Source organism: Pseudomonas sp. JV414, from assembly GCF_032424305.1.
Classification (GTDB): Bacteria; Pseudomonadota; Gammaproteobacteria; order Pseudomonadales; family Pseudomonadaceae; genus Aquipseudomonas; species Aquipseudomonas lini.
This window is the reverse complement of sequence record NZ_VYKC01000021.1, coordinates 338,172-395,842: the sequence shown is the minus strand read 5'-3', so window position 1 is coordinate 395,842 and position 57,671 is coordinate 338,172. Positions and strand designations below refer to the sequence as shown.

48 protein-coding genes, 4 tRNA genes, 1 pseudogene and 1 riboswitch (1 of these 54 only partly in view) are annotated in these 57,671 nt (G+C 56.4%); of the genes and pseudogenes, 17 read left to right on the top strand and 36 right to left on the bottom strand.

Annotation, left to right across the window (positions count from 1 at the left end):
* Positions 1-71 precede the first annotated feature (71 nt).
* Positions 72-148, bottom strand: a tRNA-Arg gene (locus F6R97_RS23895).
* A 290-nt stretch (positions 149-438) separates the two neighbouring features.
* Here F6R97_RS23895 and F6R97_RS23890 point away from each other — a divergent pair.
* A complete protein-coding gene (locus F6R97_RS23890) occupies positions 439-672 on the top strand; it encodes a hypothetical protein (RefSeq protein WP_038979434.1) in 234 nt (77 codons plus the stop codon).
* A 22-nt stretch (positions 673-694) separates the two neighbouring features.
* Positions 695-874 carry a PA3371 family protein gene (locus F6R97_RS23885; RefSeq protein WP_038979433.1) on the top strand — a complete coding sequence of 60 codons (180 nt, stop codon included), beginning with the start codon at positions 695-697 and terminating at the stop codon, positions 872-874.
* Here F6R97_RS23885 and phnN read toward each other — a convergent pair.
* Positions 849-1,421, bottom strand: coding sequence for a phosphonate metabolism protein/1,5-bisphosphokinase (PRPP-forming) PhnN (gene phnN / locus F6R97_RS23880; RefSeq protein ID WP_038979432.1), 573 nt, complete (start codon positions 1,419-1,421; stop codon positions 849-851). The genes F6R97_RS23885 and phnN overlap by 26 nt on opposite strands.
* Before the next feature lie 387 nt (positions 1,422-1,808).
* On the opposite strand from phnN, the gene F6R97_RS23875 reads away from it, so the two are divergent.
* Positions 1,809-2,135 carry an Arc family DNA-binding protein gene (locus tag F6R97_RS23875; protein ID WP_003178899.1) on the top strand — a complete coding sequence of 109 codons (327 nt, stop codon included), beginning with the start codon at positions 1,809-1,811 and terminating at the stop codon, positions 2,133-2,135.
* Positions 2,136-2,238: 103 nt separating this feature from the next.
* Here F6R97_RS23875 and mgtE read toward each other — a convergent pair whose 3' ends face one another.
* Positions 2,239-3,681, bottom strand: coding sequence for a magnesium transporter (gene mgtE / locus F6R97_RS23870; RefSeq protein WP_038979431.1), 1,443 nt, complete (start codon positions 3,679-3,681; stop codon positions 2,239-2,241).
* A 321-nt stretch (positions 3,682-4,002) separates the two neighbouring features.
* Between mgtE and F6R97_RS23865 the strand changes: the two genes are divergently transcribed.
* Entirely contained in the window at positions 4,003-4,518 is a 516-nt protein-coding gene (locus F6R97_RS23865; protein ID WP_315867189.1) for a cell envelope protein SmpA, read from the top strand.
* A 19-nt stretch (positions 4,519-4,537) separates the two neighbouring features.
* Here the strand turns inward: F6R97_RS23865 and F6R97_RS23860 are convergent.
* The 7 genes from F6R97_RS23860 to ltaE form a co-directional block, all read right to left on the bottom strand.
* A tRNA-Arg gene (locus tag F6R97_RS23860) sits at positions 4,538-4,614 on the bottom strand.
* Positions 4,615-4,685: 71 nt separating this feature from the next.
* Positions 4,686-4,762 (bottom strand) — tRNA-Arg (locus F6R97_RS23855).
* 108 nt (positions 4,763-4,870) lie between these two features.
* Positions 4,871-4,961: transfer RNA gene (locus F6R97_RS23850), tRNA-Ser, on the bottom strand.
* A gap of 62 nt (positions 4,962-5,023) precedes the next feature.
* Positions 5,024-5,212: a carbon storage regulator CsrA gene (gene csrA, locus F6R97_RS23845; protein ID WP_002554426.1), complete on the bottom strand. Its 189-nt coding sequence runs from the start codon at positions 5,210-5,212 to the stop codon at positions 5,024-5,026.
* 186 nt (positions 5,213-5,398) lie between these two features.
* Positions 5,399-6,640: an aspartate kinase gene (locus F6R97_RS23840; protein ID WP_038979429.1), complete on the bottom strand. Its 1,242-nt coding sequence runs from the start codon at positions 6,638-6,640 to the stop codon at positions 5,399-5,401.
* A gap of 90 nt (positions 6,641-6,730) precedes the next feature.
* Positions 6,731-9,355, bottom strand: a complete 2,625-nt coding sequence (alaS, locus tag F6R97_RS23835) for an alanine--tRNA ligase (protein ID WP_038979428.1) — start codon at positions 9,353-9,355, stop codon at positions 6,731-6,733.
* Positions 9,356-9,501: 146 nt separating this feature from the next.
* Positions 9,502-10,506: a low-specificity L-threonine aldolase gene (gene ltaE, locus F6R97_RS23830; protein WP_315867188.1), complete on the bottom strand. Its 1,005-nt coding sequence runs from the start codon at positions 10,504-10,506 to the stop codon at positions 9,502-9,504.
* 298 nt (positions 10,507-10,804) lie between these two features.
* Positions 10,805-10,975: riboswitch (FMN riboswitch) on the top strand.
* 103 nt (positions 10,976-11,078) lie between these two features.
* Between ltaE and F6R97_RS23825 the strand changes: the two genes are divergently transcribed.
* Positions 11,079-11,588, top strand: coding sequence for a 6,7-dimethyl-8-ribityllumazine synthase (locus tag F6R97_RS23825; RefSeq protein ID WP_008071834.1), 510 nt, complete (start codon positions 11,079-11,081; stop codon positions 11,586-11,588).
* Positions 11,589-11,744: 156 nt separating this feature from the next.
* On the opposite strand, the gene astE is transcribed toward F6R97_RS23825, so the two are convergent.
* The 7 genes from astE to F6R97_RS23790 all read right to left on the bottom strand — a co-directional run bounded on the left by astE (position 11,745) and on the right by F6R97_RS23790 (position 19,669).
* Complete coding sequence (gene astE / locus F6R97_RS23820) at positions 11,745-12,755, bottom strand: succinylglutamate desuccinylase (protein ID WP_038979426.1); 1,011 nt, start codon at positions 12,753-12,755, stop codon at positions 11,745-11,747.
* Positions 12,756-12,767: 12 nt separating this feature from the next.
* Positions 12,768-13,058 carry a hypothetical protein gene (locus F6R97_RS23815; protein ID WP_007904718.1) on the bottom strand — a complete coding sequence of 97 codons (291 nt, stop codon included), beginning with the start codon at positions 13,056-13,058 and terminating at the stop codon, positions 12,768-12,770.
* Positions 13,059-13,112: 54 nt separating this feature from the next.
* Entirely contained in the window at positions 13,113-14,459 is a 1,347-nt protein-coding gene (gene astB, locus F6R97_RS23810; RefSeq protein WP_315867187.1) for an N-succinylarginine dihydrolase, read from the bottom strand.
* 167 nt (positions 14,460-14,626) lie between these two features.
* Positions 14,627-16,096, bottom strand: a complete 1,470-nt coding sequence (gene astD / locus F6R97_RS23805) for a succinylglutamate-semialdehyde dehydrogenase (RefSeq protein WP_315867199.1) — start codon at positions 16,094-16,096, stop codon at positions 14,627-14,629.
* Entirely contained in the window at positions 16,093-17,118 is a 1,026-nt protein-coding gene (gene astA / locus F6R97_RS23800; protein WP_038979423.1) for an arginine N-succinyltransferase, read from the bottom strand. Before astA ends, astD begins: the two co-directional genes overlap by 4 nt.
* A gap of 87 nt (positions 17,119-17,205) precedes the next feature.
* A complete protein-coding gene (gene aruF, locus F6R97_RS23795) occupies positions 17,206-18,225 on the bottom strand; it encodes an arginine/ornithine succinyltransferase subunit alpha (protein WP_315867186.1) in 1,020 nt (339 codons plus the stop codon).
* Between the two features lie 223 nt (positions 18,226-18,448).
* On the bottom strand, positions 18,449-19,669 hold the full coding sequence (locus tag F6R97_RS23790) for an aspartate aminotransferase family protein (protein WP_038979422.1): 1,221 nt from the start codon (positions 19,667-19,669) through the stop codon (positions 18,449-18,451).
* Between the two features lie 304 nt (positions 19,670-19,973).
* Between F6R97_RS23790 and F6R97_RS23785 the strand changes: the two genes are divergently transcribed.
* Positions 19,974-25,016, top strand: a complete 5,043-nt coding sequence (locus F6R97_RS23785) for a dermonecrotic toxin domain-containing protein (protein WP_315867185.1) — start codon at positions 19,974-19,976, stop codon at positions 25,014-25,016.
* 24 nt (positions 25,017-25,040) lie between these two features.
* Here F6R97_RS23785 and argR read toward each other — a convergent pair whose 3' ends face one another.
* The 7 genes from argR to acs form a co-directional block, all read right to left on the bottom strand.
* Entirely contained in the window at positions 25,041-26,021 is a 981-nt protein-coding gene (gene argR, locus F6R97_RS23780; RefSeq protein WP_038979420.1) for a transcriptional regulator ArgR, read from the bottom strand.
* Between the two features lie 271 nt (positions 26,022-26,292).
* Positions 26,293-27,057: an ABC transporter ATP-binding protein gene (locus F6R97_RS23775; RefSeq protein WP_046042317.1), complete on the bottom strand. Its 765-nt coding sequence runs from the start codon at positions 27,055-27,057 to the stop codon at positions 26,293-26,295.
* Between the two features lie 27 nt (positions 27,058-27,084).
* A complete protein-coding gene (locus tag F6R97_RS23770; protein WP_048394169.1) occupies positions 27,085-28,197 on the bottom strand; it encodes a M14 family metallopeptidase in 1,113 nt (370 codons plus the stop codon).
* A gap of 1 nt (position 28,198) precedes the next feature.
* Positions 28,199-28,897, bottom strand: a complete 699-nt coding sequence (locus F6R97_RS23765; RefSeq protein WP_038979418.1) for an ABC transporter permease — start codon at positions 28,895-28,897, stop codon at positions 28,199-28,201.
* Positions 28,894-29,583: an ABC transporter permease gene (locus F6R97_RS23760; RefSeq protein ID WP_007904805.1), complete on the bottom strand. Its 690-nt coding sequence runs from the start codon at positions 29,581-29,583 to the stop codon at positions 28,894-28,896. Before F6R97_RS23760 ends, F6R97_RS23765 begins: the two co-directional genes overlap by 4 nt.
* Positions 29,584-29,673: 90 nt before the next feature.
* Positions 29,674-30,447, bottom strand: coding sequence for an ABC transporter substrate-binding protein (locus F6R97_RS23755; RefSeq protein ID WP_038979417.1), 774 nt, complete (start codon positions 30,445-30,447; stop codon positions 29,674-29,676).
* A 632-nt stretch (positions 30,448-31,079) separates the two neighbouring features.
* Positions 31,080-33,035, bottom strand: coding sequence for an acetate--CoA ligase (gene acs / locus F6R97_RS23750; protein ID WP_038979416.1), 1,956 nt, complete (start codon positions 33,033-33,035; stop codon positions 31,080-31,082).
* 471 nt (positions 33,036-33,506) lie between these two features.
* Between acs and F6R97_RS23745 the strand changes: the two genes are divergently transcribed.
* Positions 33,507-33,770: a DUF2790 domain-containing protein gene (locus F6R97_RS23745; protein WP_038979415.1), complete on the top strand. Its 264-nt coding sequence runs from the start codon at positions 33,507-33,509 to the stop codon at positions 33,768-33,770.
* Positions 33,771-34,007: 237 nt separating this feature from the next.
* Positions 34,008-34,199 (top strand): annotated as a pseudogene (locus tag F6R97_RS23740) (hypothetical protein); the annotation flags it as partial.
* 60 nt (positions 34,200-34,259) lie between these two features.
* Here the strand turns inward: F6R97_RS23740 and F6R97_RS23735 are convergent.
* The gene (locus F6R97_RS23735; protein ID WP_315867183.1) at positions 34,260-34,694 is read right to left on the bottom strand and encodes a hypothetical protein; all 435 of its coding nucleotides are present in this window, start codon (positions 34,692-34,694) and stop codon (positions 34,260-34,262) included.
* Positions 34,695-34,859: 165 nt separating this feature from the next.
* Between F6R97_RS23735 and F6R97_RS23730 the strand changes: the two genes are divergently transcribed.
* A complete protein-coding gene (locus F6R97_RS23730) occupies positions 34,860-36,110 on the top strand; it encodes a ribonucleotide-diphosphate reductase subunit beta (RefSeq protein ID WP_007905373.1) in 1,251 nt (416 codons plus the stop codon).
* Positions 36,111-36,175: 65 nt separating this feature from the next.
* Here the strand turns inward: F6R97_RS23730 and F6R97_RS23725 are convergent, their stop codons facing one another.
* Entirely contained in the window at positions 36,176-38,368 is a 2,193-nt protein-coding gene (locus tag F6R97_RS23725) for a helicase-related protein (protein WP_315867182.1), read from the bottom strand.
* Positions 38,365-39,228, bottom strand: coding sequence for a DUF1837 domain-containing protein (locus F6R97_RS23720; protein WP_315867181.1), 864 nt, complete (start codon positions 39,226-39,228; stop codon positions 38,365-38,367). Before F6R97_RS23720 ends, F6R97_RS23725 begins: the two co-directional genes overlap by 4 nt.
* Before the next feature lie 627 nt (positions 39,229-39,855).
* On the opposite strand from F6R97_RS23720, the gene F6R97_RS23715 reads away from it, so the two are divergent.
* Positions 39,856-40,389 carry a Bro-N domain-containing protein gene (locus F6R97_RS23715; RefSeq protein ID WP_315867180.1) on the top strand — a complete coding sequence of 178 codons (534 nt, stop codon included), beginning with the start codon at positions 39,856-39,858 and terminating at the stop codon, positions 40,387-40,389.
* A gap of 138 nt (positions 40,390-40,527) precedes the next feature.
* Here the strand turns inward: F6R97_RS23715 and F6R97_RS23710 are convergent, their stop codons facing one another.
* Entirely contained in the window at positions 40,528-41,619 is a 1,092-nt protein-coding gene (locus F6R97_RS23710) for an HNH endonuclease signature motif containing protein (RefSeq protein WP_315867179.1), read from the bottom strand.
* Between the two features lie 184 nt (positions 41,620-41,803).
* Here F6R97_RS23710 and F6R97_RS23705 point away from each other — a divergent pair, with 184 nt between their 5' ends.
* Positions 41,804-42,793 carry a hypothetical protein gene (locus tag F6R97_RS23705; protein ID WP_315867178.1) on the top strand — a complete coding sequence of 330 codons (990 nt, stop codon included), beginning with the start codon at positions 41,804-41,806 and terminating at the stop codon, positions 42,791-42,793.
* A gap of 7 nt (positions 42,794-42,800) precedes the next feature.
* Here the strand turns inward: F6R97_RS23705 and F6R97_RS23700 are convergent, their stop codons facing one another.
* The 4 genes from F6R97_RS23700 to F6R97_RS23685 form a co-directional block, all read right to left on the bottom strand.
* Positions 42,801-43,973 (bottom strand): hypothetical protein, encoded by a 1,173-nt coding sequence (locus tag F6R97_RS23700; RefSeq protein WP_315867177.1) that lies wholly within the window; start codon positions 43,971-43,973, stop codon positions 42,801-42,803.
* A 100-nt stretch (positions 43,974-44,073) separates the two neighbouring features.
* Positions 44,074-45,258 (bottom strand): hypothetical protein, encoded by a 1,185-nt coding sequence (locus F6R97_RS23695; protein WP_315867176.1) that lies wholly within the window; start codon positions 45,256-45,258, stop codon positions 44,074-44,076.
* 177 nt (positions 45,259-45,435) lie between these two features.
* Positions 45,436-46,596 (bottom strand): ATP-binding protein, encoded by a 1,161-nt coding sequence (locus F6R97_RS23690; protein WP_315867175.1) that lies wholly within the window; start codon positions 46,594-46,596, stop codon positions 45,436-45,438.
* 132 nt (positions 46,597-46,728) lie between these two features.
* A complete protein-coding gene (locus F6R97_RS23685) occupies positions 46,729-47,547 on the bottom strand; it encodes a sulfite exporter TauE/SafE family protein (RefSeq protein ID WP_315867174.1) in 819 nt (272 codons plus the stop codon).
* 112 nt (positions 47,548-47,659) lie between these two features.
* Here F6R97_RS23685 and F6R97_RS23680 point away from each other — a divergent pair, with 112 nt between their 5' ends.
* The gene (locus F6R97_RS23680) at positions 47,660-48,427 is read left to right on the top strand and encodes a helix-turn-helix transcriptional regulator (protein WP_315867173.1); all 768 of its coding nucleotides are present in this window, start codon (positions 47,660-47,662) and stop codon (positions 48,425-48,427) included.
* Positions 48,428-48,581: 154 nt separating this feature from the next.
* On the opposite strand, the gene bglX is transcribed toward F6R97_RS23680, so the two are convergent.
* Positions 48,582-50,810: a beta-glucosidase BglX gene (gene bglX, locus F6R97_RS23675; RefSeq protein WP_409999808.1), complete on the bottom strand. Its 2,229-nt coding sequence runs from the start codon at positions 50,808-50,810 to the stop codon at positions 48,582-48,584.
* A 338-nt stretch (positions 50,811-51,148) separates the two neighbouring features.
* Here bglX and F6R97_RS23670 point away from each other — a divergent pair, with 338 nt between their 5' ends.
* A complete protein-coding gene (locus tag F6R97_RS23670) occupies positions 51,149-51,466 on the top strand; it encodes a helix-turn-helix domain-containing protein (RefSeq protein WP_038979406.1) in 318 nt (105 codons plus the stop codon).
* A 109-nt stretch (positions 51,467-51,575) separates the two neighbouring features.
* Here the strand turns inward: F6R97_RS23670 and F6R97_RS23665 are convergent, their stop codons facing one another.
* Positions 51,576-53,108, bottom strand: coding sequence for an amidase family protein (locus tag F6R97_RS23665; protein ID WP_315867171.1), 1,533 nt, complete (start codon positions 53,106-53,108; stop codon positions 51,576-51,578).
* 113 nt (positions 53,109-53,221) lie between these two features.
* Entirely contained in the window at positions 53,222-54,298 is a 1,077-nt protein-coding gene (locus F6R97_RS23660; protein WP_038979404.1) for an MBL fold metallo-hydrolase, read from the bottom strand.
* Between the two features lie 215 nt (positions 54,299-54,513).
* Here F6R97_RS23660 and F6R97_RS23655 point away from each other — a divergent pair, with 215 nt between their 5' ends.
* Both F6R97_RS23655 and F6R97_RS23650 read left to right on the top strand, forming a co-directional pair.
* A complete protein-coding gene (locus tag F6R97_RS23655; protein WP_038979403.1) occupies positions 54,514-55,122 on the top strand; it encodes a TetR/AcrR family transcriptional regulator in 609 nt (202 codons plus the stop codon).
* A gap of 142 nt (positions 55,123-55,264) precedes the next feature.
* The gene (locus tag F6R97_RS23650) at positions 55,265-55,804 is read left to right on the top strand and encodes a DUF1003 domain-containing protein (RefSeq protein WP_315867170.1); all 540 of its coding nucleotides are present in this window, start codon (positions 55,265-55,267) and stop codon (positions 55,802-55,804) included.
* A 6-nt stretch (positions 55,805-55,810) separates the two neighbouring features.
* Here F6R97_RS23650 and F6R97_RS23645 read toward each other — a convergent pair whose 3' ends face one another.
* Positions 55,811-56,752, bottom strand: coding sequence for a LysR family transcriptional regulator (locus F6R97_RS23645; RefSeq protein ID WP_315867169.1), 942 nt, complete (start codon positions 56,750-56,752; stop codon positions 55,811-55,813).
* 15 nt (positions 56,753-56,767) lie between these two features.
* Here F6R97_RS23645 and F6R97_RS23640 point away from each other — a divergent pair, with 15 nt between their 5' ends.
* Together F6R97_RS23640 and F6R97_RS23635 are read left to right on the top strand one after the other, a co-directional pair.
* Positions 56,768-57,475, top strand: a complete 708-nt coding sequence (locus tag F6R97_RS23640) for a CTP synthase (protein ID WP_315867168.1) — start codon at positions 56,768-56,770, stop codon at positions 57,473-57,475.
* Positions 57,472-57,671 carry the 5' portion of an antibiotic biosynthesis monooxygenase family protein gene (locus tag F6R97_RS23635; protein WP_038979399.1) on the top strand. Its footprint extends 124 nt past the window's final position, so only the first 200 of its 324 coding nucleotides appear in the window; its start codon is at positions 57,472-57,474; its stop codon lies off the right edge, out of view. The genes F6R97_RS23640 and F6R97_RS23635 overlap by 4 nt, the downstream gene beginning before the upstream one ends.

Sequence of the window (57,671 nt, the reverse complement as noted above, 5' to 3'; positions counted from 1 at the left end):
CGCTTGCTGTCACCCTGCTGTCACGAACATTTCGTGCTATCAGGGATTTTTCAGAAAACGCCTTATTTAATTGGTGTCCCAGGGCAGGTTCGAACTGCCAACCTTCCCCTTAGGAGGGGGATGCTCTATCCAATTGAGCTACTGAGACACAAGTCGCCCGCAAGAATGCGGAGCGATGGACGGCGTGCATGTTAACGGGCAGGCCCGCTTTTGTCATGTCGTCCGTAGGGCTTTTTAAGTGTAGGCAGACGCCTCGCGGTAGCGTGGCTTTGTTTACCGTGCAAATTGCATCACTGCAAAATGCCATCATTGCAAAATGCAATGCGGGGATTTTGCAAAAATATCTTAATTCGTTGTTTTTAAAGGATTTAATAGCCGTTAAACTTTTGGCATGCGGGCTGCTTCGACTGTTCTCACAGAACACAGGAGGTCAGCCCCATGAACAGCGCTCTGTTAGTCGCGAACGCGGTCGCTTTGGCGGTTCTGTTGGGTTTTCATTTTTTCCCCGAAAACGACGCTGCGATGATTGCTCAACGCATCCCCCATTACCTGCAACTGCAAAAAACATCGCAGTTGGCAGTCATGAGCGATCAACGCGGTTTTGTCAGCCAAGAGGTGAGCCAGGAGACTGTTCAGCTGCGTACACAGTCTTTTGAACGCTTGGTATTTTGAATCCCCCCATCAGGAGCACAGCATGTCCAAATCAGCCGCAGGATTTTTCATCCTCGCTTTACTGAGTGGCATCCTTCATCTGTCACTGGTCCAGGACATGGTCGTCACCCTGCCCCTGATTGCTTGCGGCGTATTCGGTGCACTGTTCGTTCTGGCGTTGATCGCCGGGCGCAAGATCAAGTTTGATCCGGTTTTGCGCTGAGGTTCAGTAGCTTCAGAAGATTGGCGACGGTGCCAGCAAGGTCGCCGGAGTTATCGAGTCGGCGGATCTGCGTATCACCGATTGAATCATCAGCCGTAAACAGCGCATTACGGTGCAGCCTTGCTTCAATTTCTGCCGGGCTCTCACGCCCCCGCCGTAGCAGGCGCTCGCGCAGGGCTTCATCCTTGACCGTCAACAGCACCGGCAATAGCGTGGGATAGCGCTGTTGCGCTTCTGCCAGGTGCGCGCGCGAACCGTTGATCAACACATCGCGACCGTCCGCGAGCCATTGGTCTATGCGCGCAGGAATACCGTAACTCAGCCCATTGGCTTGCCACGACAATGCAAAATCCCCTTTGGCTCTGCGTCGATCGAACTCTTCGCGGGAAACCTCGATGGCGTCTTCACCCACGGACTCCGCCGAGCGCGTGATAACGCGGCGCACGACTTCACAATTGCCTGCGCGCAACGGCTCGCGAGCGGCTTCGATGAGGCTGTCCTTGCCGGATCCCGAAGGCCCCATTAAATAAATCAGCCTGCCATCCATCCTGAAATTATCCCGCGCCACGTGCCCACACTAGTAAATCGGCCATTTGCCACTATCCTGTATAAGGTAAGGAACAAGGATCGAATCCGCATAGCATGCACCTTCAGGCGTCTTCGGGCATCACCTGTCGGGCAAGAGGACGCGGTTCAGCGATACGGACTCATGGATTATTTTCAAACCAGTCCGCATTTCTGATAATAGGTGCTGGCATTAAGCCTTTACCCAGATCAATTTTTGTCACAGAATTGACGCCAATGATCTGGCTAATTTGAGGCATGATGCGCGCCTCTATCAATTCAGGTTGAACATTTGGCCGGAGTGCTTGTCCTATCTGACATCCTGCGGCCTATCCCGAGAACCGCTCCCCTGAACTAACCGGTTAAATATATGCGCCCATTGAAACAGGCAATTTATTCCAGCCGTACGGCTGACAAGTTCGTCGTACGTCTGCCAGACGGAATGCGTGAACGCATTGCCGAGGTGGCTCGCAATCATCATCGCAGCATGAACTCCGAAATCATCGCGCGCCTTGAGCAGAGTCTTATTCAGGAAGGCGCGTTGGGTGAAGAATTGAGCATGCGCCTGGACAGCCCCGAGCTGTCATTGCATGAACGCGAACTGCTTCAACGCTTCCGCCAACTCTCTCACCGTCAGCAAAACGCTCTGGTTTCGCTGATCGCCCATGACGCCGAAATGGCCGCAGACGCTTCCTGATTCATCCCGAAAGCTCAAGCCAGCGTAATAGCTGGCTTTTTTTTGCCTGAAATTTGGCTAAAAAAACCCGCCGATCAGGCGGGTTGTTTTTTGAAGCAGGACGTTAAAGCAGGAAAATCGTCGCCAGCCCGAGGAAGATGAAAAAGCCACCGCTGTCAGTCATGGCAGTGATCATCACACTGGCGCCCATTGCCGGGTCGCGCCCAAGCCTCGCCAGGGTCATTGGAATCAAAACCCCCATCAATGCCGCAAGCAACAGGTTAAGCGTCATGGCGGCGGTCATCACCACGCCCAAGGACCAACTGCCATAAAGCAGATAGGCAACCACACCAATCACGCCGCCCCAGACCAAACCATTGATCAAACCAACCGCCAACTCTTTGCGCATCAGCCGCGACGTATTGCCGGTACTGACCTGGTCCAGCGCCATGGCCCGAACGATCATGGTGATCGTCTGGTTACCCGAGTTGCCACCGATACCGGCAACGATCGGCATCAATGCCGCGAGTGCTACCAGTTTCTCGATAGAGCCCTCAAACAAGCCGATCACCCGGGATGCAATGAACGCGGTGATCAGGTTCACCGCCAGCCAGGCCCAGCGGTTGCGCAGGGATTTCCAGACTGACGCGAAAATATCTTCTTCTTCACGCAGACCCGCCATGTTGAGAACTTCGTTTTCGCTCTCTTCACGAATCAGGTCGACCATTTCATCGATGGTCAAACGACCGATCAGCTTGCCGTTCTTGTCGACCACGGGGGCCGAGATCAAGTCGTAACGTTCGAATGCTTGAGCGGCCTCGTAAGCGTCTTCGTCCGGATGAAAACTCACCGGGTCGCTGGCCATGACTTCCGATACTTGCTTTTCCGGGTCGTTGACCAGCAGACGCTTGATCGGCAACACGCCCTTGAGCACGCCGTCGTAATCGACCACGAACAGTTTGTCGGTGTGGCCCGGCAGCTCCTTGAGACGGCGCAGGTAACGCAAAACCACTTCGAGACTGACATCCTCACGGATGGTCACCATCTCGAAGTCCATCAGCGCACCGACCTGCTCCTCGTCATAGGACAACGCGGAGCGGACGCGCTCGCGCTGTTGGCCATCGAGGGTTTCCATCAGCTCGTGGACGACGTCTCGCGGCAGCTCGGAGGCCAGGTCAGCGAGTTCGTCGGCATCCATGTCCTTGGCCGCTGCCAGGAGCTCGTGATCGTCCATGTCGGCGATCAGGGTTTCACGAACCGAATCGGATACTTCGAGCAGAATGTCGCCGTCGCGATCGGCCTTGACCAATTGCCAGACGGCCAGACGATCATCCAGTGGCAAAGCTTCAAGGATGTAGGCAACGTCGGCGGAGTGCAGATCATCGAGCTTGCGTTGCAACTCGACGAGGTTTTGCCGGTGAACCAGGTTCTCGACCCGGTCGTGATGCGGACCTTCCTGGCGATGAGTCAGGTCTTCGACCACCCGCTGGCGCTGCAGCAGCTCAACGACTTGAGCGAGGCGGTCCTGCAAGCTTTCCTGCGTTTTCTTTACTTCAACTTCAGACATAGGCGAACTCCACTCCCAGCAGCGGGGCACGCCGGAAGGATCAATCAGTCAATTCATGATTGTAGAAACGGGGTACTGAGTAACTACTGGGTAAGTCCATGGAGGTATTCCACAAGCCCCGGCGGGGCTGACGGGCGCAATGATAACACCGCCTGACGGTTTTAAACGTTAAAAAATCGCGGCTGAAACAAGTGCTTGCGAGACAAACTTGAGCGCTGTCCTGATCCATGAAACTGCGACGACTTATCCTGAAAAGAAAACACACCGCCGCCTGAAAATGTAGTGACTACCCTTGATGGAAACCGTCACGGAGGACGTCGAATGCCATCAATTGCTCGTTACTTGCTTGCCGCCCTGCTCTGCCTGCCGCCCCAGACGCTCGCCACGACCGTTCACCGGTGCGAAGCCGCCAATGGGCATATCACCTTCACGACTATGAGTTGTACGGCCGGAGAAAGCCTCTCACTTCAGGACGTACGCACGTTCCTGCCAGGCAGCATGACGCCTCTGATGCCAGAAGCCGAGTTTCGCGAAACACCTGGTACGAAATTCCAAAGGAGAGAGCCGACGATCGTCGGTCAGTCCGAAGGTAAATGTGGAGATCTGCTCAGCGCGAAGGAACGCCGCATAGCGATCATCAATCAGCGGGTCGTTGCCGGTATGAGTCAGCAGGAGGTCGAAAGTGCTCTCGGCAAGCCCGACAAGATCAGCACCCGCAATTCAGCCACAAGCTATCGCTACGACAACAAGCGAGGGCGCAGTGCTCATATCGAGTTCGACGAGAAAGGTTGTACCAAAGGAAAAGCCAAATCGCAGACGGCAAAAAGCCCGCGTTAAACGCGGGCTTTTTGGTGTTTGGTGCACTCGACAGGATTCGAACCTGTGACCGCTCGGTTCGTAGCCGAGTACTCTATCCAGCTGAGCTACGAGTGCATTTGTGTTTTTATACCAGATCACAACTGGTTGAAGCCAAGTTATTCACATTACTGCAAACAACTCTTAAATGGTGCACTCGACAGGATTCGAACCTGTGACCGCTCGGTTCGTAGCCGAGTACTCTATCCAGCTGAGCTACGAGTGCATTTGTTGCCGCGCATTATAGGCCGTTGAATCTTTTTGTAAAGCGCTTTTTTCTAGTAATTTCAACAACTTACCGAAGAAGCCAGATTACAACGTACTACGCAAATAATGGCGGAGAACGGGGGATTCGAACCCCCGACACCCTTTTGAGGTGTACTCCCTTAGCAGGGGAGCGCCTTCGGCCACTCGGCCAGCTCTCCGCAACACGGGGCGTATCTTAACCAACCTTTTCCCCGTTTGCAAACATAAAAAACGATAAAAATTAATGGCTTGGTTCTTCGTCCTTCTCTTTCTTTATACGCAGGTAAATTTCTTCACGGTGCACAGCAACCTCTTTCGGGGCGTTAACACCGATACGCACTTGATTTCCTTTAACGCCGAGCACGGTCACAGTGATTTCGCCATCACCAATAATCAGGCTTTCTGCGCACCGACGAGTCAGAATCAGCATACCTTTCTCCTCACGCATTTCATTTCAGGGACAACAGTCTGCAAAAAAAAGGCATTCGACCTACAACCGGAACGATCGCAGCCCTACATGCCTGAGTATTGACTAGCGCGGGCAAAAGAACAGCTTTGGGCCGCGCCATTCAAAAAAACAAAGGGCGCGGTCAGACCGCGCCCTTCGGGAAACGCATTACTCGCCCTGTCGGGCAGGCGCATCCAGTTCGAAAGCCGTGTGCAGAGCGCGCACAGCCAGTTCCAGGTACTTCTCTTCGATCACCACGGATACTTTGATTTCCGACGTCGAGATCATCTGGATGTTGATGCTCTCTTTCGCCAGCGATTCGAACATACGGCTGGCCACGCCCGCATGGGAGCGCATGCCAACGCCGACGATCGAGACCTTGGCAATCTTGGTATCGCCAATGACTTCACGGGCACCGATCTCGCGAGCAGTGTTTTCCAGCACGGTTTGCGCAGCCTGGAAGTCATTGCGGTGCACGGTGAAGGTGAAGTCGGTGGTGTTATCGTGCGCAACGTTCTGCACGATCATGTCGACTTCGATGTTCGCGGCACTGATCGGGCCGAGAATCTTGAACGCCACGCCCGGGGTGTCTGGCACGCCACGGATGGTCAGCTTGGCTTCATCGCGGTTGAAAGCGATGCCGGAAATGATCGGCTGTTCCATGGTTTCCTCTTCATCAATAGTAATGAGGGTGCCCGGACCCTCCTTGAAGCTGTGCAGTACGCGCAGCGGAACGTTGTACTTGCCGGCGAATTCCACCGCACGGATCTGCAACACCTTGGAACCGAGGCTGGCCATTTCCAGCATCTCTTCAAAGGTGATCTTGTCCAGGCGCTGAGCCACGGACACCACACGCGGGTCGGTGGTGTAGACACCGTCGACGTCGGTGTAGATCTGGCATTCGTCAGCCTTCAGGGCCGCCGCCAGCGCCACGCCGGTGGTGTCGGAACCGCCACGACCGAGGGTGGTGATATTGCCGTGCTCGTCGACACCCTGGAAACCGGCGACAACCACCACACGACCGGCCTTCAGGTCGCCGCGAATCTTCTGGTCATCAATCTGCAAGATACGCGCTTTATTGTGCGCGCTATCCGTCAGAATCCGTACCTGGTTGCCGGTGTACGACACCGCTGGCACGCCACGCTTGATCAGCGCCATGGCCAACAGTGCAATCGTCACCTGCTCACCGGTGGATACGATCACATCCAGTTCGCGAGGAACCGGCTGGCCGTCGCCACTGATTTGCTTGGCCAGATCGATCAGACGGTTGGTTTCGCCGCTCATTGCAGACAGCACAACCACCAGGTCATCGCCCGCCTCGCGGAATTTCTTAACCTTGTCGGCGACCTGCTCGATTCTCTCGACAGTGCCGACTGAGGTGCCTCCAAATTTCTGTACGATCAAAGCCATTTCAAAGCCGCCTCTGCCCATGAAGGGCGCCCAATAATCACTCAAACAGCGTTCTGGCCCGCCACTAGACCGCGGGCCAGGCACACTGCCTTATAAACCCTGCTCTACAAATGGAACAGTCAGGGCCAATGCGGTATCCAGTGCGCCAGCGTCAATACCACCGCCCTGCGCCATGTCTGGACGACCACCGCCCTTCCCGCCCACTGCCGCAGCAGCCTGTTTCATCAAATCACCGGCTTTGAGTTGGCCAGTCAGGTCTTTGGTCACGCCTGCAACCAGAACGACCTTTTCCTCATGGACACTGCCGAGCAGGATCACTGCGCGGCCGAGTTTGTTTTTCAATTGATCGACCAGCGCCAGCAGCGCTTTGCCGTCCTGACCGTCCAGACGCACGGCCAGCACTTTCACGCCTTTGACGTCCAGGGCAGAAGCCGACAGATCGTCGCCCGCCGCGCTGGCTGCCTTGGCCTGCAACTGCTCGAGTTGCTTCTCCAGCAGACGGTTGCGCTCCAGCACAGCCGACAGCTTGTCGATCAGGTTATCGCGGCTGCCCTTGACCAGGTTGGCCGCTTCCTTGAGTTGTTCTTCAGCCGCGTTCAAGTAGGCCAGCGCTGCTGCGCCGGTCACTGCCTCGATACGACGCACACCGGAGGCCACACCGCCTTCGCTGATGATTTTCAGCAGGCCGATGTCGCCGGTACGGTTGGCGTGAATACCGCCACACAGCTCGACGGAGAAATCGCCGCCCATGCTCAGCACGCGAACGCTGTCGCCATACTTCTCGCCGAACAGCGCCATGGCGCCTTTTTGCTTGGCGGTTTCGATGTCGGTTTCTTCAGTTTCAACTTCAGAGTTCTTGCGAATCTCGGTGTTGACGATGTCTTCCAGCGCCTTCAACTGCTCAGGCTTGATTGCTTCGAAGTGGCTGAAGTCAAAGCGTAGACGCTGACTGTCGACCAACGAGCCTTTCTGCTGAACGTGCTCGCCCAGTACCTGACGCAATGCCGCGTGCAGCAAGTGAGTGGCGGAGTGGTTCAGCGAAGTCGCGTGACGCACTTCGGCATCGACATGAGTCTCCACCGGAGCACCTACGATCAGGCTGCCCGATGCCAACACACCGTGATGCAGGAATGCGCCGCCGGTCTTAGTGGTGTCGCGTACGTCAAAGCGCGAAGCACCGGCCTGCAGGAAGCCGCAGTCGCCGATCTGACCGCCCGATTCAGCATAGAACGGGGTCTGATTGAGAACGACCACGCCCTCTTCGCCTTCGCTCAGCACGTCAACCGATTGCCCTTCTTTATAGAGAGCAACGATTTTGGCGGAACCGCTATGAGCGGTGTAACCGGTGAATTCGGTGGCCACATCAACCTTGACCAGGCTGTTGTAATCCATGCCGAAGGAGCTGGCGGAGCGAGCACGGACGCGCTGGGCTTCCATTTCGCGTTCGAAGCCTTCCTCGTCGATGGTCAGGCTGCGCTCGCGAGCGATGTCGCCGGTCAGGTCCATCGGGAAGCCGTAAGTGTCGTAAAGCTTGAACACCACGTCGCCCGGCACCACGTCGCCTTTGAGTTCGGCCAGATCCTGCTCGAGGATCTTCAGGCCCTGCTCCAGGGTCTTGGCGAATTGCTCTTCTTCGGCTTTCAGGACGCGCTCGATGTGCGCCTGTTGGGATTTCAGCTCTGGGAACGCTTCGCCCATCTCGGCGACCAACGCCGCAACGATCTGGTAGAAGAAGCTGCCCTTGGCACCCAGTTTGTTGCCGTGACGGCAAGCGCGACGAATGATCCGGCGCAGCACATAACCGCGACCTTCGTTGGACGGCAGCACGCCGTCGGCAATCAGGAAGCCACACGAACGAATGTGGTCAGCCACGACTTTCAGCGAAGCCTGAGCATCGTTGGTGCAACCGATGGCCTTGGCCGATGCAATCAGCAGGCTCTGGAACAGGTCGATTTCATAGTTCGAGTGAACGTGCTGCAGCACGGCACTGATCCGCTCCAGGCCCATGCCGGTGTCCACCGACGGCGCTGGCAACGGGTGCAACACGCCATCGGCGGTGCGGTTGAACTGCATGAACACGTTGTTCCAGATCTCGATGTAACGGTCGCCGTCTTCTTCCGGCGAGCCCGGTGGGCCACCCCAGATGTCGGCGCCGTGATCATAGAAAATCTCGGTGCAAGGACCGCACGGGCCGGTATCGCCCATGGTCCAGAAGTTGTCGGAAGCGTACGGCGCGCCTTTGTTGTCGCCGATGCGAACCATGCGCTCGGCTGGCACGCCGATGTCTTTGGTCCAGATGTCGTACGCCTCGTCATCGCTGGCGTAGACGGTGACCCAGAGCTTTTCTTTAGGCAGGTTCAGCCACTTCTCGGAGGTCAGGAAGTTCCAGGCGTAGGTGATGGCGTCACGCTTGAAATAATCACCGAAGCTGAAGTTACCCAGCATTTCGAAGAAGGTGTGGTGACGGGCGGTATAACCGACGTTTTCCAGGTCGTTGTGCTTGCCGCCGGCGCGCACGCATTTCTGGCTGCTGACAGCGCGGGTGTACGCGCGCTTTTCCTGGCCCAGAAAGCAGTCCTTGAACTGGTTCATCCCCGCGTTAGTGAACAGCAGGGTTGGGTCGTTGCCCGGAATCAAAGAGCTGGAGGCTACACGGGTGTGGCCTTGCTCTTCGAAGAAGCGAAGGAAGGCTTCACGGATTTCTGCGCTTTTCATTAGGTTCTTCCACGGAGGCTGCGGCCAAAGGCCTGTGCGAAACGTCAACAGACGAAGCGACGGCAAAGGGCCGCATTATATCGGCCCTGCGCGCGGGGTACAGCGTGTTTATACGATAGAAACGGTCAATTGGACCGCTAACGCGATCAGATGCGGGAAAACTCGACGAATGTCGCGACGACTTGCTCGATTTGCGCACGACTGACGTCCATGTGCATGACCATTCGCAGACGACCGGCAGCGCTGAGTTTGATCCCGCGTGTCGCGGCAAAGGCCTTGATCGCTTCAGCCTTGTCGCCCATCTGCACGTAAACCATGTTGGTCTGCACTGGCTCGACCTCATAGCCCGCTGCGCGCAGGCCTTCGGCCAGCATTTGTGCGTTGGCATGGTCATCGGCCAAGCGCTGAATATTATTATCCAGCGCATAAAGCCCTGCCGCGGCGAGAATCCCGGCCTGACGCATGCCGCCACCGACCATCTTGCGCAGACGTCGCGCCTTGGCGATCAACTCGGCCGAGCCGCACAACACCGAACCGATCGGCGCGCCCAGACCTTTGGACAGGCAGACCGAAACCGAATCGAAATGCTGAGTGATCTCCCGGGCATCGACACCCAACTTGACCGCCGCGTTGTAGAGCCGCGCGCCATCCAGATGCAGCGCCAAGCCGTTTTCATAAGTGAAACGGCGTGCCCGGGCCAGATACTCCAGCGGCAGTACCTTGCCCTGCATGGTGTTTTCCAGCGCCAGCAAACGGGTGCGGGCGAAGTGGAAGTCATCCGGCTTGATCGCGGCGGCGACCTGCGCCAGATCCAGCGAACCATCGGCCTGCACTTCCAGCGGCTGCGGCTGGATCGAACCGAGCACTGCCGCGCCGCCCCCTTCGTACTTATAGGTGTGAGCCTGTTGTCCGACAATGTATTCGTCACCGCGATCGCAGTGGGCCATCAGGCCCAGTAAGTTGCTCATGGTACCTGTCGGGACAAATAGCGCCTCGGTAAAACCCAGTCGTTTTGCCAGTTCGGCTTCCAGGCGGTTGACCGTCGGATCTTCGCCATAAACGTCGTCACCGGTGGCAGCATTCGCCATCGCGTCGAGCATCCCTGCGGTCGGTTGGGTGACGGTGTCGCTGCGAAGATCGATAACGCTCATGAATCTGGCCTCGGTAAGCAGGGAAAATCCCTTTCAGGATGGAATTACTGCGGTCATGTCGGCGAATAATCAAGCCTTGAACGAGGAAAAGGCACGTTACTCCTTGAGAAGCACAATCCATGTGGGAGCGGGCTTGCTCGCGAAGGCGGACTGACAGTCAACATTTGCGTTGAATGTTAAACCGCTTTCGCGAGCAAGCCCGCTCCCACAGGTTCTGCATTTTGATTGACCGGTATTGGACATGCACACCCCGAAAATATGTGTTAAAAACGCTTCGCCGCCAAACAATCTGGCGGCAAAACGTTCTCAGGGCGGGGTGTAACTCCCCACCGGCGGTAATTGCGCGCAATGCGCATAGCCCGCGAGCGCTTGGCGACAGGCACGGCAATGGCTGTGATGGCGGCAAGGTCAGCAGACCCGGTGTGATCCCGGGGCCGACGGTCATAGTCCGGATGAAGAGAGAACGGGATTGGCACCAAAGGGTCGTCCGCAGGCATTCGTGCGAGCGTGTGTACCCTTAAATCCCATTCGATTCATAACGCCCTGTTTTTCACACAAACAGGAGTCAGAACATGCAACCCACCGCAATCGATAGCAAAAGCAAAAACCATCAGGGCGAGCGCGTCGCGTTCATCCAGGCCTGCTGGCACAAGGAAATCGTCGATCAGAGCCGTAAAGGCTTCGTCGCCGAAATGATTGCTCAGGGTTATCAGGAGTCGGACATCGATTTCTTCGAAGTCGGCGGCGCCTTTGAGATTCCGCTACACGCCAAACTGCTGGCCAAGTCCGGCCGTTATGCCGGCATCGTCGCAGCAGGCCTGGTGGTCGACGGCGGCATCTATCGCCACGAATTCGTCGCCCAGTCGGTGATCAGCGGCCTGATGCAGGTTCAGCTGGAAACCGAAGTGCCGGTGTTCTCGGTGGTTTTGACCCCGCACCACTTCCATGCTGGCGAAGAACATCAGAAGTTCTTCTTCGAGCATTTCGTGCATAAAGGTCAGGAAGCGGCGAAGACTTGTGCGGATACGCTGCACAAGATGCGTGCGTTGCGTCGCAGCGAGCCCCGCGCGGTAGCTGTCTAAACACAAAACCTGTGGCATGGGTGAGGTCTTTGGCTTCACCCAAATCAACTGTGGGAGCGGGCTTGCTCGCGAAAGCGGTTTAACATTCAACGCATTTGTTGACTGTCAGTCCGATTTCGCGAGCAAGCCCGCTCCCACATTTGTTATGTGTCGTGCTTAAGCGAGGTTTTCGTCGGTGGTCGGCACGATCAGGATGCCGGCGCGCAGGCCGTTCTTGACCCTGGGGTTCGGGAAGATGATACGGGCGCCCTTCTCTTCGATGATCCAGCGGGTATTGGCGATATCCTCGGCCAGCACATACCCCACTTTCAACTCCGAAAAGTTTTCGATATCCGCCGGCAGGTTCAGGCGGAAGCTATCGCTGTGCTTGATGACTTCCCGCGCGACGCTGAACAGCTGCAAGCCATCCAGCCCTTCGTCGGTGATTGGCGGCTCGGTGCCTTCGATGATCTGCTTCAGACGGGTTTCAAGAAGACTGACGTTAACCCCATCGTTCTGCCCGAACGGCCGGGCCTTGCCCAGTTCCAGGGTGAAGGACTCGGCATCGAGCTTGTCGTAGGTGTAGGAGCTGAAGACGATGGAAGGCTTGTTCTGCAACAGCACCGCTTCCATGCCCGCGGCACGCAGGCGAGCCAGTTCCAGGCGTGAATGCTGACGACCTTCTTTCCAGGGGTACAAGGCGAACTGCTCGATTTTCGAGCCACGGATTGCCGTGTGCAGGTCGTAGTGCAGGCGATTGCGGTCCGGCAGGCTGAAGAAAGTCGCCGCCAGCCGCTCCAGCTCACAAGCGCGCAAGGCCTCGGAACCGCTGGTTTGTTCGTGACGACCGTTGAACAGCCGATTGACGTCCTGCTCGATAAAACGTTCGCCGCGGCGGATAGCCTCGGGATTGCCGAACAGAAACAGGATACGTGCGCGCGGCTTCAAGTCACCGCGGGCGATGTCATGCAACAGGCGATCGAGCAGCTCGATCGGCGCTGTTTCGTTACCATGGATGCCGGCCGAGAGCAGCAGGTCCAGGCCGTTGTCGCGAGCTTCAGGTGGCCGGACTTCCAGCGCACCTTCGCTCAACCAGCGCATCCGCACGCCTTCGACAGTCAGTTGAGTCTTCTCCGCCGGTTCGCGGCCGGCGAGGGTCAGTTCAAGCAGTTTGCCGAGGGCGAGCATAGAGCGGTTTCCTTAGTGGTCGTGATTGCAATCCGGGCCGTGCACGTGGTCCTCATCATCACCGACGTCAGCCGGCTCCATCTCCAGTTGCAGACTTACCAGATTAGTCGCCAATGGGCGCAGCAGCAGGTTTGCGTATTCAGCATCACCTTCTTCGACGTCCACGCCGATCAGCAACTGGCCGCGGCCGTCCTGCTGGATCCACAGCTCTTTGCCTTGCCACATGACCGCGACGCGGGTGCAGGAAGTTTCCAGTTGCGTGCCGTCGGTGTCTTCAAGGATCAGCTGCAGGGTATCGCTCATGTTTTACGCTCTCGTCTGGAGATAGCGCGGCGCATTCAATTCATGCGCCGACTTTCAATTGATCTGGAATGGATAAACCGCGCCCAGTTTAAGGATTTGCGTCAGTTCATCCAGTGCCGTCCGGCACTCAAGCAGCAATTGCGGGTCCGCGAGATCGTTTTCGGTCATGCGGTCGCGGTAGTGCTTGTCGACCCATTCGGTCAATGTGCCGTACAACGGTGCCGTCATGATAACCCCTTGGTTGACGGCCGCCAGTTCGGTTTCGTTAAGCGCGACGCGTAACCGCAGGCAAGCCGGGCCACCGCCGTTCTGCATGCTCTGCTTGAGATCGAAAACTTTCACTTCGCGGATCAGGCCGCCAGAGCTGGTCAGGCCTTGCAGGTACTGCCAGACACGCTCGTTGCCACGGCATTCTTCCGGCACGATCAATAGCATGGAGCCGTCAGGACGCGACAGCAGCTGGCTATTGAACAGGTAGGAACGAACAGCGTCTTCCACGGTGACCGCGGAACGCGGTACGCAGATCGACTGAAATTTCCCACCGACTTTTGCGAGTTTGCCGTGCAGTTCAGCGAGCATCTGCTCGGTGTCGAGGAAGGCATCCTCGTGATAGAACAGCACTTCGCCGTTACCCACCGCGATTACGTCGTTGTGGAACACGCCCTGATCGATCACCGAAGGGTTCTGCTGGGCATAGACCACGCCGTCATCGCTCAAACCGTGCAGACGCGCAACGGCCTGGGACGCTTCGAGCGTCTGGCGTGCCGGGTACTTCTGCGGATTCGGGTAACGGGTGTCGAACGCACTGCGACCGAACACGAAAAACTCGACGCCAGCTTCACCGTAGTCACGGCAGAAACGGGTGTGGTTGGCCGCGCCTTCGTCACCGAACTGCGCCACGGCGGGCAAAGCAGCGTGGTGAGCAAAGTGCTTCTGATCGGCGAACATCGCCCCCAGTACGCGGCTGGTGGTCGGGTGTTCGATGCTGCGGTGGTATTTGCAGTTCAGGTTGGCGGCGGTGAAGTGCACGCGACCATCCGCGGTATCGGCACTCGGGCTGACCGTGGCGGCGTTGGCCACCCACATGCTCGACGCCGAGCAACTGGCAACCAGCAGCGGCATGGCATCTCTAGCGGCGCGCTCGATTACCTGAGCATCGGTACCGCTGAAACCCAGGCGGCGCAGTGCGGCTACGTCCGGACGTTCTTGTGGCGCCAAAACGCCTTGCTGAAAGCCCATCTCCATCAGCGCTTTCATCTTCGCCAAGCCTTGCAGCGCGGCTTCCTTCGGGTTCGAAGACTGCTGGCTATTGCTCTGGGACGCGACGTTGCCGTAGGACAGGCCGCCGTAGTTATGGGTCGGCCCCACTAGACCGTCAAAATTGACTTCATAGGATTTCATCAGCGAGGCTCCACGAGAATCTGTTGTTATAGGCATCAGTAACTAACTGTTCAGTGCGACCGAGTCGCGGCCATCGCGGGCAAGCCCGCTCCCACAGGATTAGCGGTGTACACAGATTTTGTGTTCGACGCAGACTCTGTGGGAGCGGGCTTGCCCGCGATTGGGCGTTACGCCATCTTCACGCCAGGCGTCAAAGCAGCAGGCAACACCAAGTTCGGGGTTTCCAGCGAAGCCACCGGGTACGCGCAGTAATCTGCGGCGTAGTAGGCGCTGGCGCGATGGTTACCCGATGCACCGACACCGCCGAATGGCGCGCTGCTCGCAGCACCGGTCAGCTGCTTGTTCCAGTTGACGATACCGGCACGGCTTTCCAGCCAGAACTGCTGGTAACGCGCTTCGGAATCCGACAGCAGACCGGCCGCCAGGCCATAGTCGGTGTCGTTGGCTTCAGCGATCGCCGCTTCAAAATCAGCGTAGCGGATCACTTGCAGCAGCGGACCGAACAGCTCTTCGTCCGGGCGATCGGCAACCGCCGTCACGTCCAGAATGCCAGGGGTCAGCAACGCTGCCTGAGCCTGGGGCTGAGTCATTTCCAAAAGCGTCACTGCGCCGTTGGCCAGCAGATGTTCTTGCGCGTCCATCAGCGCTTTCGCAGCGCCGAGGGAAATCACCGAGCCCATGAACGGCGCTGGTTGCTGATCGAACGCACCGACTTCAATCGTCGAGCTGACCGCTACCAGTCGCGCCAACAGCGTATCGCCCCAGGCGCCTTGCGGCACCAGCAAGCGCCGGGCACAGGTGCAACGCTGACCGGCAGAAATGAATGCCGACTGAATGATGGTGTAAACGGCGGCATCGAGGTCCGCAACCTGATCCACCACCAGCGGGTTGTTGCCGCCCATTTCCAGCGCGAGGATCTTGTCCGGGCGACCGGAAAACTGCTTGTGCAGGTGATTGCCGGTACGACTGGAACCCGTGAAGAACAGACCGTCGATGCCCGGGTTCGCCGCCAGGGCGATACCGGTTTCGCGAGCGCCTTGCAGCAGGTTCAGCACACCGGCCGGCAGACCGGCTTCGATCCAGCACTTGACCGTCAGCTCGGCAACTTTCGGCGTCAGCTCACTCGGTTTGAACAGCACACTGTTACCGGCCAGTAGCGCCGGCACGATGTGACCGTTCGGCAAGTGACCGGGGAAGTTGTAAGGGCCAAACACCGCCACCACACCGTGCGGTTTGTGGCGCAACACCGCAGTGGCGTCGCCCAACGGGCCGCTCTTCTCGCCGGTACGTTCGCGGTAGCTCTGCACCGAGATGGCAATCTTGTTGACCATGCTGGTGACTTCAGTCGCCGCTTCCCACAGGGGTTTACCGGTTTCTTCACCGATGGTGCGAGCCAGCTCGTCAGCGTGATTTTTCAGCGCAGCGGCAAAGGCTTCCAGCACGCTGATGCGTTCTTCCAGGGTACGGCGAGCCCAGCCCGGGAACGCCTGACGTGCAGCTTGCACAGCCGACTCGACCTGACCGGTCGAGGCACCTTCGCCGGCCCACAGCACTTGCTGGGTCACCGGGTTTACCGATTGAAAGGTTTCACCCTGACCAGCCAGCCATTCACCGGCGATGTATAGCGAATTCATTATTTCGACTCCCGAGCAGCAGACAACGGAACGGCGCGCACTTGATCGCCAGCGTTGAGTTGAAGACGTTTGGCGGTCAGCGGATCGACCACCAAAGTGCCGGCGGCGAAGCGTGCTGGCGCGGCAGTGATCCGGCAGTCTTCGCGCTTACGGTTATGAATCAGGAACGGCGTGGCGTCGTCACCCGGGGTGCCGATGGCCAGCACCAGCGCCTGGCTGTCACGCACCGCGCGAATCTTGGCGGTTTCGCATTCCACCGCAGGACCGGCATCGAAAATATCGACGTAGCCTTGGTAGCTGAAACCTTCGCTTTTGAGCATCGACAGCGCCGGCTCGGTGTCCGGGTGAACCTGGCCGATCACGTTGCGCGCATCTGGCGACAGGAAGCAGGTGTACAGCGGGAATTTCGGCATCAGTTCGGCGATGAACGCCTTATTGCCCACGCCAGTGAGGTAATCGGCCTGGCTGAACTCCATCTTGAAGAAGTGCCGACCCAGGCTTTCCCAGAACGGCGAACGCCCGACGTCATCGGACACACCGCGCATTTCGGCAATGATCTTGTTGCCGAACAGTTGCGGGAACTCGGCGATGAACAGCATCCGCGCCTTGGCCAACATGCGGCCGTTGAGGCCAGTGCGGAAATCGGCGTGCAGGAACAACGAGCACAGTTCAGAGTTGCCGGTCAGGTCGTTGGCCAGGAACAACGTCGGAATTTCGCGGTAGATGTTCAGCTCTTGCGAGGCGCTGACGGTCAGGCCTACGCGGAAGTTGTACCAGGGCTCACGCAGCCCAACGGCGCCGGCGATGGCGGAAATGCCCACCACGCGGCCGTTGTCGTCTTCGAGCACGAACAGGTAGTCCGCATCGCCCCGCCCGGCTTCGCCGCGGAAGGTCTTCTCGGCCCAGCCGACCCGATGGGCCAGACGCTCTTCGTTGGCCGGCAAGGTGGTCAGGCCGGTGCCGGTGCTGCGGGCCAGGTCGATCAGAGCGGGTAAATCGCTGCTGCGTACGGGACGAACGATCATGCTATCTCCTCAAACGGGCCGCTTGAGCCACCCGTGAAACTCGCTGCTTTACTAAGCATTCACTCTTTATAGGCATAGCAGCAGGCGTTAAACCGCCACCAGGCGCACGCTGGCACCTTCACCGACGCCCAAGGCTTCGGCCGCTTCAAGATCCAGGGTCACGGGTTTGCCCGGCGCGTAATCGAGCTCAAGCAAAACGGCGCGGTAATCCTGCAACTGGGCGTTGGCCACCAGATATTGACGACCGGCACCTTTGACCGGCTCACCGATTTTCACCGGGACTACACGGCTCTGGGCGATCGAACGGATCCCCGAGACGCGGGCATGCAGGGTCGGGCCACCGTCGAAAATGTCGATGTAGTGATCGGTCTCGAAGCCTTCGCGCATCAGGATGTCGAAAGTGATCTGCGCTCGTGGGTGCACCTGGCCCATCGCCTCTTGAGCGGAGTCCGGCAGCAATGGCACGTAGATCGGGTAATGCGGCATCAGCTCGGCCAGGAACGTGCGGCTTTTCAGGCCACACAGACGCTCGGCAGCGGCGTAGTTGAGGTCGAAGAAGTTGCGACCGATGGCATCCCAGAACGGCGAGTCGCCATTTTCGTCGCTGTAACCAACGATCTCGGTCACCACCGAATCGGCAAAGCGTTCCGGGTGGCTGGCCACGAACAACAGGCGACCACGGGAATTGAGCTCCGCCCAAGGCGAACCCACCAACTCCGGCTTCACGTAGAAACTGGTCAGCAAGCTGTTGCCGGTCAGGTCGTGACACTGGGATAGCACATGGATCTTGTTGTGAATCTTCAGCTCGCGGGAGGCGTGCACGAAAGTTTCGTTACGAAAGCTGTAGAACGGCTCGGAATAACCGGCCGAGGCAACGATGGCCGAACAGCCGACCAGTTTGCCGATGGCCGTGTCTTCAAGGACGAAGAAATAGCTCTCTTCACCGTTGAAGCTGACTTCGGCGGCGAACGAGGCTTCGCTCGCGGCGATCTTGTCGCTCAGGCGTTCAACGTCATCCGGCAAGGAAGTGACACCAATCGGGCTGTCCGCAGCCAGACGCTGTACCTCGCCCAGATCAGCCATTTGCGCGGGGCGCATCACCAGCATGGTGTCACTCCTTTCTCATTTAACACTTTTAGGAAAAATAACCGGGCTGTCATTGAAGACACTCGGACTAATGTGGGAGCGGGCTTGCTCGCGAAAGCGGTGGGTTAGTCGACATCAGCGCTGTCTGACCCACCGCTTTCGCGAGCAAGCCCGCTCCCACATTTAATCCGGTCCGGCATAAAATTGGTTCGACGCCTGAACAGTTCAGGCGTCGAAGGGACTATCAGGCTTGCGTCAGTTTTGCTGCGGCGCGTTCGAAACGGTCCAGACCGGCATCGATATCGGCGTCTTCAACCACCAGGCTTGGCGCGAAACGAATCACGTCCGGGCCGGCTTGCAGAATCATCAAGCCTTCACGCTCGGCGGCGTTGAAGATGTCTTTGGCCTTGCCTTTCCAGGCATCGTTCAACACGCAACCGAGCAACAGGCCCAGACCGCGGACTTCAGTGAAGAGGCCGTACTTCTCGCCGATCTGCTCAAGACGGGTCTTGAACTTGTCGTGCTTGGCATTGACGCCGTTCAGCACTTCAGGCGTGTTGATGACATCGATCACCGCTTCAGCGACAGCGCACGCCAGCGGGTTGCCGCCATACGTGGTGCCGTGGGTGCCGACGACCAGGTGTTTGGCCAGGTCTTCGGTGGTCAGCATCGCTGCGATCGGGAAACCGCCGCCCAGGCTCTTGGCGCTGGTCAGGATGTCCGGGGTCACGCCGTAATGCTGATAGGCGAATAGTTTGCCGCTGCGGCCCATGCCAGTCTGAACTTCGTCGAAAACCAGCAGCGCGTTATGCGCGTCGCACAGTTCACGAGCACCTTGCAGGTAAGACAGCTCGGCCGGCAATACGCCGCCTTCGCCCTGGATCGGCTCCAGAACCACTGCGCAGGTCTTGTCGGAAACAGCGGCTTTCAGCGCGGCCAGATCGTTGTAAGGCACGTGGGTGATGCCAGTGATCTTCGGACCGAAGCCGTCGGAGTATTTCGACTGGCCACCGACGTTCACGGTGAACAGGGTACGGCCGTGGAAGCTGTTGAGCGCGGCAACGATTTCGTACTTCTCGGTACCGAAACGGTCATGGGCCACGCGACGGGCCAGCTTGAAGGCGGCCTCGTTGGCTTCGGCGCCAGAGTTGCAGAAGAACACGCGCTCGGCAAAAGTGGCGTCGACCAGCTTATGGGCCAGGCGCAAGGCCGGCTCATTGGTGAACACGTTGGATACGTGCCACAGCTTGTTCGCTTGCTCGGTCAATGCAGCGACCAGCGCCGGATGCGCATGGCCCAATACGTTAACGGCAATCCCGCCGGCGAAGTCGATCAGCTCGCGGCCAGACTGGTCCCAAACACGGGAACCGGCACCACGCACAGGAATGAAAGCGGCTGGCGCGTAGTTGGGAACCATTACCTGGTCAAAATCGGCGCGTTCTACCGCAGCGTGCTCAACGGACATCGGAGTCTCCTGAAGAGGAACACTCGCCTGAAACTGGCGAGCGATGAGGGGATTGTAAGGACAGTTTTCAGCCCGGCCTTGCCGCCAAGCGACAACTTCTTATAGCGCAAACACAGGTTTGGCCCGGGTTTACGGCAATGCGACAAATAGGGTCGCAAAGGCGCAGTTTAAACTGCCTGCGGGGTTTGCGGCAGGTTGCGAGGATCTTACTCATCCGGATTTTACAGTGGCGGTATATATGTACCGCACGTCGCTGGCGCTCATGGTGTTTTCTGAGGTCTTCCTAACGCCAACGGCAACCTTCATGAGCCTTACTAACGAAAATCCGGACGCTATCCATCTCGATCCGATGCCACCCTTCAACAGGGACACCCATTACCAGCATCTGATAAGCGTCATCCCCCGCTGGCTTACGCAGGCCACCCCGCAAAAGCGCGAAGCCATGAGCAAGGCCAAACCTCGCCTGCCGGCCGGCCTCAACAACGCGCCCCGCAGCCAACACGCCGAGTTACGCACACTCAATGCCTTGCACTGGCAAGCGCAGAACCGCGTCGATCAGTCGCTGGCCAAGGTGAAAAATGCCAAGGACTTTGCCGAACCGTTGCTGGTTGCAGCGCTGAAGGAGCGCTTCGGCCTGGAACTGGACGTCCACCAAACCTTTTTGCGTCTTTATATTCCCGCCCATATCCCATGGCTGGGGCTGAAGTCGGGCGCGGCACGCATCTGGACGGTGTCGCTGTTGGACGCCGCGCTGCACAACTTCGAAAGCAGCGAGACCAGAGACGACGCCTTTGAGCCCGCCTCGACCTACATCAGTGCACCTTCTTCTGCGGGGCATTTCGATGAACTGCCGCACGTCCTGCTAAAAATTCCCATCACGGCATTCACCCAACTGTGCCGGGAACTGGACATTGGCGAGCACTACAAAACGTACCTCGAAGAAAACCTCGGCATCAGCAACCCGGTGGTCGCGGCGACCCTGCAACCCAGAGTCCGCGACAGCCAGAAAGCGGCCCTCAGCGCCGCCCTGCAAATGGCCTACATGCAAAACAAGCTTGGCGGCGATGTCCATCGCCTGATCCTTGGCTTACTCGATGGCCAGCAACATCTACGTCTACGCGGACAGGCATGGGATTGTCATGAACTGACGATCATGAATGTACGGCTGACTGGCATCGTGCTGTTTGCCCCGGATCTGGAACGCGCGCGAGAAGTGGTCCGGGTAGTGGCCTATATCCCCGACGACCCCGAACACCCGATCAAGGAATATGCCTCTACAGGCGCATTCGCCCAGGAGCTGACCCAGCGTTTGCGCAGTCATGACTATCAACAGTTCTTCAGCCGCTTTATCGATCATGAGGCTCGTGGGCATTTCTTCGCTCAGTTAAACGACCGACTTGTTCCCATCACCTGGCAACCGGTTCAACCTGGCGACCCACGCCCCACCTGGAGAGAAAAACCAGACCAGCGCGCCAACCTGCAAATGACGACGACGCCGATCAGAGGCGATCTGTGGGTTCATCTCTATCAGCGCAAACTCGACAAGATCCTCAACGATGCCCGAGTCATTGCGGTATCCACGGCGACGGTCGATCAGAAAGCCCGCTGGGCATTATGGGACTCCTTCACGCAAATCGCCTCGACACTGCTAAACATCGCAGCCTTTGTCGTCCTGCCGTTCGTGCCTTTTCTCGGCGAATTGATGCTGGCTTACATGGCGTACCAGCTACTCGACGAAACCTTCGAAAGCATCGTCGACTGGGCAGAAGGCCTGACAACCAAGGCCTTCGAGCATTTCATGGGGGTCATTGAATCCGCCGTGCAACTGGGCACTTTTGCGGTGGGTGGCGTGATCGCGGCGGGAGAGTTTCGTGCGGTCCTGCCCCGGGAAATTGTTCAGTTCATCGACCGGTTCCATTCGGTCAAAACACCCCAGGGTGAAAGTCGCTATTGGAAGCCAGATCTGAGCACCTATGAACAGCCCGGCACACTTCCTCAGGCTGCCAGACCCGATGAACTCGGGCTGTACCGCCACGACGGCAAAACCCTGTTGTCACTGGACAATAAACCCTACGCCGTCAGCCAGGACCCCGTGACCGGTGAGCACCGCATCGATCACCCGAGCCGTCCTGAAGCCTATAAACCCGCACTCAAACACAATGGCGCCGGAGCCTGGCAGACCGCACTCGACCAGCCGTTGAGCTGGGATCAAGCCACCGTGCTGCGCCGCCTCGGCCCAGACATGGAACGATTCGCACCCTCGGTGCGTGAACGAATGCTGCAGATCAGCGGCTGCCACGAGAATGCCTTGCGCAAGATGCATGTGAATACCAGCCAGATGCCTGCGCTGCTCGCCGACACACTGAAACGCTTCAAGATCGATCAGGACATCCAGACCTTCATCGAACTGATCGGCAGCGAACAACCGACCGACTACCTGAAAGCCGACCCTATCACGCAACTGGAACTGCTCTGCGACAACGGTTACTGGCCGGCCGAAAAAGGGCTGCGCCTGGTCGACAGCAAAGCACAGACCCTCTGGGAACGCGGTGCCGTCGGCCAACCCATGGTTCAGGTTAATCAGGCGCACCTCAGCAACGGCGACCTGATCCATGCGCTACTGCTGACCCTGGGGGAAAACGAAACCAGAACGCTGATGGGTGAGTCCTTCGGCACGCCGTCCCCCAGTCTCGGTACCCGCGCCCGCACACTGCGCCGGACACTGGTTACGCTCGCCGAGGGCAAGCGAGAAACCCTGTTCGACAATCGATACCGCCGACTCGATCGCGCCACCTCTGGGCTGGCGCAAAAACTCATCGACGCCGAACACGGTTTGCCGAGCAGCGTGGCAGATGCACTGCTGCAAACCGCCAGCGATCAAGAGCTGCAACAACTTGAGCGCGGCACCTTGTCCAAACGCCTCGCACAGCTCACCCGTGAAGCCCGGGAACACGTCAGGATCACACGGGCTTACGAAGGCTTGGAGATCCCCTCAAGCGCCAACAACCCCGACACCGATCGACTGGCCCTGCACACCCTGCAGCGACTGCCTGGCTGGTCGGGACAATTGCGCCTGGAAATCCACGAATACGCCCATGGCGGACGCCTGCTCGACAGTATCGGCAATGCCGATGCGCCCATTCGTAAAGTGCTCGTTCTGAACGCAGATGGCAGCTATCAGGCCTTTGACGATGCAGGCCTTGAGCTCAGCGGCGCGAGCACGTTCTATCTGGATTTATTGCAGGCACTGCCGGACAGCGAGCGCTCGGCGCTAGGCATCCACATTGGCGAAGGTGAAAAACTCAAACGGATGATTCGCACCCATGCTCTGAACCGCAATGAACTGCACTCGGTCCTGGCGCAACACCCAATCCTGAAGCCCATCTACGATCCAACCGTCATGCGCTTGCTCGGCGGCACGGATGGCTACCATCGCGCACCGTTCGGTACGCCGACCTTACAAGCCCGCGCCCATAGGCTATTCCCCCACTTGTCAGCCGAGGAACTGCAAGCCTTTGTCGAACGCCTGCAACGGCACCCGACGGGGCCACGGGCAGAGCTGACCCGACTCATGGCCGAACACGCGCGACTCACCAATGACCTGCACCTCTGGCGTAACGAAATCCCACTGTTCATGCCGGACACCCAAGCCAGAGTCACCCCTGAACAATTCAGCATTCAGCAGCGAAATCGCCGGCACCTGGTAAACGAATTACTCGACTGCTGGCATCAACAAGCCTCACCGCACCTTGGTGAGGATCATGTGGTCGAATTCCGTTTTTCCCAACCGATAGTGGGTGAGCTTCCGATGCTCGGCGAGGGCTTCAGTCACGTGACAAGCCTGTCGCTGGATGGCCATATCGCAACGCGCGGGATGCCTGATTTTTTGCGAGGATTCTCAGACTTGCGTCGCCTGGCCTTGCGCGGTTTCAGGCTGAATCGCCTTCCGCAAGCCATTGTGCAATCGCCGAACCTGACCGAACTGATTCTCAGCGACTGCGCCATTACCCTCACGCCACAGAGCTACACCACCCTGTCAGCGCTGAACAAACTGGTGATTCTGGACCTGTACAAGAACCCGCTGGAGCTGATTCCCAATGTCGAGCACATGCCGCAGCTGCGCTACATCGATGTATCGGAGACCGGTATCTCCAACTTCCCACCCAGTGTGCTGACCCGGCCACACCTTCGAACCGTTCTGCTTAATGATAACCGCATCCAGGAACTGCCCACCGCGCTCTTCGATCTCCCCAACACTGTCAGAGATGGCTTCGACCTGGGCGGTAACCCGCTTTCGGCCGCGACTCGCGAACGCATAAAAAGCCATTTCGGGCGCACGCGCCAGGATTTCGGGGTGTTTGCCGAACAGGCTGATGTCAATCGGGTTCAAGCGCTGTACCCGTCTATGGATCAGGAAGAAGCCAGTGAGTTTATCTATCTGCAGCCCGGTACGCTGGCCGATGGCAGGGTGGAGATCACGCGCCTGGAAACCGAACTCAGCACCCTCAGCAACGACCTGTCAGCCTGGACAGCAGACGTACCGGCGATACACCCGGTGAGCGATGCCCCTTTCACCGCGCAGGAGCTACTCGAAGAACATTCGATCCGGGATGAATTCAAACGGATCGTGGAACGTTGCTGGCGCCGGCAAACCGATCTGGACCACTTCAATCAGCAACTTCGACCCACCTACGAGCTGACCCTGCCCACCATCATTACCGGCAACCTGCCGACGATGCAGGCAGACTTCAGTCATGTCTCGCTGCTGTATCTGCACAGTGATGAACGGCTGACCGGGGTCGGGCGTTTTCTGGAGAGTTTTCCTCGCCTCAAGGGGTTGACCATCCGTAACTACCGACAGCAGACCCTCCCCGAGCCGATTTTCAGAATGGGCGATCTGACCGCATTGTCGATGACCGATTGCCAACTCACCCTGACGGCGCAAAGTGCACTGGAACTGGCACAGATGGAGCGGCTTGACTACCTGGACCTGAGCGACAACCCGCTGGGTGCCACACCCGACGTGAGCCAGATGTCCCGTCTCACGACCCTGTTGCTGAACGACACCGGCATTGCCGAATTGCCGCCAGGCCTGTTGCAACTCAAATTCCTGGACACCGTGGATCTGAGCGCAAACGCGATCACCCACATACCCGCCGATATTCTGGAATTGCCGCTGGAGGTCGGTGAGAGCATCAATCTGAGGGGCAATCCGCTGTCAGAGGAAAGTGTACAAACGCTGATCAGTTATTTCAGGCAGACAGGTGTCGACTTCGGTGTCGATGCAGTCATGGATCAAGCGGAAATGGAGGTGTCGTCGTCCGAAGGCTCTGACGTCGATGAGTGATCGACGTCAGGTTTAACAACGAGGTCATCCGCGCTCTGACGGCACCGACGACAACTCGAACGGGCTGCTGCTGCGCCGCTGGTTGCGATCTTCCCGCGGCGTGGCGCCGAAGAAGTTGCGGTAGGCGCTGGAGAAATGCGGCCCCGAAGAGAAGCCACACGACAGGCCGATCTGGATGATCGACTTGCTGGTTTGCATCAACATCTGCCGGGCCTTGTTCAGGCGCAATTCCAGGTAGTACTGGCTCGGCACACGGTTGAGGTATTGCTTGAAGATCCGCTCCAGCTGCCGACGCGATACGCACACATGCTGAGCGATTTCGTCGGTGGTCAGCGGCTCTTCGATGTTGGCTTCCATCAGCAACACCGCTTGGGTGAGCTTCGGATGGCTGGAGCCCAAGCGGTTCTGCAATGGAATGCGTTGGCGCTCGCCGCCTTCACGGATGCGTTCGACAACCAGTTCTTCTGAAACCGCACCGGCCAGTTCCGCGCCGTGATCACGGGCCAGCACTGCCAGCAGCAAATCGAGCACCGACATGCCGCCGCACGCAGTGAGGCGATCGCGATCCCAGTCAAACAGGTGACTGGTGGCAATCACCTTCGGAAAACGTTCGGTGAAATCGTCCTGCCAGCGCCAATGCACGGCAGCGCGGTAACCGTCGAGCAAACCCAACTGCGCCAAGGGGTAAACACCGGCCGACAAACCGCCGATCACACATCCGGCTCGCACCAGTTGTTTCAGCCCACTGCTGAGTGCTGGCGCAAGTGAAGTCGGCGGCTCATCGGCGAGCAGGAACAGTTTCTGGAAATTTTCGAGCTTGCCGGCCCACGGCTCACCCGGCAATTGCCAGGCGCCTTCGGTCGGCGGTTCGGCCTGCAAGAACGACAGTTCGTAAACAACGTCCGGGTGCACACGCTGGGCAACACGCAAGGCCTCCTCAGCCAGCGTAAGCGTCAGAGCTTTAGTGCTGGGCCAAATCAGGAAACCAATTCGATGGGCAGTCATGGCGGGCAATCCGAAACGAAGAACAGAATGAAGGCATGGGCCAAGGCTAGCCCGTAAATGAACACAAATTTCAAAACCGACAAAAATCAAATGTGGGAGCTGGCTTGCCGCCCCCCCCCTGTAGGAGCTGTCGAGTGAAGCGAGGCTGCGATCTTTTGATCTTGAAAATCAAAGTCAAAAGATCGCAGCCTTCGGCAGCTCCTACAGGGAATCGTAGCCAGCCTTCAGGCTACGAAGCATGCACTATCCCTGTGCACAACGGCAGTCCTGATTATTTCAAGCTGCCGGACAAAAATTGTTGCAAACGCTCAGACTGCGGATTCACCAGCACTTCGCGCGGGTTGCCGCTTTCTTCGACGACGCCTTTGTGCAGGAACACCAACTGGTTCGACACTTCACGGGCAAAGCCCATTTCGTGCGTCACCACCACCATGGTCCGGCCTTCCTGCGCCAGGGCCTGCATGACTTTCAGCACGTCACCGACCAACTCAGGGTCGAGGGCCGAGGTCGGTTCGTCGAACAACATCACCTCAGGCTCCATCGCCAGCGCACGGGCAATCGCCACACGCTGCTGCTCGCCGCCGGACATGTGGCCAGGGTAAGCGTCTTTGCGATGAGCAACGCCGACCTTGTTCAGGTAGTGCTCGGCCTTTTCACGGGCTTCGGCCTTGGACATGCCGAGCACGTGGACCGGCGCTTCCATGATGTTTTCCAGCGCGGTCATGTGCGACCACAGGTTGAAATGCTGGAACACCATCGACAGGCGCGAACGCATGCGTTGCAGCTGTTTCGGGTCGGCGGCTTTCAGCGCGCCGTCCTTGTTGGCGACCAGTTTCAGCTCTTCGTTGTTGAGCAGAATCTTGCCCGCGTGCGGCTGCTCGAGCAGGTTGATGCAGCGCAGGAAAGTACTTTTGCCGGAGCCACTGGAGCCGATGATGCTGATCACATCGCCAGCCGCCGCTTTCAGGGACACACCCTTGAGCACTTCGTGACTGCCATAGCGTTTATGCAGGTCTTGGACTTCAAGTTTGTACATGCGGTCGGTTCTCACAAAAACAGTCAGTCAGTCGTTGAGCAAGCGCCCGTGACGCAGCGCTTCGCGCCCCGCCACCTTGGCCAGCCAGAAACCGGGTTGGGCATAACGCAGCCGTTCAATGGCAAACAGCACCCCGGACGTACCAGCACACACCGTGCTGACCCGATCCGATAACGGATCGATCACTTCAAAAATCTCGTCGCCCGCTTCAACCCACTCACCGGGTTTACGCAGAAAACTCACCACGCCAGGATGCGGAGCGAACAGCAATTCGGTGCCTTCGAACGGCATGCCTTCGCAAGCCTCTTGCGCAGGTTTTGGCCATTCGCCGCTGATCAAACCCTGCTCGGCAAGGAACGCCAGAATGCCTTCGGCGTGAGCCTCTGCCTCTGGGCGACCGGTATCAGATTGGCCACCCAACTCGATGGTCGTCGCCAAGCAGGCCAGTGGAATCTGGGCATCCGGAAACAGACGCGACAGACGCAGCCACGGCAGCGAGCACGCTTCGTCAAAGGAGCTGCCGCCGGAATCTTCCGCCAGCAGCCCAACCTTGACGTTCAAGTGCGCAGCCAGCGAACGCCAGTGCGGCCAGTGTTGCGGCAAGGCGTACATGTGCAGTGCCGCTTCGCAATCGCAATGCAAATCCAGCACCACATCGGCGGTGCAAGCATGGCTGAGCAAAATGCGCTGCATGCCTTGCAACTGACTCGCGGCAGGCGGCAATGCAGCCAGCACATCGCTCATGGTTTCACGGATCAAACGGATATTGGCGTGAGGATCGTCACCCAGATGCCCTTGCAGCTCAGCGGCCACGGGCTCGCTCAGCTCAACGAAATCCCGGTTGAAGTTCTTGCCGCTGCCGGCTTCAAAACGCCCTTGATGGTTACCCTGAAGCAATTGACCGAGGCCCAGTGGATTGGCCACCGGCACCAGTTCGATCACACCGTTCAGCAAGCCTTGGGCTTCGAGTTCGGTCAGGCGCTTTTTCAGCTCCCAGGCCGTGCGCATCCCCGGCAGTTCATCGGCGTGCAGGCTGGCCTGGATGTAGGCCTTGCGCTCGCCAGCACCGAAGCGGAACACCGAAATCCGGCGTTCGCTGCCCAGGTGGCTCCACGGCAATGCATGATCGATGCGTTCCATATCAGTGCTTCCGCGGGGCCAGATAGCCCAGCCAGCGGTGCTCGGCCATTTTGAACAGGCGCACCAGAATGAACGTCAGGCACAGGTAGAACACGCCGGCGGTGATGTAGGCTTCGAACGGCAAGTAGAACTGAGCGTTGACCGTGCGCGCGGCACCGGTGATGTCGATCAGGGTCACGATGGACGCCAGACTGGTGGTCTGCAGCATCATGATCACTTCGTTGCTGTATTGCGGCAATGCCCGGCGCAGGGCCGATGGCAGCAGGATCCGCTTGTACATTTTGAAGCGCGACATGCCCATGGCCTTGGCCGCTTCGATCTCGCCGTTCGGCGTGGCGCGCAGGCTGCCGGCGATGATTTCGGCGGTGTAGGCGCTGGTGTTGATGGCGAAGGCCAGGCACGCACAGAACGTGGCGCTGGACAGCCATGGCCAGAGGAAGCTTTCACGTACTGCTTCGAACTGCGCCAGACCGTAGTAGATCAAAAACAGCTGCACCAGCATCGGCGTGCCGCGGATCACGTAAGTGAACAGCCAGGCACTCATATTGACGACGGCGTTCTTGGAAACGCGCATCAGCCCCAGCGGCAGTGCCGCCAACAGGCCGAAGAACAGCGACAGCGCGAGCAATTTAAGGGTGGTCACCAGGCCGCCGAAGTACAGCGGCAAGGCCTCCCAAATGACGTTGTAGTCGAAGATCATAGATCAGCCGCCCTTACGCCTACCGAGTAGCGCTTCTCAAGGTGACGCAATGCCAGCAACGAGACGCTGGTAATTACCAGGTACATCGCCGCCACTGCGAGGAAGAAGGTGAAAGGCTCGCGGGTAGCGTCTGCCGCCTGCTTGGCCTTGAACATCATGTCTTGCAGACCGACCACCGAAATCAGCGCGGTCGCCTTGGTCAATACCAGCCAGTTGTTGGTGAAACCCGGAATCGCCAGACGAATCATCTGCGGCACCAACACCCGGAAAAACACCTGAAAACTGCTCATGCCGTACGCCATGCCGGCCTCTGCCTGCCCCTTCGGGATTGCCATGAAGGCGCCGCGGAAGGTCTCCGACAGGTACGCACCGAAGATGAAGCCCAGGGTGCCGATACCGGCGGCCAACGGGTTCAGGTCGATGTAGTCGTCATAGCCGAGCATCGGCGCGACGCGGTTGAGCAAGTCCTGGCCGCCGTAGAAAATCAGCAGGATCAGCACCAGATCGGGAATACCGCGTATCACCGTGGAATACAGGTCGCCCAGCCAGGCCAGCCAGCGTATTGGGGACAGACGCAGCGCAACGCCGATCAGACCCAGAACAATGGCCAAGACCATGGACGACAAGGCGAGCTGAAGCGTCAGCCATGCGCCATCGAGGATGACAGCCCCGTAGCCTTTCAACATGATTCAGGTCCTCGAAAGTTGGGATGAAAAAATGGCGCAAACCTCAGAGATCCTGTTGCTTGCGCCATTTCGGACTTGTTGCGGGGACGATTACTTGCCGTAGATATCGAAGGCGAAGTACTTGTCCTGGATTTGCTTGTACTTGCCGTTCTCACGAATGGCAGCGATCGCGGTGTTGATCTTGTCTTTCAGCGCGTCGCCCTTGCGAACCGCGATACCTACGCCGTCGCCGAAGTATTTGACGTCGGTGAAGGCCGGGCCAACGAAGGCGAAACCTTTGCCGGCGTCGGTTTTCAGGAAACCGTCATCCAGCAAGGTCGCGTCTGCCACGGTGCCGTCGAGGCGACCGGCGGCCACGTCGAGGTAGATTTCGTTCTGCGAACCGTAAGGCTTGATCTCTGCACCCAGCGGGGCCAGGACTTCGCGGGCGAAACGCTCGTGGATCGAACCACGTTGCACGCCGATGTTCTTGCCCTTCAACTCAGCCAGGCTGTCGCTGACTGGAGTGCCGGCCTTCATGACCAGGCGAGCCGGGGTGTTGTAGTACTTATTGGTGAAGTCCACGGACTTCTTGCGGTCTTCAGTGATCGACATGGACGACAGGATCGCGTCGATCTTGCGCACTTTGAGTGCCGGGATCAGGCCGTCGAATTCTTGCTCGACCCATACGCACTTGACCTTCATCTCTTCGCACAGGGCGTTGCCGATGTCGTAGTCGAAACCCACGATGCTGCCGTCCGGCGCCTTGGAGGCGAACGGAGGGTAAGCTGCTTCGATACCGATTTTTACGGGCTTGTCATCGGCGAAGGTCGGCAGGGACAGCACGGACAGTGCCAGGGCGCCAAGCAGCACAAGTTTCTTCATCTTGGGACTCCATCGGTAAAGGGCAAAAACGGCAGAGTGAGCGACAGCCCAATATGCGAATGGGTTAAACGGCTGCGTCCTACGAACCGTGCGCTGATTTCAACGCAGGCAACGACGAGCGAGTGATCGGCATTCTAACGACAGGTCCGAAGCCGATATTTCTTCAATGCGACAACAAATTACAGATGCACTGAGAATGCGGGTTAAGCGCGTTGACAGCCTTGCAATTTCATGCAAGAGCAAAAGACAGTGAACCGATCTATATTGCAAATTGCGGGCCTATTATTGGCAAACCCTTCTAATCCGGCAAGCGCAGCGTTGTGTCTTATTTTTCATGCCGGGTTGAGAGGCCCTGAAACAGGGCTTTGCGTTTCCCAATGCCTCGTTGCCGGGCGTGTGGTTACACATTCGGTAACTTGAAGGGTGATGGGTAACAGTGGGAATTGACCTACGGCGGACACCGATAATTATTGGTGGAAGATCAACATCAAAAGATCGCAGCCTTCGGCAGCTCCTACGCCGAACGCATTCCCTGTAGGAGCTGCCGCAGGCTGCGATCTTTTGATCTTCAACAACAAAAAGCCCCACCAGGCTCAACACCTGGTGGGGCTTCGATGACTCAAGAACCGCTGTTAAGCGACGTTCATGGTCTTGTGCGTATCAATCAAATGCTGCACCACACCCGGATCCGCCAGGGTCGAAATATCCCCCAACCCATCGTATTCGGCCGTGGCAATCTTGCGCAGAATCCGGCGCATGATCTTGCCCGAACGGGTTTTCGGCAGTCCCGGCGCCCACTGAATCACATCCGGCGAAGCAATCGGGCCGATCTCTTTACGCACCCAGTTTTTCAACTCCAGGCGCAGCTGCTCGCTCGTCTCTTCGCCAGCGTTCAATGTGACATAGACATAGATGCCCTGCCCCTTGATGTCGTGCGGCACACCGACCACCGCCGCTTCGGCGACTTTCGGGTGAGCGACCATTGCGCTTTCGATCTCGGCAGTACCCATGCGGTGCCCGGAAACGTTGAGCACGTCGTCCACGCGACCGGTGATCCAGTAGTAACCGTCCTCGTCACGACGCGCACCGTCACCGGTGAAGTACATGCCACGGAAGGTCTTGAAGTAGGTATCGACGAAGCGGTCATGGTCGCCGTACAGCGTGCGCGCCTGACCTGGCCACGAATCGAGAATCACCAGGTTACCCTCGGCCACGCCTTCGACGATGTTGCCCAGGTTGTCGACCAACGCTGGCACCACACCGAAGAACGGACGCGCCGCAGAACCAGGTTTCAGCGCGTGAGCGCCCGGCAACGGGCTCATCATGTTGCCGCCGGTTTCGGTCTGCCACCAGGTATCGACGATCGGGCAACGGGACTTGCCCACATTCTTGTAGTACCAGTCCCACGCTTCCGGGTTGATCGGCTCGCCGACCGAACCCAACAGACGCAAGCTGCTGCCATCGGCACCTTCAACGGCGGCGGTGCCCGAGGCCATCATCGCGCGGATCGCGGTTGGCGCCGTGTAGAGGATGTTGACCTGGTGCTTGTCGACGATCTTCGCCACCCGGGTGATGTCCGGATAGTTCGGCACGCCTTCGAACAGCAATGTGGTCGCGCCGTTGGCCAGCGGGCCGTAGACGATGTAACTGTGGCCGGTGACCCAGCCGACGTCGGCGGTGCACCAGTAGATTTCGCCCGGACGGTAGTCGAACACACGCTCGTGGGTCATCGCCGCATACAGCAGGTAACCGCCGGTGGTGTGCTGCACGCCCTTCGGCTTGCCGGTGGAACCGGAGGTATAAAGGATGAACAGCGCTTCTTCAGCGCCCATCTCTTTCGGCGCGCAGACACTGCCCGCCACTTTCATCAGGTCTTCGTACCAGATGTCGCGATGCTGGTTCCACTTGATGTCGCCACCGGTGCGCTTGCACACGATGACTTTCTGAATGCTGCTGGTTTCCGGGTTGGTCAGCGCGTCGTCGACGTTGGTCTTCAGCGGGATTTTCTTGCCGGCACGAATGCCTTCGTCAGCGGTGATCACCACTTTGGATTTGCAGTCGATGATCCGGCCAGCCAGGGCTTCCGGCGAGAAACCACCGAACACTACCGAGTGAATCGCGCCGATCCGGGTGCAGGCCAGCATGGCGACCACGGCTTCGGGGATCATCGGCATATAAATCGTCACCACGTCGCCGCGGTGCACATCTTGGCCACGCAAGGCGTTGGCGAACTTGCAGACTTGTTCGTGCAGCTCGCGGTAGGTGATGTTGCGGCTTTCGGCAGGGTCATCCCCTTCCCAAATAATCGCGATTTGATCGCCGCGCTCGGCCAGATGACGGTCGAGGCAGTTGTAGGAAACGTTCAACGTGCCGTCGGCGAACCATTTGATGTCGACATGGTGATCGTCGAAGGACGTCTGCTTCACCGTGGTGAAAGGCTTGATCCAGTCGAGGCGCTTGGCTTGTTCACGCCAGAAGCCGTCCGGGTTGACGACCGACTGCTGGTACATGGCCTTATAGGTGGCCTCGTCAGTCAGCGTGTTGGCTGCTACCTCGGGACGAACGGGATACAAAGAAGCCGCACTCATCTTTCTTACCTCGGTGGAATAGTTGTTTTTGTATGGCCCCAGTTGTAGCCGGGCGGGGCCTATAGAACCATTCGACGATGGTAGTAACAAGCCCCTACAAAATGTGGCTATACCGCGACGAGGCGCTCAAACCCGGCTATCAGGGCCCTCGTAGGAGCTGTCGAAGGCTGCGATCTTTTGATCTTCAGCTTTTTAAAGTCGAAAGATCGCCATCTTCGGCAGATTCTGCGCAGTGGTTACGGGCGGGTTCTCGGGGGATTGTTACCAAATCTGCCAAAGGTGTTTATCAAAAGCACGGCTATATGCACGCCACCCCCAGGCCTAAAATCGGTTTCGCCAACAAGGCAAACGCGATTAACCCAGTTGCAGCCCCCACGAAGGCAGTTAATCCAAGACTCTTTACTAAAGCGCCACACGCAATCCCAAAAAGATTGCGTGACCCCATTCGACCTTAAGAAAGGTAAATTTCAAATGAAAGCTTTATTGGTTCTGGCCCTCAGCAGTCTGTGCGCAACCGCCATGGCGGACGAGGTCCCGACTGATGTCGCACAGCAACAACCCGCCATTGAGGAATACACCTACTCCACCCACCTGGACATCGCCAAAGTTATATCGATGAGCGAAATCCCGAACGTCTGCGAAGTGGTTCCGGCCAAAATGGAATACGACGACTCCAAAGGTCAGCGGCACATTCTGCGCTACAGCGTCATGGGTAACGGCTGCTCTAACGGCTGATCCGCCCCTCAAGCCCAGCACTCCACGGTTCACGGTCCATGTAGGAGCTGCCGCAGGCTGCGATCTTTTGATCTTTCCCCCAAAGCTCACCTATTAAAGACAGATAAACCGCCAACCCAATAGATCGATAAACAAGATTGCTTTAAGCGTTTATTTGCGCTTTTTAATCAAAATAGTTGGCGTAGGATGAATTCCACACCCAAGGCACAAAACGCCAACAAACCTGGAGCCACCACCATGAAAACCAAACTGATCCTCGCCCTGACCCTTTCCGTCCTGGCCGCTAACACCTTCGCCGCCGATGGCTACGACCGCACTGGCTCGGCTACTTTCACTGAAGCGGCTGTCGCTTCTGATGGTTCTGACCACGTAGGTGCAGCCAAAGTCGCAGCCGACGGTTCTGACTATGTAGGTGCAGCTCGTTTCAGCTGAAAACTGAACGCGACATCACAGCCCGACTTCGGTCGGGCTTAGTTGTGTCTGGAGTGGTCAAAAATCGACCAAAACCACTACATGTAGTAAAAAACGCCGTTTTTGATTGTTTTTTGAACAACCTTTTTCAAAAACATTTTCAGCCAAAAACTGCACACAATCCCGCCCACAAAAACCCCTCCCATCCCCTGAAAGCCCCGCCCCACCTGGCTTGCAACACAACACCAGACCATAACCACGCGAACACCTTGCTCCCACCGTCAAAAACCAGCCAAAACAACCGAAAAAAAAACTTACTCCGCCAAAGCCCTGTAAACCCTCGCTCCAACCTGAAAACGCCCCTCGCCGACCGCTCCGAGTGCCATTTCGCCGCACCACGGGGCCGAAAATTTCCTTATAATGCGGACTTAAACGGGCCTGCAATATTCCCTTACAGGGGTGAAAAGCCAGTCTGAAGCCCACGCAGAAGCGACTCACGTTTTCTGCGCCCATCAGTGGCTTCAGAACACCCGTACAAAATTCTGTTTATTGCCTGCGTTGTACCGCTGCAACAAACGATTTCCTTTAGATCCAACGCGGCCAGAAACGGCTGTGTGAAAAACCAACCTATCAGTTTTCACACGGGCAATCTGGCCCTCACGCAGGAGACGACACGTCATGCTGAGCTGGGACGAATTCGACAAAGAAGACAGCGGCGAGACCGTGGTAAAAGGCGCCAACGCCGGCCACGCGACTGAAGCCAACATGGACCGACTCGACACCGCTGGTGGTGTCGCCGCTCAAGAAGCTCGCGCTGTTACCGCGACCGACTCTGCCGCAATCGCCCGTGCCAAAGCTGCCCTGGACACCCTCGACGTCGCCGAAGGCCTCGCCGAACTCGAAGGCGCCTCCGCCCGCGTTGCTGTCGACGAAAAGCGCATGATCAACTGCCGCGCCGACCTCAACCAACTCGTACCGTTCAAGTACGACTGGGCCTGGCAGAAGTATCTGGACGGTTGCGCAAACCACTGGATGCCGCAAGAAGTCAACATGACCGCCGACATCGCCCTCTGGAAAGACCCGGAAGGCCTGACCGACGACGAGCGCCGCATCGTGATGCGCAACCTCGGCTTCTTCTCCACCGCCGACTCCCTGGTTGCCAACAACCTGGTCCTGGCCGTGTACCGCCTGATCACCAACCCGGAATGCCGCCAGTACATCCTGCGCCAGGCGTTCGAAGAGGCGATCCACACCCACGCCTACCAGTACTGCATCGAATCGTTGGCCATGGATGAAGGCGAAATCTTCAACATGTACCACGAGATCCCATCGGTCGCGAAAAAAGCCACCTGGGGCCTGAAATACACCCGCTCGATCTCCGATCCGAAGTTCGAAACCGGCACCGTCGAAACCGACAAAGAATTGCTGCGCAACCTGATCGCCTACTACTGCGTTCTGGAAGGCATCTTCTTCTACTGCGGCTTCACCCAAATCCTCTCCATGGGCCGCCGCAACAAAATGACCGGCGTCGCCGAGCAGTTCCAATACATCCTGCGCGACGAATCCATGCACCTGAACTTCGGCATCGACGTGATCAACCAGATCAAAATCGAAAACCCGCACCTGTGGGATGCTGAAATGAAGGAAGAAGCTTCGCAGATGATTCTGCAGGGGACTCAGCTGGAGATTGAATACGCACGTGACACCATGCCTCGTGGGGTTTTGGGGATGAATGCGGCGATGATGGAGGATTACCTCAAGTTCATCGCTAACCGTCGTCTGTCGCAGATTGGGCTGAAAGAAGAGTATCCAGGGACGACTAACCCGTTCCCTTGGATGAGCGAGATTATGGACTTGAAGAAAGAGAAGAATTTCTTTGAGACGAGAGTTATTGAGTATCAGACTGGTGGGGCATTGAGCTGGGATTGATTTAAAATAAAAATGGCTGTCATACGACAGCCATTTTTCTATTAAGACCGTATAGAAATTAATCGCTATATCCTTTTTGCCAACATCCGCATCTCAATCCCGCTCAAATCACTCAGAATCCGCGGATCTTGATCAAATCTCTTTCGAATATCATTAACATCCTTCACGCCACTTAAACTATCCGAAATACGGTTAACAATTGAGCGGGGAACCCCCGCATCAACCAATAGTATATCTTGAATTTTATCGCTACCGTACTGTAGGTGAGTAATAGTCAACGCAAGAGACATTTTACCGCCATAAACAAAATTAAAAATTCTCTCAAACGCCATTAAATACTTAGGCAGAGAAAATTCGAAATACCTATAAATCAGTTCCAATACATTTCTAATTTTAGTGTCTTCTTTTACTGCATTATACTCAGCTATCATCACCTTCAAACTAGGCTTATGATAAATTTGAAACTTAACGAATTTAGACAACCTAGCAGTTGTCCAGCTTTCTTTCTTATCAGTATCCGCAAATAACTGATCATGAACCAATTCCATAATCAATGACATTTGCTCTTTATCTGGCAAACTGTGTAGCCCACCCAAACTTCGCCCTATATACCTCTCTCGCCTAAGATACTGAATCAAGGAAATTTGCTTCTCAAACGGTATATATTTATTTTTTTTCAATAGATCGAGCGGTACTCTTTCACTAAAAATCCGCTCCATAATTACATCTCGCTGCAGTTGCCCGTTCCCGTTCAAATCCTCCAATGAGATTTGAATATTATCCTCTGGCGAAATAAAGTCATAGTCGAAGATTGGAAATCTTATTTCATCTATCTCATCTACTGCTACATGCTCCTCCAGAAAAATTGCTCTTCCAACAAAATGATGTCCAAAACGGCCTGACCGTCCAACAATATTTTTAACATCGAACCCGCTAAGTTCAATATCCGCCTTCGTCGTATCGTAAAAAATCACATTCTTAGCAGAAGTATTTACCCCTTCAGTCAACGTAGGGGTACATACAATAACGTCTAACACTCCTGCGTTAAACAGATCTACAATTTCACTTTGAATATACTTAGGAACTCCGGCGTGATGGAACGCAACTCCTTTGCTTAGACAGCTCAGTAACCGCCATTCCTCCGATATATGACGCTTGATATATTCAATCAATTCATCAAGCACTTCACTCTTAACATCTTCAGACCTTTTCCCAGCAATATAATGAGCTCTAGTCTCAGCTGAATCTTTCCTCCCAACGTAAACAATTGATTGTCCGCTTACCGATTGCAAAATCTGCATTAAGCGAGGTTCTTTCCCCTTCAACGACTTTAATTCAGCCCCATCTATACTCACCGACTTATCAGAAAGATAATTTATTACCTTTTTTTGCACGATATCAGTATTGTATTTTTCGAAATGGCCCTTCGTTCTTCGTAAAAACTCCTTACTAAAGCTTTTAAAGTAAGGCCCAATTAAGTAATAATCGCACCGCTCCTTATATGCCTTATACAGACAACTAGCAAACACGGAAGACCTATTGTCAGAGCTATCAACCTTATACACCTCATCAAAAATAAAAAAATCAAAACTTACTTGATGCTCATCCGTATAAACATCAAATTTTTCTGGTGTAAATATATATATTGTAGGTTCAGATGATGGCTCCGAATGAGTAGAGTATATGAGATTGTATCTCTTCAAATTCTCGTCCTGCTTAAAAGCGAAATAAGTTTCGCTCAAAAGAGCATTCGTAGGAACCACCATCATTACACTTTCATAAGAATTATGAGAAATAATTTCCCGCACTATTCTTGACTTGCCGAAAGAAGTAGGAGCGCTTACCACAAGCCGTCGCTTCTCCTTAAATGTATCGTATAAATCCTTTTGCTCTTTCGTTAAAAGAATTTCACTATCAAGAGAATAAAAAGAGCGTTGAGAAACCTCAAACAAACCATTCTCCTCCTGAAATTCAACACCTCTCTCCCTCAACATCTCTTCATACAGAAATACTCGAGAAGAACCAATACACTGCTTAAGCAACTCCACCAAAAATGGATCTTTGGGAACGTTTTCACATGCGTGACATAGATTGCGCAATCCTTCGGAATAATATTCTTTAGTTTGAAGAAGTTTATACGTATCCTCTAAAAAACCTTTAATCTCCTCGCCATTCTTATCAGCTTCAAAAAAATCTTGTGCATTGACTCCTGAAAGACGCGCAAAGGCTCTACCTGCAAGAACATCCGTAATATTCATCGGTATAGCTCCTCCATTTTTTCAAGGCTATCCTTAATTTTAGTAACGTCTTGCAAGGGAAGCAGTATAAAAAATATCTTAATATTATCAGGCACATCAAGAGCTCTTTTATTAATAGTTTTAAATCTATCTTCAAAATGCTTCTTAAAGGCTAATGCAAATTCATCCCCGCACTGCTTATGCTTTACTATATCAATGCAATCGTAGGTTACTAGAGCAGGTATTACGATCTTCGCCTTATCAAGGGAAATACTTCCATCCAAAAACTCAACCAACTGATCAGGCACAACGACATCTTTATTGTATTCAATATTCGGAGCTAATATCGAAAACTCCGCCTTCAGATATGCACCATCAATATGCATTTGAATCTCATCCAACACATCAGAAACGGCACCTGAAAAAGACTTATAAAACTTAACCTCCCCCAACCATATCTCTATACTTCCATCATCAGCAGCTACAAAATGTGCACAGTCGAAACCTTTAATTTGCTCTTTGGTCGAACTCCTCAGCTTAACCTTTGTAACGAATCTTTCATTCTTATAAAACGACTTCAGAATAAGAAACAGTAAAAGCTCTCCATAGTCACCTTTTTTATTTTTCTTCGCCTCAGAGATCCGCTTAAAAGCAGTTCGATACATCTCATCTATGTCATCATCTTTTTTTAATCTTTCATACTCATCAGGAGTCAAAGCGAAGTGTGGTAACGCACCTCTAATAAGCTTCACCAACTCGGCCTCACGATATACCCCATTTTCATAATCCAAATGAAACGGATGTTTATCAAAACCGGTAGAGTCTTCAGCATCGTCAAATCGACATGCTAGCCTAGTGAACCTTTTATATATTTTCTTCACTTAACTTACTCACAGGCTTACAAACGGATCAATTAAGAAATCACGCAGTCTTATTGTAATATTTGACAATATAAGCATGTCCAGCTCGGCAATTTAGAGTCTGGCATGCAGGCTGCGTAGTAACTTTCGGAAGGCTGGTGATTATTAAACCTAAACATCAGTACTCATCCTTTGAGAATTCGGCCGTTGGTCTCTAGTTCATCGACCCCGATTACTCACGTGTCCTTTTTCTCAGGATAGACACGCATGTGGAAACCGGCCAGCATTTTGGCATCATTTTGTTTTCTCTTGACCCGCATCCTTTGGCCCTCTAACCTTTTACTTGGTGCCTAAGAAACACCTCACACAGCGGACTGACCGCACCCGACAGAAGCGGCTTTTTTGTGCCTACGGTTTCCCCGTGCGCCTCAAAAAATCTCTGTTATGCCGGGAGTGGGCGAATACAAGACCCGAAAGGGGAATATGTCCGGCCCTCTGTGTGGGGTTTCTTAACTCCCGGCACCCAGCCCTAAGAAAGCTGACATCACACAGAGGTAAAGGATATGCCTAAAAATCTCTCCTTCTCTCCGAAGGTAATCTGCTTTAGCCGCTTCATTGTCTACGCGCTTCCATCCCCGGAGGCTCGCCATGTCTGATCCCTTCATCCCCACAGTCTTCACACGCCACAACCTTCACCTCCATGCCCTTCTACTGGAAAACCAGCCATGGTTCTGCGCCCGCGATTTGGGTCGCTTAATGGGCTTTCATCTGAATGATCGTGTGGTCAGCAAGCTGGACGAAGATCAGCGGCATACGTTGTTGATTGAGTACCACGGTCAACCGGAGAAACGGCTAATGCTCAGCGAATCCGGTGTGTATGCGTTGCTGGTGTATCACTACGCACCGGGGAATCGGTTGTTGCGTGAGTGGTTGACTCATCAGGTGGTGCCGGCCTTGCGCGATGCTAAGCAGTCGAAAAACGCGGATCGGCCGATGTTGAGTTTGTTGGATTGGCCAGAGATGTCGTTGAGTCTGTTGCATTGGCAGGATGAAGGCTGGATTCGGCTGCGGGATATGCCTTATCTGTTGCTCAATCGCACGCGGCGGCGGGTCCCGGTGGCTAAACCTTGGTGGCGGAAGGTCATGGAGGTGTTTCAGTCTTCGAAGCATTCGGTGGGTTAGAACGTATTTGTAGGATCGCTTTAGCGATGAGTCGGTCTTTTCCGTAGGAATTTTCGTAGGCAATCGTAATGGCCACTCAGTATCGCCCGAGGGTTTTCAACCCTCGGCGATGTGATGAGCATAAAGAAAAAAGCTCAATCAACCTTCAATTGCTTCCAACCGCTGCTTCAGCCTCTCATTCACCAACGCCCCATGCACTCCAGAATGAATTTCGCGATGACAACTTGGGCATACAGCCCCCACATAGCATGGATGATCTAACCCACCATCTGAGAGCCGGTTGACGTGATGTGGCTCTAAGTAGGGTGTGCCATCCTTTTTCATAAAAGGAGCAGGCATCTTACAGCTCTCGCATTCCCCCTGAGCGCGCATCAGTACATAGTGCGAAACCTTTCGGCTGCGCTGATAGATCTTACGCGGAGCGGATTGCCCTAACTCATCACTGCCAGGCTTACATGCAGCCAGCGCAGCCAACCGTGCAGCAGCCAGAGAGTCGGGAAGGTCAGACTTCTCATCTTCTTCAGCCTCAATCATTCCACTAGGAATACCCACAGGGACTAACCGAAAAACAATCGCCGTCCGCGCCTGGCCGCTCACATCCGGCTGGGTCCGGTTAAACATGTCGGCGCACGAAAACTCGCCCTCGTAAGCGTAGCCATTACCTTTGCCGAGGGACTTAAACAAGTGCAGCGCTCGGCCATCCTCGGCATGCTCAGCAATGGCTCGGTTGCCTCGGATCAAAGTCATCGGCCCGCGTTGTCCTTCACCGGTATAAAAGTAGGCGCCGTCTTCCCAATGGTCGGCATACCCGTATTGCTCACCGCTATCGCCCGTGAACAAAAAAATCACAGGGTAGGTAGCAGACGCTGCAATGCCGCTTTGCAGGCTTCCACCGAACGGTCCGTTGATCTCAGTTTTTCGGTCGTAAACAGCTCCCGGCGTGAACTGCAACACCGGCTCGCCGTCCCCACGCGGTAACTCCACAATAGTGAAGCCTCGCTTCTCTAGGTAACTGTTGGTCGGGTGCCCACCGGAGAATTCGCCTACGGCAATGCCGGTAGCCAGAGAGACGATTTTCTTCGCCGGATACAGTTCACCGCCCGCGTGAACGGCGTAACGGTGAGCTAAGTTATTTTCCCAGCCCTGCCACTCGCGCTTACTCCGAAATTTACGATCAAACTCCAGCATTGCTTTGTCTATTCGTTCCTTCGAAACCGATTTGATCGCCACGAGTGCTGCCCTTTATCGACAATTGCTGTAGGAAAATTCCTACCACCGCCAAAGTACCAAAGGGTTTCAATACGTAACAGGGCGAAGAGCCATTATTTCTAAGCGCTATTGCTCAATAGGGCGTGCGCCTTAACTCACTACCCGCTATTAATACGTTCCCACCTCTCACGGACCCGAGCCTGCCATGAAATTCGACCTCGCCTACTGCCTCAGCCTCGACGACAAGCTGTCGATCTATGACGTGCGCGATTTGAATTTCGACGAGACGATGGAGTTCGATTCCGCCAAGGAGCACTTCCAGTGCCCCAACGATGCGTGCCGTTTGGCGTTTGATGCGGCCAACGTGTTGGGGACGTTCAACGCCAAGAACGTGAATTACGTGCGCACGCCGCACTTCAAGAACATCCCCAGCACGCGGCATGTCGAGGGTTGTCCTTATGTCAGTCTGAAGACGCCGGCGTCGGGTCTGGAGGCGGACGGTGCGGAATCGGATGACAGTCGAGAGGAGCATTTCCCGTCGGAGTTGTTGCTGACTCGGCGTGAGTATGTGCGTAAGCCTGTGAGCCCGGCGGTGGCGGCGGATGTTATGCGCGATGCCCCGACACCTACTTCAGCGGCCAGTAACGTTGAGCAACCAAGCCGGGAGTCGGCGCCGGACAAGACCAGTGTCTTCGCCCATCCGGTGGAGTGTTTTGTGTCGAACTTCGAGGACAAGGATCTGCTCAAGCGCATGCCGCTGAAGATTGGCGAACACTCGGCGCCTTATGGGTCGTTCTTCAAGAAGATCGAATACCTGCAGGACAACAAGGGGCTGATTTACTGGGGCAAGATCAAGGAGATCAAGGATTACACCCAGAGCTTTCGCATCGATTTCGAACAGAAGGTCTGGTTCAAACAGCCGGATGAGACGAAGAAGAAACCTCATTCGGTGAACGTTTACCTGAGCAAGAAGCTGATCGACAACTATCGCAAGCGCAAAGCGTTTCTGGAAGAGATCAAGCATGCCGTCGACAGTGAAGCGGAGTTGTATTGCTTCTTTTATGGGGTGACGCCGGAGTTGAAGCAGGTGCCGAGCAAGAAAAACCCCGAGCAGACGTTCGGGGTGTTCAGTGCCAATATTGAGAATCTGGATCACTTCATTATTCGTGAAGCGCCGGGGTTGGCAGACAAGTAAATTCGTCTCAGGGCAGTTGCAGCGCTACGCCGCCGGGGTGTTGTTTTATGAGGTTGTAAGGCAAGACCCCCCAGCCAATGTTTCGGCACACGGCAGCTACGTGAGGGAAGGACGGCTCTAACTTGATACCTTTTTCGGTGAAGTACCAGTCCGGATAGCGCCAAGGGTAGTCGTCGTTGTAGCCGCATTCGTTCTCCCCTTCAGGCGTTGTCGTCATTTCCTTGGGATAGAGCTTAAGCAGTTGCGCCACCAGCCAAGGCGCCAGCTCCTTGGAGCGGTAGTCGAAATAGGCATCGGATGACTCGGATGAAGGTTCATCGTAGTCGTAGGTTTGCTCGAAATGCAGTGGCTTGCCCTGCCCCACCCACAGCACGTCATCAAGCGTCAGGACTTGCCCGGTACGGGTATTGAAATTGAGTGCCTCATTGTACTGATCCGGGTACGCACCACCGCAGTAGTAGTCGAATGAGATAGTTGCGCTCATGACGGAAGACGTCATCCACAACGGCTGAATCCCCTGACTGTAGTAGCCCTGTTTGCCATCGACGTAGCACCCGAAATGCCCCACCACGCCTTGCCACAACCGCGCCATCAAGCGCTGATTTAGACGCTGGCGCGTTTCTGCGGTATACCCCGAAACCACTTCAAACCCTTCCATTTTTGTCTGTGGCTCACCCCACCATTGCAGCGTGTACCCCATGAACGTTTCGGTCCGTCCTTGTTTGAGTTTCAGGCCTTGCAGACGTAGGTATTCGTACGGCGCCTTGTCATGGAGCCTGACGAGATAGGGTAACGTTTCGGCGGACACCGGCGGGAGCTTGGCTTGCTGCAACTCGACCTTGAGGACTTTGCCTTGTGGGCTGGTCCATTCGCCGGACCAACCATCGGGGTTGGGTTGCAAGCGAATTTGCGGGAGACTTTTACCCTCATTGTCAGACTGGCTACCCTCGTCAAGTATCAGGGTATCGCCTTCTTTTTGTCCGCTGAGTACTAGATCACTGCGGTACTTTTGGTAGAAGTAGCGCCCCTCACTACCGTCGGCGCTCACTTCCAGAACAATGGGCGATTTGCCCACGGTTCCGGTGTAAACCAGAGTTCCGTTTTCAGCCCACAGCGCGGTAGAAAAAGTTGAACACGCCAGCACGACAATGCCGGCCAGACGAAACAATCCTTTAAACATCAAATCATCCTGGTATAAACGAGCGCGTGATCGTGGGGGATGACCGGGTGCAGCTTGAAAGTCATACGCACCCAGTCCGCAATACTTGCGTAACCCAGCTTCAGGGCAATTGCAGCGCCACGCCGCCGGGATGTTGCTTGACCACCGCGTATGGCAACACTGACCAGCCCGGATCATCACAATTGCGTTGCACGCGGGCGAAGTACGGTCCCAGGTACAGGCCTTTGGCGGTGAAGTGCCAGTTGGAATAACCCCAAACGCTTTCGTCGGTGTAGTCGCAACTGTCCTCGTCCGTCGGCTTCTGCATTTCGTCGGGGTACAGCGCGGCGAATTGCTTGATCAGCCACGGTACGAACACCTCGCGATGATAGGTGAATCGCGCGTTGCTCTCTTCCTCGGTCAAGGATGTGTCGCCCGCGCCTTCGCGATCGGCATGCACCAGCGGCTTGCTTTTGCCAACCCACAGCACGTCTTCCAGTGACAGGCTATGACCGGTGTGAACGTCGAGGTTGATCGGCGAATTGCCAAAATCCGGGTGAGCGCCGCCACAGTAGTAGCTGGTGGAAATGCTCAGGCTGACCACATCGGGCGATAGGAATTTGGGGACGACACCTTGGTTGAACTCGGAATTTTCACTACCTTGCAGCAAACAGCCGTGATAGCTGATGACATCGCTCCATAGCCGCGCTAACAATTGCTGATTGACCCGCTGCTGGTCGGCTTTCGGGTAGCCGGACTCGATGCTGAACATGGAGAGACTGGACTCGGGCTGCGTCCACCATTGCAGATCGTAACCCATGAAGGACTCTTTCTTGCCCGGTTTGAGCTTCAAGCCTTGCAGGCGAAGATATTCATAAGGATCGCTTTTCGGCAGCGCGGCGATGAAGGGCAAGGCGTCCGTCGCCGGTGCCGGGAGCTTAGCCTCGGTCAACTGCATTTGCAGGATTTTGCCCTTGGGGCTTTTCCATTCGCCTTGCCAGCCGTTGGCCGTTTCTTGCAGCTTGAGGGTAGGCAGGGGTTTGTCGTCGCCGTAGCGGTTGTTGCCTTCGGTTAGCGTCAGGGTCTCTTCTTGCAGCGAACCGCTCAGCTCCAGGTCGCGATGGTACTTCTCATAGAAGTAGCGGCCGGTGACTTCGTCAGGCTGGCCAGTGTTGAGTTCCAGCACGATCGGCATCTTGCCCAAGGTGCCGGTGAAGACTCGATTGTTGTCTTCGGCATCGGCTGTCGAACAGAACGCGAGTAATAACGTGGCGCAGGGTGCGAAGCGCAACAATCCTTTGAACATCAAATCATCCTTGAAAGAAGTAAGCGTCTGCTCACGAAAAAGTGGCGCGGAGTATGGCGAATCTGCGCCTGAGAATCGATATGGCAATGTCCGATCAATTCTGCTCAAGCTGCTGTATCAGTTCTTGAGTTTCATCGATCAACCCCATGCCACATCCGCCCCTACCAACGCTTCGACTCAGGACAAATCATCTAGCAGGCCATCTTCGCGAAGCAAGTCGACGATTACATGTTCATCGACCGCGTAGACACCACGCGAAGCCTTCCAAACCAGTTTTTTCTCCTGCAGGGCTATGAGTGCTTGCTGAACACCTGGGATTTCGACCTTCACATTGCTTGCATCGATGCCGGCTTTTTCCATCGCTTTGGCATATAGCTCCATAGTCGGGGCTTCGAAGGGCGCGTAGCTTTCGCCTTTTGCACTCATGACACGAATAACGGCGGACTGGATGGGGGTCAGGCTATGAATCACCTTTTTGAGATTCGCATTGAGTTCATCTGCTTGCGCTCGGACAAGCACGGCGAAACGCGTCGGGATGGCTTGCGGGTTCAAGGTCAGGTCAAAACGGATTTCGTCGGCAGCCGCGCCCAGTAGTTCAGGACGATATCCGCTTTCCTGGAACAGTTGGAATACCTCAGAAGGATCGAGCGCATGCTCTAGGTCAAGGTTCGCGCAGAACCAGTCAATGAAATCTTTATCCAGTGTGGGAAATTGCACCATGGATGCCCCGAAGAATGCCTGATCCTTGCTGTTACGCAGCATGGCCAGTTTGTCCCGATTTGATCCGGTGCACACGATGCGAAGACCATGATGCTTCGAGCTGTTGAGTTCATCCCTCGCCGCTTTGAGTGCAAAAAGGGCTGCCACACCGTCATCCGTGGTGATCGCGTGTTGAGCTTCGTCGATCATCAGGACAATCATCTGCTTCGACTCATCGGAGAGTGCAATAAGTGCTCTGGTCAGATCGATATCTTTGCCGAGCCCGATTTTGTCCAGGCTGAAACTCAAGCCTCCGACATTTACTTTTTCCATCCCGGAAGCTTTCGCCAGTCGAGTAATGAATCCCTCATTACGACCGACTGCTTCACGGATAGCCTCGACGATGACAACACCGGGATCTTTCGTCAGGTCTTTCCAGAGGTCGGCATACAACACGATTGCTCCCGCAGCTTCCAAGGCAGGTCGCAAATCTTCTCGCGCAAAAGTCGATTTCCCGGTACGCCTTGGTGCTGCCAAGAAAACCCCGGAGCTGGCAGCACTACCCACCGCAACCTGCATTATCAGCTTGGAAAGACGCGCAGCCAGGATTGGACGGTGGTACAGGATTTCGAGCGTCATAGTGGGCCTTGGTAAAATTCTATAGGTAATTATAGAGCGATTATAGGATTGCTACGGCATAGTTCACGCCTGGTTTATAGTGCTTTATAGAGCGATTATAGAGCAATTATAGAAAAGCCCGAAGATCCAACCTCACTTGGCGCACATACTCAGCATCACCAAAACCAGCAAACCAATATAAACCCGCGCATGTATTGGGTCCGGTATCCGCCCGATCCACGGCGTGGCCAGCCGAATCCCCACCAGCGACCCAGCCGTCAGCACCGCAAACGCCAGCACATCCACATAACCGACAAACCACGGCCCCAAATCAAACTCGGCAAACCCCGCCATCGCCATGTAGGTCAGCGTCCCAGCTACCGCAACCGGCAGACTCAACGGATTGGCCATCGACGTAGCCCGAGACATGCTCAGCCCACATCGCCGCAACAACGGCACGGTCATGACGCTGCCGCCCACGCCGAGAAACGTGGCGATGGTGCCGATGCCTACACCGCCGCCCGACACTTCTGCCCTGCCCAATTGCCGTGGGATTACAGCGTCGGACTGTGTGAGAAAACCGCGTCGGAACAGGCAGTCCAGAATCGTCACGCCGAGGTAGGCGATGAAGGCATAGCGAATCAACTCGCCACTCGTCCACATCGCTGCAATAGCTCCGACGATAGCGCCCAGGCCGATGAACCCGCCTAACGGCCACACGTAATGGCGAATGAGATTACCGGCGCGGTGATGTTTTGCGGTGGCTATCAGGGCGTTGACGATCATCACGCAGGTCGAGGTGGCCACGGCGATGTGCATCGCCGATTGGCTGATGGGATCGTCGGCGCCGTGGCTGGCCGTGAGCATGCGGTACAGCAAGGGCACGACGACGAATCCGCCGCCGAAGCCGAACAGCACGGCAGTGACGCCGGTCATGCAGCCGAAAAGTGCCAGCAAGAGGTAGAAGAACATTGCGCGTCGTCCGTTGGTTGAGAGTGGCCGACGATAGAGCGATGGGGCTTGGCCTACTTCAGCAAGTCAGCCAATAATGTTTGCGTTTACGCCAACCGCTGGATGCCGCTCAATGCGCAATGTTTCGATTGATCTGCTGGACGACACGCCACGGCCGGTGGTGGCTATCGGCACGGATTACCCCGACGGTCGTCTGTTGCCGCGCCATACCCATCGGCGGGCGCAGTTGTTGTACGGCGCCACCGGGGTGATGCAGGTGAGTACGCACGACGGCAATTGGGTGGTGCCGCCGCAGCGGGCGGTGTGGATTCCGCCGGGGGTGGCGCATGAGGTGTTGATGCTGGGGGTGAGTACTCGCAGCTTGTACATCGAACCGGGGGCGGTTGATTTGGGCAATCGCTGCCAGGTGCTCAGTGTTTCGCCGTTGATGCGGCATTTGCTGATGGAGGCGGTGGAGGTTGCGCAGGAGTACGACGAGGCCGGGCGCGATGGTGCGCTGATCGACTTGCTGCTGCATGAACTGGCCCGTAGCGCTCATTTGCCGTTGCACATTCCGTTGCCTATGGATTCGCGGCTGCTTGGGTTGTGTCAGATGTTTCTCCAGCATCCGAACGCTCATCAAGCGCCGCAGCAATGGGCTGATCAGTTGCATATCAGTTTGCGTACTTTCAATCGTTTGTTCCGCCAACAGACTGGCCTGAGTTTCAGCCAATGGCGGCAGCGGGCTTGTGTGGTGCTGGCTTTGGCGCGGCTGGCGGTGGGCACGCCGGTGACGCGGATTGCGCTGGATTTTGGCTATGACAGCCCGGCGGCGTTCTCGACCATGTTTCGTCGGGTGCTGGGGCAGGCACCGTCCGTTTGGTTGGATGGGGCGAAATAGCGAGCTCGCGGCAAACGCAGAACCTGTGGGAGCGTGGCTTGCCCGCGAAGAACGATGACGCGTAATACCTGAAAAACCGCGGTGCATTCTTCGCGGGCAAGCCACGCTCCCACAGGTTCTGCGTTTGGCACTTCATTTTCTTTACTGATCGGTCTTAGCCACTGCCTTGTTCTGACAGCAACTCAAAACTCTGCTCCTTCACATCCTGGGAATCCAGACCGATTTGCACCCGGAACTCGCCCGGCTCGGCGACGTGTTCCAACTGGGCGTTGAAGAACTTCAAGTCGTTCTCGTTAATGCTGAAATGGACCGCTTTTTCCTCTCCGGCCTTGAGCATGATTTTTTGAAAGTTCTTCAGTTCTTTGACCGGGCGGCTGACGGAACCAACGACATCGCGGATATACAGCTGAACCACCGTTTCGCCGTCGCGCTGGCCGGTATTTTTCACTATCACGCTAGCGACGAGGTTGTCGGTCTTGCTCAGTGTGGTCGAAGACAGGGCCATGTCGGTCAGGCTGAAATCGGTATAACTCAGCCCATAGCCGAAGGGATAAAGCGGACCGTGGGATTGATCGAAATATTGCGACGTGTAGTTGCGAAGCGCACCCGCTATGTAGGGGCGACCGGTGTTCAAGTGGCTGTAGTAATTCGGGATCTGCCCCACGGAGCGTGGAAAGGTGATGGGTAACTTGCCGGACGGGTTGTAGTCCCCGAACAACACATCGGCAACGGCGTTGCCTCCCTCGGAGCCGCTGTACCAGGTTTCCAGAATCGCATCGGCCTGTTTCTGCTCCTTGCCGATGGACAGTGGTCGGCCGTTCATCAATACCAGTACCAACGGTTTGCCGGTGGCTTTCAGGGCGGTGATCAATTCACTCTGGCGCCCAGGCAGATCGAGGCTGGTTCGACTGGCGGCCTCATGAGACATACTGCGGGGCTCGCCCACCACCGCAATCACGACATCGGCTTGCTGTGCAGCCTTGACCGCTTCGTCAATCATTTCTGCAGCCGGACGAGGGTCGTTCGCGATTTCGGACACGCCCTGGTACTCCAGGTATTTAACAACCTCCTGATCCTCCTCGAGATTGGCGCCCCGGGCATAGATCAGCGAGCCCTGGGTCATCGCGCTTTTCAGGCCGTCGTAGATCGTTACCGATTGCGCGGGCACGCCGCTTGCGGACCAACTGCCCATGATGTCGACGGTACTTTTTGCCAACGGACCTATGAGCGCAATCACGCCCTCTTTTTTGAGCGGCAAAAGACCGTTTTCATTCTTCAGCAGCACCAATGTCTTGCGTGCCACCTCACGGGCCTGGGCTCTGTGCAGACGGTATTCGGCATTGTTGTCAGCGGGGTCTTCACTGGCAACGCCGATGCGCCGGTAAGGGTCTTCGAACAGGCCCATGTCGTACTTGGCCCCCAGCACTTCCCGTACCGCGTTATCGATATTGCTCTGGGAAACAGCGCCAGACTCAAGCAGCCCGGGTAGCTCCGGACCATAGGAGAAGTCGTTCATGCTCATATCAACGCCGGCCTTGATCGCGAGCCTGGCCGCTTCGCGGTGATTCTTCGCAACACCATGCTGAACCAGATCGTTGATCCCGTTATGGTCGCTGATGACCAGCCCCTTGAAGCCCCATGCTTTGCGCAGCAGGTCTTGCATCAACCAGGCATTGGAAGCGGCTGGTACGCCATTTATCGAGTTGAGCGCCACCATCATCGCCCCCGCGCCACCCTCAATGGCCGAACGATAAGGTGGCAGGTAATCCTGGTGCATTCTGGCCAGGCCCATGTCGACGCTGTTGTAGTCGCGCCCACCCTCGACAGCCCCATACAACGCGAAGTGTTTGGCGCTGGCCATGATGCTGTCGGGTGCGTTCGGGCTTGCGCCCTGGTAGGCCTGAACCATCGCTTTGGCAATGCGCGAAACCAGATAGGTGTCTTCGCCGAAACCTTCGGAGGTGCGCCCCCAACGAGGATCCCGGGCGATATCTATCATCGGGGCGAAGGTCATATCGATACCGTCCGCACTGGCTTCTTTTGCCGCTATCCGACCGCTTAACTCGATAGCGCCAATATCCCAGCTGGATGCCAACGCCAGGCCAATGGGGAAAATGGTTCGATGGCCGTGTATCACGTCCCAGCCGAAAAACATCGGTATTTTCAGGCGGCTTTGTTGAGCCGCGTCCTGCATGGGTCGATTTACGTAGCGGCTCACTGAGCCGTAGGTACCACCGATTCGCCCGGCGGCGATCTCTTCGCGTATCTTTTCGGGCGTCATCTTTTCATCAATAGCGATCAGCCGCAGTTGGCCGATTTTTTCCTCCAGAGTCATCTGATTTATCAGGTTGCTGACAAAGGCCTCTTTGCTCAACGATGCCATATCAGCCACGACGGGCAGACTTGTAAAACCAATCAGGGCACATAGCAGACGTAGTCTTTTCATGATTCCCTTCCCTGCATAACGCTGTGACGCACTGCGTCATAAACGCCACCTTTCCCTGTATTGAAAATCAGAAAGCTGACGTTCAATCATTGCTGCTGACGAGAGTTGAAAGCCTTGAGCTTTCAGGGTCCCGCATAGAAACAGCGTAGTCGCTCCCAGGCTCCTGCCTGAGTGAAAGGTGTAATCGATCAAAAAATGAGTTTGATCCGGGATCAAAACAACTGTACAAAAACACAGTACATTTTGAATCAGCACTCTCGAGCCCGGAGAACACCATGGCCACTCTTGCGATGAAAATCACCCTGGAACGTATCGCCCTCTTCCAGTTCACCCCCGCCCACTGCGCCCAGGCCCGAGCGATGCTGGGCTGGAGTGTTGAAGAGCTATCCGAGGAATCCGGGGTTTCGGTTGACGCCATTCAGCGTTTCGAGGCTGAACGCGATGTGCTGGACGTCACCCGGCTGGCGTTGGCGTATCGGTTTGAGTCGCAAGGTCTGGTGTTCTTCCCGGGATTTGCACCGGGTAGAGGGATGAACGTGAGAGGGTCGACACCGGATCCGGTGGGGCGGGCGGATTATGCGATGGTTGAGTGAGTGAAGTTATCGATTGAAGGGTTTGCGCAGGATCACGCAAAAGGAATCATCCTGAGCATGACATACCGGACCAGTGAAACCGCAAACTCACTGGCCCGGTTACATCCCTTTACTGCTGTTTAAATGCCGGATTCTGGCGTTCTAACGAAGCCTGTTCATAGCTGTAAGCCAGCGCCAGCAGTTTAGGTTCACTCCAGCGCGGGCCGTAAAAGAACACGGAGGTGGGCAGGTCGCCATTCATGCCCGACGGGAGTGTGATCGCTGGGTAGCCAGCTGCTGCGGCACTGAATTGCGAGTAGCCGTCGGCATCGGCGACCAAGGCGTCCAGATTGTGCTCGGTCAGTTGCTCATCGATGGCGCCCTTGAAGTCGGCCGTGAACGCCGCGAACAATTCAGTCGCCTGTGCGTGGGTCATGTCCAGTTCGTTGATTTCCTTGAGCATCTGCTGACCGTAACCTTCGGGGCCAGGATTGAGTTCGTTGAAATCAATCAACGCTTGAAGCGTCTGGATCGGCAGCCCGGAGCGGCTGGCCAGGTACTCGGGCAGCTCATGTTTCATGCCTGCCATGAGCGCGTTGAAGTAACCGTCAATGTTCGGCAGCCGAACTTTTAATGGCACCAAAGTAGCGCCTTGCTCTTCCAGCGTGGCCAAGGCCATCAGGAACTGAAAATCGGGACGAAGCACGGTGCCATTCGGCCCCGTGTACTCGACCGGATAACCGATTCGTTTACCCTTCAATGCGTCCGTGGCGAGTAATGCGGTGTAATCGATACCCACCGGGGCGTCGCCGGTTGCGGCGTCCGAGGCATCGACACCTTGCAGGGCGTTGAACATGAGCGCAGCGTCACGAACGGTGCGCGTCATGGTGCCGGGAGTGTCTTGCAGGCGTGTGATCGGGATGATGCCGGAACGGCTGAACAGCCCCAGTGTCGGCTTGACACCCACCACGCCGTTGGCCGAGGCCGGGCAGGTGATCGAGCCATTGGTTTCGGTGGCAATGGCCAGCGGTGCGAACCCGGCGGCTACGCCTGCAGCCGAACCGGAACTGGAACCGCATATTTCGCCGCCCAGTACGTGGGGATTTTTCCCTTGGCCGCCTCGGCCACTCCAGCCATGGGGCAAGCCCATTTGCCGAACGTAAGCCCATTCGCTCATGTTGGTTTTGCCGAGAATGACCGCACCTGCGTCACGAAGCCGCTTGACGACAAACGCATCGTTTGCCGCTGGTTGGCCGATCATGGCCAATGAACCCGCGCTCGTTTGCATCGTGTCTGCGGTATCGACGTTGTCTTTAAGCAGAACCGGAATCCCGTGAAGCGGACCGCGAACTTTTCCGTCCTCACGTTCTTTGTCCAAGGCCGTCGCAATCTCGATGGCCTGGGGATTGAGTTCCATGATCGCGTTGATCGCCGGCCCTTGCTTGTCCAGTGCCTCGATACGCGCCTGCAAGTGCTTCACCAGGGCTACAGAGGTGAGTTCGTTACGCTCCATCTGTGCAGTGAGTTCACTGACACTCGCGTATTCGAGCGCGTTGACCGCGGTTGATGTTGCAGCGATGTCATCCGCATAAGCGATACCCGTGACCGAAATCAGAATGGCCTGGGCCAGCACCGTCATGCGTTTTTTGAAACAGTCTTTCATGTAAAGCGTCCTTGTTATGGCTAATCACGAGTGAGTCATTTCACTCGCCGCACAGCCTACCGAAGCCGCAGGAAACGGCTGTCAGCAACAAGGAACAGGGGCCGTACGAAAGTTCATCCAGACTTGTAGCCGCTATAAGCCACGCGCCCTTTTTCCTTCATCGTACTTTCCAGATCCAGCCACCAGGTGCGCCCACGCTGCGGATCCATCACATTGAACGCCTCGCCCATCTGCGGCGTGGTAATCGATACGCTCCGCTCCCAGGCCAACGCCAAAATACGGTCGAAAGGTTCGTACCAGGCGTGCATCGACAGGTCGAAGGTGCCGTTGTGGATTGGCAGCAACCAGCGTCCTTTAAGGTCTATGTGCGCTTGCAAGGTTTGCTCGGGCTGCATATGAACGTGCGGCCACTCGGCGTTGTAGGCGCCGGTTTCCATGAGCGTGAGGTCGAACGGGCCGTACTGTTCGCCGATGCGTTTGAAGCCGTCGAAGTAGCCGCTGTCACCACTAAAGAAGATCCGCGTGTCGCCATCGATCATCACCCACGACGCCCAAAGGGTGCTGTTGCCGTCGAGCAGGCCACGACCGGAAAAGTGTTGCGAAGGTGTAGCGACGAATTGAAGGCCATCGACCTCGGTGCTCTGCCACCAATCCAGTTGGCGCACTTTGCTGGCCTCGATACCCCATTTGATCAGAGTGTCGCCCACACCCAACGGTGTGAGGAAGTACCGGGTCTTGCCCGCCAGTTTGAGGACGGCCTGATAATCGAGGTGGTCATAGTGATCGTGGGACAGGATCACCGCTTCAATCGGCGGCAGGTCTTCGAGGCTGATCGGCGGCTGATGGAAACGCTTCGGGCCGGCCCATTGCACCGGAGAGGCACGCTCGGCGAAGACCGGGTCGGTGATCCAGAACTTGTCTCGCAGTTTCAGCAGCACGGTGGAATGACCAAGGCGATAGACGCTGTGGTTAGGCGCGGCGATCAACGCAGCCTGGGTCAGGGTTTGCACCGGGACGGGAGCGGACGGACGGGTGTCGCGCGGTTTGTGGAAGATGAAGTTCCACAGGATGCGCAAGGTTTTGCGAAAGCCTTCGCGCGGCACCGGCACATGGTTTCGGTACTGCCCTTGAGCCTGTCGTGAAGCTTCAGGCGTTGAGGCGTTATCCGCTGGAGAAGTTGAAGTGGCCATGACTGAATGACTCCAGAAAAACCGCACGATTGACGATTTTCCGTTTGGGACGATAAATGGCCAAGGCACGCACGCATCAGCCGGAGATTCTATTTTTCGCTGCGCAGGATTAACGAAACATTACACTGCACAGTGTAGTTTCAAGGTTGCATCAAAGCTGATCACAAGTAAACTACCAAGTGTAATTCCCCACATCTTCCTGCCTAAGCGTATTTATGACAGCTCCACAGCGCCTCACTGACCGAAAACGCGAAGCCATCATCCAGGCGGCGATTGCCGAATTCCGTGCCAACGGTTTCGACATCACCAGCATGGACAAGATCGCCGCCACCGCTGGCGTGTCGAAGCGCACCGTGTACAACCACTTCCCGAGCAAGGAAGAGTTGTTCGCCGAAATCCTTAATCAATTATGGGCGCGGGTAACGGCTGAACAGGAAGCGGCCTACCGCCCTGACCTGCCCCTGCGCGATCAGTTGCGCCTGATGTTGCAGGCAAAATTGCAGATGCTGGCCGATGACAATTTTCTCGACCTGGCACGGGTGGCGATTGCCGCCACCATCCATTCTCCCGAGCGTGCGCAAAACATGGTCGCCCGAATGAGTGAACGCGAAGAAGGCCTGACCGTGTGGATTCGCGCTGCCCAGGCCGATGGCCTATTGAAACCGGTCGCACCCGACTTCGCCGCGCAACAGGTCCAGGGATTGCTCAAGTCTTTTGCGTTCTGGCCGCAGATATCCATGGGCCAGCCAGGCTTGTCGCCCGAGATGCAGCACACCGTTGTGGAGTCGGCGCTAGATATGTTCCTGGCGTGTTATGAGCTCTGAATCGAGCCTGCAAAAAATGACAATGTCCGCGGCTTTATCGCTGATTGATCGCTCTGATTAGAAACATCGAAATGTGTTTCAGAATGAAACTGGCGCCGGGGCTATAGTGAGCCTCAGTCCCAGCGGCCATGCAGAGAGCACTATGAGCACCCCGTCCCACGAAATCGAAACCACCGGCCCCGTCGATCACCTGCGCTTTCATCGTCCTCACGCTCATCTGGCACCTACTTTCGGTACCGACCGTTTTGCCCTGCGCGCCGAGGCCTTTGCGCGGTTCTTCGGCACGCCGACGTTTCTTGGCGCCCAGACCCTGATCGTGGTGGTCTGGATTTGCCTGAACTTGTTTGGTGTGACCGATTTCGATGTGTACCCGTTCATCCTGCTCAACCTGGCGTTCAGCCTGCAAGCGGCCTATGCCGCGCCGCTGATTCTGCTGGCCCAGACGCGTCAAGCGGCGCGGGACAAAGCCCAGTCAGACGCCGATGCGCGACATCGTGAAGCCTTGGCCGTGGCCAACAGCGATCGTCAGGCCCAGGCCGCGCGACACACCGCGCAACTGTTGGAGCTGCTGGAGCAAAACACCCGGCTTACCGAAATCACCAAGACCCTGACCGAGCGTATCGAAAGCCTGACGTCGGAAATGCATCAACACTTCGTAGGCAAAGAGCCGCCGAAGGCGTGATCCGACTCAAGGCAACTTCAGCGCCAGCCCCAACTCATCGAACAACGTCACCACCGAGCGCAATGCGCGGCAGTCTGGGCGAGTGAGCAACCACAGTGCGGTGTCGTAACCGTGCAAGGGCTCGGTCAACGGTTGCAGTCCATCACCGATGAGGAAGTCCGGCAATGCCGCGACACCCAGCCCGGCCCGCACCAACTCGGTCACCGACAACATGCTGTTGCAGCGATAGCTCGGTGTCACGCCAGGCAATTGTTGACGTCGCCAGGCGACGGTGGGGTGATCGGGCAGGAAGTCGTCCGGAGCGATCCAGGTCAATGCAGCCTGATCGTGGGAATCAACCGATTGCAGATAGGCCGCGCTGGCACAGACCCGGTAGGAAATATCCGCCAGCCGCCGGCCAACCAAATGCTCGGGCGGTGTGCGGGTCAGCCGCAAGGCGATGTCGGCATCGCGACGGCTGAGGTTGGCGAAATCATTGGAGGTGCAGAGTTCGATGGTCAGCGCGGGGTAAGACGGCATGAACCGCGCCAGTGCCGGCAGCAATAAACTTTGCAGGACTGAATCGGTGCAGGTCAGGCGCACAGTGCCGCTGATGATTTCACCGCCCTGCTCCACGCCAACGCGCGCCGCCTCCAGCGCTTGTTCAGCGCGCTCAGCCTGCTCGGCCAGGGTCTGCGCCAGCGTGGTCGGCAGGTAACCGGCGCGGCTCTTTTCGAACAGCTGCTGGCCCAACGCGGCTTCCAGTCGGCGGACGGCGCGAAACACCGTTGAGACGTCGACTTTCAACAACGCCGAGGCCCGGGCCAGAGAGCCGCCGCGCACCAGGGCGAGGATCAGGGACAGGTCCGGGTAGTCCAATCGATAGTGCGTCGGTGCATTGATCACTTGGAGTAACGCCAATACTGATTGCGTGAACGCCAATCTATAGTGGGTGCCAGGAATCAACAAGCGTCGAGATCACTCATGGAAACCAGCGTCATCCGCATTGCCCTGATCGGCGATCACGACCCACAGGTCACCGCCCACCAAGCCATTCCCGTCGCCCTAGGCATGGCCGCCGAACACTCAGGCAAGGACATACAGTTTCAATGGTTGGCCACCAACAGCATCAACGTGGATACGCCACTGGACGATTTCGATGGCTTCTGGTGCGTGCCCGCCAGCCCATACCGCGACATGGACGGCGCGTTACGGGCGATCCGTTTTGCCCGCGAGCAGCAACGACCTTTCCTCGGCACTTGCGGCGGTTTTCAGCACGCGGTACTCGAATTCGCCCGCAACGTTCTGGGCTGGAACGATGCCGAACACGGCGAGACATCGCCCGATGCGACGCGAGCATTATTCACGCCGCTGACCTGTTCGCTGGTGGAAGCCGTCGACAGCATTCATTTGGTTGAAGGCTCGTTGATTGCCAAGGCGTACGAAAAAGCTGAGATTCGTGAGGGATATCGCTGCCGTTATGGCGTGAATCCTGAGTTTGAACGGGAGCTACTGAAACAGCAGTTGCACGCGGTTGGCCACGATTCGGCGGGGGATCTGCGGGCGGTGGAGCTAAAAGATCATCCATTCTTTGTCGCCACGCTGTTCCAACCGGAACGCGCCGCGCTCAAGGGTATTCTGCCGCCGTTGGTACGCGCGTTGATCGAGGCTTGTGCGAGGCAAAAATCATGATCGCCCAGACACCGGCAACGCCTTACTACGCCGTGATTTTCACCTCGCTGCGCACCGACGGCGATCACGGTTACGAACAGGCCGCCGAACGCATGGTGGAACTGGCCCGGGAGCAACCCGGCTTCCTTGGCATGGAATCGGCCCGGGGTGCGGATGGGCTTGGGATTACGGTGTCCTACTGGGATAGCGAAGCGGC

What these genes read in the sequence shown, in the direction of transcription:
- F6R97_RS23890 (WP_038979434.1), top strand. Translation starts at nt 439, where the DNA reads ATGAACAGCGCTCTGTTAGTCGCGAACGCGGTCGCTTTGGCGGTTCTG.
- F6R97_RS23885 (WP_038979433.1), top strand. Translation starts at nt 695, where the DNA reads ATGTCCAAATCAGCCGCAGGATTTTTCATCCTCGCTTTACTGAGTGGC.
- phnN (WP_038979432.1), bottom strand. Translation starts at nt 1,421, where the DNA reads ATGGATGGCAGGCTGATTTATTTAATGGGGCCTTCGGGATCCGGCAAG.
- F6R97_RS23875 (WP_003178899.1), top strand. Translation starts at nt 1,809, where the DNA reads ATGCGCCCATTGAAACAGGCAATTTATTCCAGCCGTACGGCTGACAAG.
- mgtE (WP_038979431.1), bottom strand. Translation starts at nt 3,681, where the DNA reads ATGTCTGAAGTTGAAGTAAAGAAAACGCAGGAAAGCTTGCAGGACCGC.
- F6R97_RS23865 (WP_315867189.1), top strand. Translation starts at nt 4,003, where the DNA reads ATGCCATCAATTGCTCGTTACTTGCTTGCCGCCCTGCTCTGCCTGCCG.
- csrA (WP_002554426.1), bottom strand. Translation starts at nt 5,212, where the DNA reads ATGCTGATTCTGACTCGTCGGTGCGCAGAAAGCCTGATTATTGGTGAT.
- F6R97_RS23840 (WP_038979429.1), bottom strand. Translation starts at nt 6,640, where the DNA reads ATGGCTTTGATCGTACAGAAATTTGGAGGCACCTCAGTCGGCACTGTC.
- alaS (WP_038979428.1), bottom strand. Translation starts at nt 9,355, where the DNA reads ATGAAAAGCGCAGAAATCCGTGAAGCCTTCCTTCGCTTCTTCGAAGAG.
- ltaE (WP_315867188.1), bottom strand. Translation starts at nt 10,506, where the DNA reads ATGAGCGTTATCGATCTTCGCAGCGACACCGTCACCCAACCGACCGCA.
- F6R97_RS23825 (WP_008071834.1), top strand. Translation starts at nt 11,079, where the DNA reads ATGCAACCCACCGCAATCGATAGCAAAAGCAAAAACCATCAGGGCGAG.
- astE (WP_038979426.1), bottom strand. Translation starts at nt 12,755, where the DNA reads ATGCTCGCCCTCGGCAAACTGCTTGAACTGACCCTCGCCGGCCGCGAA.
- F6R97_RS23815 (WP_007904718.1), bottom strand. Translation starts at nt 13,058, where the DNA reads ATGAGCGATACCCTGCAGCTGATCCTTGAAGACACCGACGGCACGCAA.
- astB (WP_315867187.1), bottom strand. Translation starts at nt 14,459, where the DNA reads ATGAAATCCTATGAAGTCAATTTTGACGGTCTAGTGGGGCCGACCCAT.
- astA (WP_038979423.1), bottom strand. Translation starts at nt 17,118, where the DNA reads ATGATCGTTCGTCCCGTACGCAGCAGCGATTTACCCGCTCTGATCGAC.
- aruF (WP_315867186.1), bottom strand. Translation starts at nt 18,225, where the DNA reads ATGCTGGTGATGCGCCCCGCGCAAATGGCTGATCTGGGCGAGGTACAG.
- F6R97_RS23790 (WP_038979422.1), bottom strand. Translation starts at nt 19,669, where the DNA reads ATGTCCGTTGAGCACGCTGCGGTAGAACGCGCCGATTTTGACCAGGTA.
- F6R97_RS23785 (WP_315867185.1), top strand. Translation starts at nt 19,974, where the DNA reads ATGAGCCTTACTAACGAAAATCCGGACGCTATCCATCTCGATCCGATG.
- argR (WP_038979420.1), bottom strand. Translation starts at nt 26,021, where the DNA reads ATGACTGCCCATCGAATTGGTTTCCTGATTTGGCCCAGCACTAAAGCT.
- F6R97_RS23775 (WP_046042317.1), bottom strand. Translation starts at nt 27,057, where the DNA reads ATGTACAAACTTGAAGTCCAAGACCTGCATAAACGCTATGGCAGTCAC.
- F6R97_RS23770 (WP_048394169.1), bottom strand. Translation starts at nt 28,197, where the DNA reads ATGGAACGCATCGATCATGCATTGCCGTGGAGCCACCTGGGCAGCGAA.
- F6R97_RS23765 (WP_038979418.1), bottom strand. Translation starts at nt 28,897, where the DNA reads ATGATCTTCGACTACAACGTCATTTGGGAGGCCTTGCCGCTGTACTTC.
- F6R97_RS23760 (WP_007904805.1), bottom strand. Translation starts at nt 29,583, where the DNA reads ATGTTGAAAGGCTACGGGGCTGTCATCCTCGATGGCGCATGGCTGACG.
- F6R97_RS23755 (WP_038979417.1), bottom strand. Translation starts at nt 30,447, where the DNA reads ATGAAGAAACTTGTGCTGCTTGGCGCCCTGGCACTGTCCGTGCTGTCC.
- acs (WP_038979416.1), bottom strand. Translation starts at nt 33,035, where the DNA reads ATGAGTGCGGCTTCTTTGTATCCCGTTCGTCCCGAGGTAGCAGCCAAC.
- F6R97_RS23745 (WP_038979415.1), top strand. Translation starts at nt 33,507, where the DNA reads ATGAAAGCTTTATTGGTTCTGGCCCTCAGCAGTCTGTGCGCAACCGCC.
- F6R97_RS23735 (WP_315867183.1), bottom strand. Translation starts at nt 34,694, where the DNA reads ATGGGCGCAGAAAACGTGAGTCGCTTCTGCGTGGGCTTCAGACTGGCT.
- F6R97_RS23730 (WP_007905373.1), top strand. Translation starts at nt 34,860, where the DNA reads ATGCTGAGCTGGGACGAATTCGACAAAGAAGACAGCGGCGAGACCGTG.
- F6R97_RS23725 (WP_315867182.1), bottom strand. Translation starts at nt 38,368, where the DNA reads ATGAATATTACGGATGTTCTTGCAGGTAGAGCCTTTGCGCGTCTTTCA.
- F6R97_RS23715 (WP_315867180.1), top strand. Translation starts at nt 39,856, where the DNA reads ATGTCTGATCCCTTCATCCCCACAGTCTTCACACGCCACAACCTTCAC.
- F6R97_RS23705 (WP_315867178.1), top strand. Translation starts at nt 41,804, where the DNA reads ATGAAATTCGACCTCGCCTACTGCCTCAGCCTCGACGACAAGCTGTCG.
- F6R97_RS23700 (WP_315867177.1), bottom strand. Translation starts at nt 43,973, where the DNA reads ATGTTTAAAGGATTGTTTCGTCTGGCCGGCATTGTCGTGCTGGCGTGT.
- F6R97_RS23695 (WP_315867176.1), bottom strand. Translation starts at nt 45,258, where the DNA reads ATGTTCAAAGGATTGTTGCGCTTCGCACCCTGCGCCACGTTATTACTC.
- F6R97_RS23690 (WP_315867175.1), bottom strand. Translation starts at nt 46,596, where the DNA reads ATGACGCTCGAAATCCTGTACCACCGTCCAATCCTGGCTGCGCGTCTT.
- F6R97_RS23685 (WP_315867174.1), bottom strand. Translation starts at nt 47,547, where the DNA reads ATGTTCTTCTACCTCTTGCTGGCACTTTTCGGCTGCATGACCGGCGTC.
- F6R97_RS23680 (WP_315867173.1), top strand. Translation starts at nt 47,660, where the DNA reads ATGCGCAATGTTTCGATTGATCTGCTGGACGACACGCCACGGCCGGTG.
- bglX (WP_409999808.1), bottom strand. Translation starts at nt 50,810, where the DNA reads ATGGCATCGTTGAGCAAAGAGGCCTTTGTCAGCAACCTGATAAATCAG.
- F6R97_RS23670 (WP_038979406.1), top strand. Translation starts at nt 51,149, where the DNA reads ATGGCCACTCTTGCGATGAAAATCACCCTGGAACGTATCGCCCTCTTC.
- F6R97_RS23665 (WP_315867171.1), bottom strand. Translation starts at nt 53,108, where the DNA reads ATGAAAGACTGTTTCAAAAAACGCATGACGGTGCTGGCCCAGGCCATT.
- F6R97_RS23660 (WP_038979404.1), bottom strand. Translation starts at nt 54,298, where the DNA reads ATGGCCACTTCAACTTCTCCAGCGGATAACGCCTCAACGCCTGAAGCT.
- F6R97_RS23655 (WP_038979403.1), top strand. Translation starts at nt 54,514, where the DNA reads ATGACAGCTCCACAGCGCCTCACTGACCGAAAACGCGAAGCCATCATC.
- F6R97_RS23650 (WP_315867170.1), top strand. Translation starts at nt 55,265, where the DNA reads ATGAGCACCCCGTCCCACGAAATCGAAACCACCGGCCCCGTCGATCAC.
- F6R97_RS23640 (WP_315867168.1), top strand. Translation starts at nt 56,768, where the DNA reads ATGGAAACCAGCGTCATCCGCATTGCCCTGATCGGCGATCACGACCCA.